This window comes from Arthrobacter sp. 10L424 (assembly GCF_056395325.1).
Window position 1 is genome coordinate 112879 of sequence record NZ_JBFTJH010000011.1, and the last position, 56302, is coordinate 169180.

Here is a 56302-nt window from a genome sequence, read left to right on the forward strand (position 1 = left end):
GAAGGGCCAGAACGCGGCGCGGCCCAGCAGCGCCATCAGCGCCGGCAGCAGGGTCAGGGCGGCGAAGAGCGAGCAGAGGATGCCCGCGGCCGCCACGGGGCCGAGGGCCTTGTTGGAGTTGAGGTCGGAGAACAGCAGGCAGAGCAGGGCGATGATGACGGTGGCCCCGGAGGCGGCGATGGGTTCCCACGAGTTTTTCCATGCGGTGAGCGCGGCGGCCGTGCGGTTGGTGGTGTGCGTCAGGGCCTCACGGAAGCGCGCCACGTAGAGCAGCGCGTAGTCCGTGGCGGCGCCGATCACCAGGATGGACAGGATGCCCTGGCTCTGGCCGTTGAGCTGGATCCACCCCAGTTTGGCCATGCCGAAGACCAGCAGGATGGCGGCGCAGAGAGCGAAGACCGAGGTGAACAAGACGGCGATCGGCAGCAGCAGCGAGCGGTAGACGATCAGCAGGATCAGGAACACCGCACCGAGGGCAACGAGCAGCAGGATGCCGTCGATGCCCGCGAAGGCGCTGACGAGGTCCGCGGTGAGCCCGGCCGGGCCGGTCACAAAGGTCTGCATTCCTTCCGGAGCAGATTCCTGCACTACCGCGCGGAGTTCCTTGACCACTTCCTTGACTTCACCGGCCGCATCGATCGGGACCACAAACTGCACGGCCTTGGCATCCTCTGACGGGATAGGACCGACGACGGTACTACCGGCACCGACGGCCTCCAGCTTGCCCTTAAGTGCTGCCGCCTCGCCGAGCTGCGCCGGCGTGAAGGCGGAGCCGCTTTCGATGACAATGACGGCGGGAATCTCGTTGGAGTCCCGGAACTTGGCCTGCCAGTCCTGGGCCGCGGTTGCCTCGGCCCCCGCGGGCAGGAAGGAAGCCTGGTCGTTCGAGGAGACCTCGTCCAGCCGGCCGAAGGTGGGCCCGCCGATCCCGGCGATGGCCAGCCAGGTGAAGACGAGCAGGACCGGAACCAGCCAGCGCAGCCAGAAGGGGACACGGGCACTGTGCAGTGGGGTCTTTTTCATGGGTCCTTCAGGTGCATTCCTAGGAGGAGTAGAATTGACTCAATCATAGACTATCTCCACCATAGAGATAACTGGGGGCTAACCAAGAATCCGGGAATCATCTCGGGACCGGTGCGGGTCCGATGCGTCGGCCTGCTGAAGTAAACTCCGGAGGGCGCCACCAACTGCGGAACAGGCGTCACCGGCGACAGGAAGAGGGAGGTGCACCGTGACAGTTGATTCCTCGGGGCGCCCCGAATCCTCCGGTCCGCCGCCGCTGGTCAGGCTGCTGCAGGAGTTCAGCCTCGAGGCCAACCGCTACGTGGATTCCGCCGGGGGCCGCAATGACATGCACCGGACCGACCTCAATGCCCTGGCCGTGATCATGCAGCACACCGCGAAGAACCAGATCGTCACTCCGGGAGTGCTCCGCAAGGAACTCCACCTCAGCTCACCCGCCACGACCGCGTTAGTGGACCGGCTCTACAACTCCGGCCACGTGGTCCGCGAACGGCAGGGCACGGACCGCCGCCAGGTCCAGCTCCGGATGACCCCCAAGGCCTACCGCGACGGAAGCGCCATGTTCATGCCGCTGGCCCGCCAGATGGACGCGGCGATGGCCCAGTTCACCGCCGAGGAGCTGGAAATCGCCACCCGGTTCATGACCTCGATGATTGACGCGACGGTCAGGGCCGGGCAGGAGGCGGCGCAGCGGACGGCACCGGCTCCAGCCGACCCGCACTAGTTGCCGCTTCCGCGCGTCCCGTCGGCAGCGTTCGCAAGCCGGGCAGCCGCCGGCGCGGCGCTCCCGCCACACCCGCCCGGCGGGCAGGGCGTGCCGCCCACAACGCCCCCGCCGCCAGTCCCACGGGGACCAGGAGCGCCCAGCCGCTGAACAGCAGCACGGCCAGCATGACAACAGCGGCCACAATGACGCCGTACCAGGCCGGCGTCCGGGCGGGCAGCAACCGGATCCCGGCAATCAGGCCGAACGCCGTCACTGCGGTGAAGCACGCCGACGCCGCCCCGATCTGGAACTGCATGTTGCTCAGCCCGCCCGCGGCCGCACCGAAGGACAGGAGCGTCATCACGGCGAGCAGTCCCAGGCTGGCCGTGGGAACCTGGCCCGGACCGGCGCCCCGCACGAGGGCCCGCGGCAGCACGCCGTCGGACGCCAGGCTCGCACCCAGCCGGCTGGCTCCCGCAACGAAGGTGTTGATGGGGCCGAAGGTCAGCACCGCGGCGGCGACGGCGGTCAGCGGGGCGGCGAGTCCGCCCAGCCCCTTTTCAAGCAGCTGCGCGATCGGCACGTCGCTGCCGGGGAGGGCCGGGCCCAGCACGGCGACCGAGGCGGCCACGACGCCGATGTACACCACGCCGACCACCACCAGGGTGAGCCATGTGGCCCGCTTGAGGTCCCGTTCCGGGTTGCGGAATTCACCGGCGAGATGCGTAACGGCCTCCCAGCCGGCGAAGCAGAAGAAGAGCAGGCTGGCCACCCCGCCCACAGCCCAGTAGCCGTGCGGCGCGAACGGCTCGAAGTTCCCGGCCCGGGCGAACGGGGCGGCAAGGGCGACCGCCAGCGCCAGCAGGCCGACCAGGAGCACCATCAGCACCAGCTGGATGCCGCTGGACATCCGGATCCCGACGGCGTTGCTCGCGAACGCGGCGGCCAGCAGCAGCGCCGCCGCCACCAGCGCCGTCCCGCGGCCGCCGCCCAGGGCGTGGGCGATGTAGTTGCCGCCGATGACGGCCGTCGCGGGAGCGCCGAACGGGATGGCGAAGTAGAAGAGGTAGCCGGCCACAGCTGAGGCCCGGCGCCCGTAGGCGCGCGTTACAAAGTGGGCGATTCCGCCGGCGTCGGGCTGCTGCCGGCTCATCTCCGCAAAACTGAAGGCCACGGGCGTGCAGAACACGAGCAGCAGGGTCCAGGCCAGGAGCGACGCCGGCCCGGCTTCCTTGGCCGCGATCGCCGGGAGGACCAGGATGCCCGAGCCCAGGATCGCCCCGACATAGATCCCGGTGGCCCGGAACAGGCCGAATCCTGCCTGCTTGCTGCTGTTGATGTTCACTCCTCTAATCATCCGCGGAACGGCCCCGGGCAGAAGCGGCAAAACGGACGGGCACGCGCGAATTCCTGCCGTCTTCCCGGCCGCTTCCCCCCGGCTTTCACGGATTTGTCGGCGCGGGGCGGTAGCGTTTCATTATGAGTGCGCAGCAGCCTGAAGATGTGTACAGCCACGGCCACCACGAGTCGGTGGTCCGCGCCCACGCCTCACGGACGGCGGAGAACTCCGCGGCGTTTGTGATCCCGTACCTGGCTCCGGGGGTGTCGGTGCTCGACGTCGGCTGCGGGCCCGGCAGCATCACCTGCGATTTCGCCGGGCTCGTCTCCCCCGGGAAAGTCACCGGGCTGGACCGCTCGCCGGAGGTGATCAGCCAGGCTGCTGCCCTAGCGGCCGGGCGCGGCGTGCAGAACGTCGAGTTCGTCGCCGGCAATATCTACGACCTCGACTTCGAGTATGAAACGTTCGACGTCGTGCATGCGCACCAGGTGCTGCAGCACCTCACGGACCCGGTCGCTGCCCTGCGCGAAATGCGCCGCGTCGCCAAACCCGGCGGGATCGTGGCGGTGCGCGACGCCGATTTCCACGGCATGAGCTGGTTCCCGGCCGTCCCCGAGCTGGATGAGTGGATGGAGCTGTACCAGCGGATCGCCCGCCGCAACGGCGCCGAGCCCGACGCCGGCCGCCGCCTCGTTTCTTGGGCGCAGTCCGCCGGGTTCACCGACGTCGCGCCGTCCAGCAGCAACTGGCTCTACGCCACCGGCCAGCAGCGCCGCTGGCAGGCACGGGTGTGGGGCGAGCGGGTGCTGCATTCGGCCTTCGCGGACCAGGCGCTCGAGTACGGCTTTGCCAACGCCGCCGACCTGGCAAGGATTTCGGCCGGCTGGCACCGCTGGGGCTCCACGGACGACGGCTGGTTCCTGATCCCCAACGGCGAGGTGATCGCCCGGGCGTGAGTTGCGGCCGTCCACGCCAGCCATTCCCCGCCGGCGGATCTGCCGCTAGGGTGCACTCAGACACCCTGTGACAAGGAGGAAGCATGCGCAACGTAACGGCCGGGCTGTTCAGTTCCGTGGACGGCGTGGTGGAAGACCCGTTCCTTTGGCAATTCGACAGCTTCGATGAGGAACTGGGCGCGGGGATGAACGAGATGATGGGCCGGATCGATACCGGGCTCCTTGGCCGCGTCGGGTACCAGCAATGGGCGGAGTACTGGCCGAACGGAGATGCCGACGCCGACTTCGGCGGGTTCATCAACCCGCTGCCGAAGTATGTAGCGTCCCGTACGCTGACCGGCGATCTGGCGTGGCAGAACTCGCAACTGATCGCGGGGCCGCTGGAGGATTTCGTCGCGGGGCTGAAGGACGGCGACGGCGGCGACATCGGCGTCTTCAGCAGCATCTCATTGGTCCGCCAGCTGTTCTTCGCCGGGCTCTTGGACAGCCTGATGCTGATCGTCCATCCTGTTGTGGCCGGCAGTGGCCGGCGGCTCTTCAACGACGGCGATCCCCTGACCCGGCTTGAGCTGCAGTCATCCCAGCAGACCAGCAAGGGCAACATGATTCTGAGCTACGGCCTGCGCGGCAGCTGAGGGATAGCCAGGCTTCCGGCGACCTCCCGGCTGCCGGCAGCACACGGCGTGTGACGGCGTTGTGAAGCTGCGACCGGGCGGGTCCGTCCGCGGCCGTAAACTGGCTCCGTGCAACCCTCCCTTTGGCTGGCCCTGGCGGGCGCCGGCGTCCTGATCAGCTTCACGCCCGGCGCGGGCGCCATCAACACCATGAGCAACTCGCTGAACTCCGGCTTCCGGCGTTCCATCTGGGGAATCCTCGGGCAGCAGGCCGCACTGATCGTGCACGTCGTGATCGTGGCCCTGGGCGTCGGAGTCCTGGTGGCCAGCTCGCCGGTCGCGTTCAACGTGATCCGCTACGCCGGCGCCGCCTACTTGGTGTATCTGGGCATCCAGCAGTTCCGGCATAAGCCCGATCTGGACCAGGAGAAGGCCGCAGCACTGCGCAACGAGCCGGCCGCCTCCATGTTCCGCCGCGGCCTGTGGGTCAACCTGCTGAACCCCAAGGCGATCGTGTTCTTCTTGGCGTTCATGCCGCAGTTCATCCGCCCCGGCGATCCGCTCCTGCCGCAGTACCTGGTCCTGGCCGCCACCGTGATCGTGATCGACATCCTCGTCATGTGGTTCTTCTTCGCCGCAGCGGCCAAGACCTTCCAGCGCTTCACCCACGATGCCCGCGGCCAGCGGATCCTCAACCGGACGTTCGGTGTCCTGTTCATGGCGGTCGGCGTCATGCTGGCCCTGATCCACTGACGGACCCGCCGCCCCAACGGCATACGGCAGGCAGGGTCCCGGCGGGCCCCGGACGGCACATGACAGCCTGGAATACAAGTGTGACAAACTTTGTAATACGCGCGGCCCGGAAACTAGCCAAGCGGACCCGCATGATTCATGCTTGCTCTATGACCTCAATGTCGAGCCAGTACCGGATCATCGCGGTCTGCACCGGAAACATCTGCCGGTCCCCGATGGCCGAACTGATGCTCGCGGAGGCCCTCGCCGCCGAGGGACTGGCCGGCGCCGTCGTGGATTCGGCAGGAATCACGGCGTATGAGGTGGGCCGGCCGATCGACCCCCGCGCCGCCCGCAAGCTCACCGCCCACAGCATCCCCTCGGACCGTCATGTAGCGCGTGAATGGCAGGCGGAATGGTTCCGGAGCCGCGATCTCATCCTGGCCCTGGACGTGGACCACTTCGGCTGGCTGCAGCAGGCGGCGCCGGACCGCGAGTCTCTGGCAAAAGTCAGGATGCTGCGCAGCTTCGATCCGGCCGTCGCGGGCAAGGACCCCCTCGACCAGGGCATCGAAGACCCCTGGTACGGCGGCCACGCGGACTTCGACCTCACCTGGAACCTGATCCACGCCGCGCTCCCCGGGATCGTGGCGCACGTCCGGACAGAGCTCGCACTGCGGCACCACCCGCACCAGCAGGGTACCGGCAGTGATCAACCCAATGCACAGCAGCCGGTACGCTCTATTTCATGAGTCCCGCACCCGTCATTATCGCCATCGACGGACGCTCCGGCGCAGGCAAGACCACCCTGGCGATCGAACTGGCGGCCCGGCTCCGCGAGCACCATAAAGTGTCCCTCTTCCACCTCGAGGACATCTACCCCGGCTGGAACGGGCTCGCGGCCGGCATTGAGCGCTACGCCTCGACCGTCCTGGCCCCGCTGCACCGCGGCGAGCCGGCCGAGTGGGTCAGCTGGGACTGGACCGCGCACTACGACGGCGCCACCCGCACCACCCTGCCCGCCGAGATCGTCCTGGTGGAGGGCGTGGGGGCCGCCGCGGAGGCAGCCCGCCCCTACCTGGCCGCGGTGATCTGGGCCGATTCACCCGAACAGGACCGGCGCAGCAGGGCCCTCGCCCGGGACGGCGAAAGCTACGAACCTTTCTGGGACGAGTGGGCCGCGCAGGAACAGGAGTGGCTGGCCCGGGACGACGTTCCCGCCCATGCCGACGTTCTGGTGCACAATCTTGCCGACGGCGAAGCCCCGGCGGAAGTGCTGCAGGCGCTCCAGTACCTGCCGGCGCTTTCTCCGGCGCTGGTCCCTGAGCTTGCCGCCCGCCGGGGCCTCGAGCTCCGCGCCGAACGGATCGACGCCGCCCCGGACCCCGCCGGGCTGTTCGAGTCCCTCTTCGGCCACTCGGCCAACGCCGTCTGGCTCGATTCCTCCCTGGCACCGGAGGGCAACGCCGCGGCGGAACGGTGCCGCTTCAGCATCCTCGCGGACGACGGCGGCCCCTTCGGCCAGTCGGTCCGGCACAGTTCGGGCAGCACCCAGGTGAGCATCGGCAACGCCAGCGTCCGGACCGAGGGCCCCTTCTTCCGCTGGCTCGACGGCGTCTGGGGCCGCCGCGCCCTCCGCGGCCCAGCGGGCTACCCCTGCGAGTTCACCCTGGGCTGGCTCGGCTACCTCGGCTACGAACTCAAACGTGAGACCGGCGGCAGTGATGTGACGGCCGAATCCCCCGACGCCTGCCTGCTGTTCGCCGGCCGCGCCGTCGTGCTGGACCATCTGGAGCGCACCGTCTGGCTGCTCACCCTGGACACCGCGGACGCCGGGGACTGGCTCGAAACGGCACGCTCCGCCACCGCGGCGGCGCACGGGTACGCGGCAGCACCCGGCGACGGCGACGGCGCCAGCGGCGTCGGCGTCGGCGCTGCTGTCCCCGGCCACGCCCCGCTGGACTTCACGGCACGGGACTCGGAAGTGGCCTACAAGTCGAAAATCACCGAGGCCCAATACGAGATCGCCGAGGGCAACACGTACGAGGTCTGCCTGACCACCGCGCTGACGGCAAGACTTCCCGGCGAAGCGCTGGACCCGTGGCAGGCCTATCTGGCGTTGCGCCGCCGGAACCCGGCCCCGTTCGCCAGTTTCCTGCGCTTCGGGGACCTCACCGTGGCGAGCACCTCGCCCGAGCGTTTCCTGCGGATCGCGGCCGACGGCGGGATGCGCGCCGAGCCGATCAAGGGCACCCGGCACCGGGACGCCGACCCCGCGCGGGACGCACTGCTGCGGCAGGAGCTCGAGTCCTCCCCCAAGGACCGTGCCGAGAACATCATGATCGTGGACCTCCTGCGCAACGATCTCAGCCATTTCGCCGTGCCCGGCTCGGTGTCCGTCAGCCGGCTCTGCGCGATCGAAAGCTACGCCACGGTCCACCAGATGGTGAGCACCATCGACGCCCGGCTCAGGCCGGGGATGCCCCGGGCCGAGGCCGTCGCGGCGTGCTTCCCCGCAGGGTCCATGACCGGCGCCCCGAAGGTCAGCACCATGGCCATTCTCGACCGGCTCGAGGGCGCGCCCCGGGGCGTGTACTCCGGTGCGATCGGCTACTTTTCACTGAACGGCGCCACCGACCTGGCCGTCGCGATCCGGACCCTTGTGCTCAGCGGACGGGCCGGAGGCGGCTCCGGGCTCAGCCTCGGCGTCGGCGGTGCGATTACGGCGGATTCCTCGCCCCAGGAGGAGTACGAGGAGATCCGGACCAAGGCCTTCGGCGTCCTCTCGGCGCTCGGCGCGGAGTTCCCGCCGGGCTGACGACGGCGCCGCAGCACGGCTGACGCCTACTGCAGGGTGGCTGTCAGCCGGGCCACGTTGTCCACGTATTTGACCCGCATCGGCCGCTTCATCCAGTCATCAAGGGTGAGTTCGCGCGAAATGCCCCGGTAGGTGTCCTCCACGGCGCTGATCCGCCGCACGATGTCCTCGCCCAAGAGCATCACCGAGACCTCGAGGTTCAGCGAGAAGGAGCGCATGTCCATGTTGCTCGAGCCCAGCACGGCCACCTCGTTGTCGATGGTGAAGTGTTTGGCGTGCAGCACAAACGGTGCTTTGTACAGGTAGATCCGCACCCCGGCTTCCAGGAGCGCCTCGTAGTAGGACTGCTGGGCGTGGTGGACCAGGAACTGGTCGCCTTTTTCCGAAACGAAGAGTTCGACGTCGACGCCGCGCTGCGCCGCCGTCGTCACCGCGTACAGCAGCGAGTCGTCCGGGACGAAGTAGGGGCTGCAGATCGAGATCTTGTGCTGCGCCGAATAGATGAGCGTGTTGAAGAGCCGCAGGTTGTTTTCCGTGATGAAGCCGGGGCCGCTGGGCACCACCTGGGCCGTAATGTCGCCGGCGTGCAGTTCGGGCCGGTGCGCGAGCTGGTCCTCGAGCGACTCGTCGGTCTCGCTGAGCCAGTCGGTGGCGAAGACGACGTTGAGGGTGGTGACGATCGGCCCGCGCAGGCAGGCCATCAGCTCGACCCATTCGCGGCCGACCTTGCGGTGCCGCGGGTTGTTGTAGGAGGGCTCGATCAGGTTCTGCGAACCCGTGAAGGCCACCTCGCCGTCGATCACCATGATCTTGCGGTGGTTGCGCAGGTCCGGGCGGCGCCACTGCCCGTGCACGGGGCGCAGCGGCAGCATGGGCCGCCAGCGGATCTTGCTGGCCTTGAGCCTGGCGATCAGCTTGCTGTAGCCCTTGATGCGCAGGGTTCCCAGGTGGTCGAACAGGAGGCGGACCTCGACGCCGCGTTCGGCTGCCTCTTCCATCGCGGTCAACAGATCGTCAGTGACGTGGTCCGAGCTCAGAATGTAGAACTCGGCGTTGACGAAGGACTCCGCCTTCCGCACGGCGGCCGCCATCGTCTTGATCGAGTCCGGGTAGCCGGGCAGGAGCTCCACGTGGTTGCCGTCCACCATCGGCAGCGAGCCCAGGGTCTTGTTCAGCTCCGCCGCGGAGGACACCCATTCCGGGCCCTCGTAGCGGCTTTCCAGCATCGCCAGCTCGGACGTGCCGGCGCGGACCCGGGTGTTCACGGCGTCCTGCTGCGCCCTGCGTTTGCGGGAGAGCCGGAAGTTGCCGAAGAGCAGGAACAGGACCAGGCCGACGGCCGGGACGAAGAAGATGATCAGCAGCCAGGCCATGGCAGTGGTCGGACGGCGGTTTCCCGGGATGATACCGAGGGCCAGCACCCGGATGGCGAGGTCCACCACGGTCAGGATCAGGATCACCCAGGACGGGAGTGAACCCGCCAGCGAAAACGGCCACAGCACAGGCGTACCCCTCAGGTTCCAGACCCGCGGAACAGTTCCGGAACGGGCAACGGTCAAATCCTATCCCGTTGCCCGCCGCACTAAGCTGAAGCCATGACTTCTCCTGCCGCCGCCCCCTCCCACGCCACGGTGCTGGTCTTCCTCGACGCCGCTTTCGAAGAGGGCCGGCTGGCCGATGCGTCCAAGCCGCAGCTGATGGCGACGGACCAGGGCGCCACCCGCGGCGACGGGGTTTTCGAGTCGCTGCTGGCCGTCGGCGGGCGGCCCCGCAAGCTCCAGGCGCATCTGGACCGGCTGGCCGGATCCGCGCGGCTGCTGGACCTGGACATCCCCGCGGAGGAAGCCTGGCGCCGCGCCATCGCGACGGCGATCAGCGAATACCGCAGCCAGCACCTGCCGGGGGCCGAGGCCGGCACCGACGACGAACTCGTGGTCAAGCTGCTCGTCACCCGCGGAGTCGAAGCCGCGGCCGCATCCACCTGCTGGGTCCAGGCGTCCGCCCCCGGCCCTGCCGGGCGGCGGCAGCGCGAGACCGGCGTCGATGTGATCCTGCTGGACCGCGGCTACGACAGCGAAGTCGGGGAACGTGCACCGTGGCTGCTCATGGGCGCGAAGACCCTCTCCTACGCCGTCAACATGGCCGCGCTTCGCTACGCCCACGCCCAGGGGGCGGACGACGTCATCTTCACCTCCTCGGACGGCCGGGTCCTGGAGGGCCCGACGTCGACCGTGCTGCTCGCGCACCTGGAGACCTCCGACGACGGCGCCGGCGGCGTCCGCACCGTCCGGCGCCTCATCACCCCCCAACTCGACAGCGGAATCCTGCCCGGCACCTCGCAGGGCGCCTTGTTCACCGCGGCCAAGGCCGCCGGCTGGGAGCTGGGCTACGGCCCGCTGGAGCCCCACGACCTGTACGACGCCGACGCCGTCTGGCTGATCTCGAGCATCCGGCTGCTGGCGCCCGTCAACCACATTGACGGCAAGGAAATCGGCACCCCGGAGCTGCGCCGGCAGCTCACGGCAGAGCTCAACGCCCTCTACGCCACGATCGAGTAGCCCCGTTGCCGGTCCAGGACCCGGCTAGGACCACGCCTGGGGAACGAACCCGACCCGGCGGCCGGCTTTGCGTACCCGCCAGGACAAGGCATTGACCTCGTTCCGGACGCCCTCCGGGAACGGGCCCACGACGTCGAGGATCCGGCGGGGCATGGCCACGATTCGGCTGGCGGGGGCCAGCCCGGCCGCGCTAAGGGCCTGCCGGACCAGGCTGCGGACCGTATGGCTCGTCTCGGGCAGCAGCCTCCCCGGCCACGGCGCGCCGTCCGCCGGCCGGTTATCTCCGACGACGGCGCCTGTGCTTTCGTCCTGGAAGCCCTGAAGGAGCCGGTCCACGGTCCGCCGGGAAACACTCGCCTCCGGATCCACGAAAATGAGGACGTCTCCAGCGGAATGCTGGCTGCCGAGGTTCAGCGCCGCGGACCTACCCGACCGGGCCTGCCGAACGAGTTTGATCCGCGGGTCCGCGGCGGCCAGTGCCGCCATGAGTTCCGCTGTTGAGTCCGTGGAGCCGTCGTCGACGAGGACAAGTTCCCAGCGCTCGTAGCGGGTGAGCTGGATGGACCGGACGCACGCGGCGATGCTGGCCTCGGCGTTGCAGGCTGGGACAATGATGGACACGCTGGGCCATTGGTCCCACAGCGTGGCCCCCGCGCGGCGCGGATCAGACCAGGGCACTGACGCCCGCTCCGGCGGCTCCCGTAAAGGACGCCGGGTTGAAGGCCGGCAGCACGCAGCACGCCAGGACGGCGTCGAGCAGTTCCGGGGCACGCCAGCTGTTCGCGCCGAAACGGGCCTTCAGGTCAAGGACCACCGGGGTCCCGTCCGCGCGGCGGCGGACATCGACATCCGCCGGCCCTGTCAGTCCCAGCGAGCGCACTGCGGCCATGGCCACGTTGCCCACGTCCATGGCTTCGTCCGCGTCCACGCGCCGCATCGCGACCGCTTTGCCCACAGCGCCGCGGTCCAGTTCGGTCTTTTCCACGACGACGACGAACGGCTCGCATCCGTTGTGCGCCGGACTGCCGAAGACCATGGGTGCGTACCCCGCGCCGGGGATGAGCTCCTGGACAATCTGGCCCTCCGGCAGCCGGTGCCAGGGGAAGTCTGAGCTGCGGTCGATGACCAAGGCGGGGCGCTCCCCGCCGGACTGCCTGGGCCGGACGACGACGGGGCCGCCCAGCGCAGCCATCGCGGCGTCCGCATCGGCGAAGTCACTGGGGACGCCGAAGCGGGGAACGGGTATGCCCGCGGACTGCAGCTGCCAGGCGGTGAAGAGCCTGTCGTGGGCGACGGACACTGGCCCGGGTTCGCCGATGATGACGCGCACGCCAGTGCCGAAGGCGGCGCGGTACGCCGCGAGAAGGGGGAGTTCCGCGCTCACGGTCGGGATGACCAGGTTGATGCGCTCCCGGGTGACGAGGCGGCGGAGCGCCGAGACCATCTCCGGGTCGGTGGCCGCGGGCACCGGCACCACGGTGATGCCGGCACCGGTGGGAAGCTCGCGGATATCAGCGCCCAGGACGGGGATACCGCGGGATTTGAGTTGCCCGGCCAGGGCCCGGCCGGCCGAGCCGCCGGCACCGGTGAGCAGGACCCTGGGCTTCATGGCCGCCCCGTTCCCCGGTGCCGCCAGCCGGCCGGGCCGTATGCGGCGGCGTGGCTGCTTTCCTGCTGGCCACCACCAATGACGGTGGTGCGCGGAACGTGGATTGACATCATGTGAATGGCCCCCCGGCGAGTTTCGTGGCGCATGAGACTTTCTGGGCGCTGTGGGACGTGCCCCTTCAGTAAAAGCGGGGGTCGCCTGGAATACCCGAGTAGCGGCTACTCGGAGTTGGCGGGGGGCGGGCGCTGTCGCCCGGGCGCCGGGTACTTAGGTCCGGCGGCCGGTACTCGGTTCCGCCAGCTCCTCCGCGACGTCTGGCGCCACCCGGATATGGTTTTCGGCCAGCCACACCGGGTTGAAGGCCTTGCTCAGGTAGTTGCTGCCGGCGTCGGGGGCGATGGCCACCACCACCGAGCCGTGCGGCGCGGCGAGCGCCACCCGAAGGGCGGCCGCCACGGCGAGTCCGGAGGACGGTCCCAGTGACAGGCCCTCATCGTTCAGCAGCCGGTGCGCCGTCGTGTAGACCTCGTCGTTCGGGATGCGCAGGAAGCGGTCCACCGTGGAACGGTTGAAGGCTTTCGGCCAGTCGGCCTCCGGCCAGGTGTTCCCCACCCCGTCCACCAGGATCTGCCCCGCATGGCCGCCGCTGTAGACCGAGCCGAACGGATCGGCGCCGATCACCTCGACATGGCCTGCCGATTTTTCCTTGAGGTAGCGGCCGGTGCCGCTGATGGTGCCGCCGGTGCCAACCCCGGCGACAAAATGCGTGACCGCGCCGCCCGTCTGCTCCCAGATCTCCGGCGCCGTGGTGTCGTAGTGCGCTTGCGGGTTGGCGGGGTTGTCGAACTGCAGCGGACGCCAGGCCCCCGGTGTTTCCGCCGTGATCCGTGCCGCCACCGCGCGCGCGTTCTCCGGCGATCCGGACGGCGCGTCCCAGTCCGTAATCACCACCCGGGCACCGTAACGGTGCAGGGCGGCCAGCTTCTCGGCGGAAATCGAGTCACCCGTGACCACAACCACCGGATGGCCGGTCAGGGCCCCGATCAGGGCAAGCCCGATTCCGGTGTTCCCCGACGTGCTCTCCACGATCGTGGCGCCGGGCTGCAGCGCCCCGCTCCGCTCGGCTGCCCGGACCATACTCAGGGCCGTCCTGTCCTTGATCGATCCGCCCGGGTTTTCCGATTCGAGTTTGACGTAGACCGCGCTGGCCAGGCCCTTGGTGATCGTTCTCAGCCGCACCAGCGGGGTGCCGCCCACCTGGGCCAGGACGGCATCCGCGTCATTGGACAGCTTCTCCGCGACCGTGTGCTTCCCAGTCATGGCTTTCCCCCTCCCCTGTGGCACGTTCCGCGAGCGCGGAGTGCAGATCATCGCGCGCCGCGTCCAGCAGCGCGGACGCCGTCAGCCCGCCGGAGGCGCCGTGGGCCAGCACCCGCTCAAGGCGTGCCTGGATGGCGCCCGTCCCCGCCCCGAGCGGCCGCTCTCCGGTCCCGGCCGCCCCGGGACCCCCACCGGCGCGGGCACCGGCACCGGTAGCGGTAGCGTCGCCGGCCCGGGACAGCAGGTAGGCCGCCGTCAGCGCCTCGATGGTGAAGAGCTTCTCGGCGGCCTCGGCGGAGCGTTCGAGCTGCTGCAGGGCCAGCGGCGCCAGCGTGGAGTGGTCCTCGACGTCGGCGGACAGGGTGGGCGCCCCGAGCGTGGCCGGCGCCGCCAGGGTCTTCAGCTCGGCCAGCAGCCCGGCCGCCGAGTACCAGAGCAGGCCCGGGAGCTCCTCCCGCGCCAGGGCGGCGCCGTCCCCGGCAGCGGCGAGGTGTTGCTGCCGGATCCTGCGCTGCGGCGGATAGAGCTTGGCGATCCGGCGTTCGCTGCTGATCCCCAGGTGCGCCAGGCCCAGCCGGAGGGCTTCGAAGGCCAGGGCCAGCTGCATAGGCTGGAAGTTCCCGCCGGACACCATCCGGCCCGAGGCCAGGTCGGTCAGCGGGTTGTCGCCCTGTCCGTTGAGCTCCACTTCGAGGGCTTCCTCGAGGGCGCGGAGCTGCCAGCGGAAGGCGCCGTGGGTCTGCGGTGCGGCCCGGAACGACAGGGCATCCTGCACTGAGGCGTCCCGGCCGTCCTGCTCCAGCCAGCCGCCGCGGACCAGCCGGCGGACGTTCCCGGCGGAGACAGCCTGGCCGTCGACGGCCTTGGCCGCCTGCACGGCCGCGGAGAAGGGGCTGAGGTTCCCGCCGCCGTCGTACCGTGCGGTCGCTTCCAGCGAGAGCGCCAGCGCGGTGTCGGCCAGGTCCGCCAGGCGCAGGAGCCGTCCCAGCAGGAGCGCGCCCACGCCGATCGAGTAGGAGTTGGCGCTGACCAGGGCCAGAGCTTCCCCCGGCGCCAGGGCCAGGGGCTCCAGCCCGGCGGCGGCGAGTGCCTCCCCGCCGGGGACGGGTGGCCCGTCCGGAGAGAGGACTTGTCCCTCCCCGATGGCGACGGCGGCGACGGCGGCGAGCTGGGTCAGGTCCGAGGATCCCACGGAGCCGTCGCGCGGGATCGCGGGAAGCACACCGCGGTTGAACAGCCGGGCGTAGAAACGCGCCGTCTCCGGGCGCACCCCCGAGCCTCCGCGGCTGAAGCCGATCAGCCTGGCAAGGACCGTGGCGCGGGCTTCGGCGGCGTCCAGCAGCCCGCCGACGCCGCTGTCGTGGTAGCGGACCACCTGGATCTGGTAGGCGAGGATTGATTCCTCGGCCACTGCCGTGTCGCGGCCGGACCCCAGCAGCGTGTTGAGGCCGTAGACCTTGTGCCCGGACTCAATGGCCCGCTGGACCACCTCCCGGGAGCGGCCCAGCACTTCGAGGGCCTGTTCGCTCAGGACCACCCGCACGGAGGGGTCGGCGGCCGCCGCGGCGACCTCCCGGGCGTGCAGCCGGGCCGTGCCGATGAGGAAGGACGCTGCGGCGGCCGGCTGGTCGGTCATGGCGCTAGAAGTCCCGCAGGTTCCGGCGGAGGCCGCCGTCGCCGTAGCTGGTCCGTATCAGCCCCCGGCGGCGGAGCACGGGGGTCAGCCGGTCCAGGACGCCGTGGACCGTCGCGGGGTCCACGAACCCGGAGAAGAGGAACCCGTCGCCGCCCACCTGCGCCCCGGTCTCTTCGAGGTAGTCCGCGATCTCCTCGGCCGTGCCGATGATGCTGTCCCCCGCGCCGCCGCTGCGGGCCTGGAGGAGCTGGCGCAGCGTGGAACCCGGCGGCGCGGCCTTGGTGAAGTGGTCGAGGGTGCCCTGGTTGCTGTTGGTGTGCAGCTCCGGCAGCGGGGCGTCGAGGTCGAACTGCTTGAAGTCGATGACGGAGAGGTAGGAGATGGAGTTGAGCTGGCTGTCGATGTCCCGCTGCGTCAGGTCCCGGCGCCGGGCCCGCAGGTCCTCCGCCTCCGCCCGCGAGCCGACCACCGTGGGCTTGAGGACAAACAGCACCTTGACGTCATCCGGGTTCCGGCCGGCGGCGGCGGCCTCCGCCCGGATGGAGTCCCGGTAGGCCTTCATCCCGTCCGCTCCCCGGGCGAGCGCAATCGCGACGTCGGCGTTGCCCCCGGCGAAGGCCTTGCCCCGCGGGGAGGCCCCTGCCTGCACCAGCACGGGTTCCTCCGGCAATGGTGCCGTGTTCAGCGGCCCGCGGACCTTGAAGAACTCGCCGTCGTGGTGGATCGGGTGGACTTTGGTGTGGTCCGCGAAAATGCCCCCGCCTGCGTCCTCCCGGATCGCGTCCGGTTCCCAGCTGCGCCACAGCCGGCGGACCACATCCACGAATTCCTCGGCCTTCTCATAGCGCCGGTCGTGTTCGATCTGCTGATCCAGGCCGTAGTTCTGGGCAGCGAGGTCGCTGCCGGAGGTCACCACGTTCCAGCCCAGCTGTTCGTGCGAGAAGTGCTGCAGGGTGGCCAGCAGCCTCGCCGCCGTGAACGGCGGGTAGAAGGAGGCGCTGATCGTGGGCACGATGCCCAGGTGCCTCGTGGCGGAGAACAGGTACGGCACGAGGGCCAGCGGATCGTGTTTCGGCGCGAAGGACGCCTGCGCCAGGGAAACTTCCGCGCTGCCGCCGTAGGTGTCCGGGACGGTGAGGGAATCCTCGATGATGAAAAGGTCCAGGCAGGAACGTTCAAAGGCCCGGACCGCGTCCTGGTACAGCGCCGGCTTCTTCCAGTCATAGCCGATCCCGTAGCCGGGGGTTCCCCAGCCCTGGACGCCGAAGCCGTGGCCCACAAACCACCCAAAATGCAGCATGGGACCGACTGTAGGGGCATCCGAGGCGTTCACGGCCACCTGATTTCATCCGGCGTAAAGGGACTTCACCTCCCGTCATTATCCCCCCGGAACCGCCGGATGGGTCCCCGCACTCCGGCGGATTCCGTTACCTAACATGACGACGGCGGCGGTGCCGGCCGGCGTCGCGGGTGTTACGTTTTTGGTGAGTAATGAGAACCGGCGCCAAGCCCTGACTGGCCGGTCGGCAACCCTCCCTTTCGCGGCGGGGTGCCTCAGGTGAATACTCGGCATATCGACCAATTCGAGCTGCAAGCGTGAAAGAAGGAGATCCGTCGTGCCTGACGCGTCCGCCCCCGCTGTCCCCGATACAGCACCCCGTACAGTGCCAGCCCCGGCCCCCGCCGTCCCCGCTGCCGGGGAGAGACTGGCGTACCGCCTGTTCACCGGCCCCGACGACCGCGCCTTCTGCGAGCGCGTCTCGGCCGCCCTGGCCGAGGGCTATGTGCTGCACGGCGGCCCGGCCGTCACGTCCAACGGCGGCAGCGTCATCGTGGCCCAGGCCGTGGTGCTGCCGGCCGCGATCGCCAGCGCCGATGCCGCCGTCGCCAATGCCGTGGATGACCTGGAGTTCGACGGCGAGGGCCACGCGTGAGCTACGCCGGAGACCTCAGCCCGCAGGAGGCCTGGGCCAAGCTGGAGGACGGCGCCATCCTGGTGGACGTGCGCACCGAGGGCGAATGGGCCCACATCGGCATCCCGGACACCAACGAGACCGACAACGATCCGCTGTTCATCCAGTGGAACCTCGCCGGCGGCATCCCCAACGCGCGCTTCGTGGAACAGCTGAAACAGCAGGCCCCCGAAGAGCCGGGCACCGAACTGGTCTTCCTGTGCCGTTCCGGCGCCCGCTCCATCGCCGCAGCCATCGCCGCGACGGAGGCCGGCTTCACCTCCTACAACGTCCTCGAGGGCTTTGAAGGCGAACCGGACCGCTACGGGGAGCGCACCGTCAACGGCTGGAAGAACCGCGGCCTGCCCACCAACCTCGGAAAGCACTAAGTGGCCTTCAACCCCGATGCCGCCGGCTGGAGCGCCGACACCCAGGCCGTCCGCGGCGGGCTCGACCGCACCGGCTTCCAGGAAACGTCCGAGCCGATCTTCCTGAACTCCGGCTTCGTCTACGAATCCGCGGCCGCCGCCGAGCGTGCGTTCACCGGCGAGGACGAACGCTTCGTCTACTCCCGCTACGGCAACCCCTCGGTGGCCACGTTCCAGGAACGGCTCCGGCTGCTCGAAGGCACCGAGGCCTGCTTCGCCACCGCCTCGGGAATGTCCGCCGTCTTCACGGCCCTCGGCGCCCTGCTGGCCGCCGGCGACCGCGTCGTCGCGGCCCGCTCGCTGTTCGGCTCGTGCTTCGTGATCCTCAACGAGATCCTTCCCCGCTGGGGTGTGGAGACGGTCTTCGTGGACGGCCCGGACCTGGAGCAGTGGCGCGCCGCACTGTCGGAACCCACGACGGCGGTCTTCTTCGAATCGCCGTCGAACCCGATGCAGGAAATCGTGGACATCGCCGCCGTGAGCAACCTGGCGCACGCCGCCGGGGCGACCGTCGTCGTCGACAATGTCTTTGCCACTCCCCTGCTGCAGCGCTGCGGGGAGCTGGGCGCGGACGTGATCGTCTACTCCGGCACCAAGCACATCGATGGCCAGGGCCGGGTGCTCGGCGGCGCGATCCTGGGTACCAAGGAGTTCATCGACGGCCCGGTCAAGCAGCTCATGCGCCACACCGGGCCGGCGCTTTCGGCGTTCAACGCGTGGGTGCTGACCAAGGGGCTGGAGACCATGGCCCTGCGGGTGAACCATTCCTCCGCTTCCGCGCTGCGGCTGGCGGAATGGCTTGAGGAGCAGCCCGCGGTCAGCTGGGTCAAGTACCCGCTGCTGCCGTCGCACCCGCAGCACGATCTGGCCGCCCGGCAGATGAAGGCCGGCGGCACCGTGCTGACCTTTGAGCTCTCCCCGTCCGCCGGGCGCTCGGCGAAGGAGGCCGCCTTCGCGCTGCTGGATGCGCTGCGGATCATCGACATCTCCAACAACCTCGGCGATTCGAAGTCCCTCATCACCCACCCCGCCACCACGACGCACCGCGCCATGGGGCCGGAGGGCCGCGCGGCAATCGGCCTCAGTGACGGCGTGGTGCGCCTCTCCGTGGGGCTCGAGGACATCGAGGACCTGGTCCGCGACCTGGGCCAGGCGCTCAAGCAGGTCTAGGTTTCCTCCGCGAGTTGGCATTTCGCGGCAGTGTTTCCTGAACACATTGCCGCGAAATGCGCACTCGGCGGCGGGCCCGCTCAGCCCTGGCGGATCCGCCTCAGGGACGTCCCCTGGTCAGCCTGGTCGCCCGCGGTTCCCTCCGTGGTCACCTCGACCGCCCGTTCGACGACGGCGGCGAGCCCGCCCGCGTGGAACGGCTCCCGCTGCAGCTGCGAACCCGAGCCCTCCGCCAGGATCCGGCCGACGCCCTCGCGGACCAGATCCAACTCGCCCTGCTCCTCGAGCACGGGGGCCACGAAGTCCACGAGCGACCAGACCACATCCGCGGCCGGGGCCGGAGTGAACGTTCCAAAGTCCAGCAACTCCCCGCGCAGTCCGCAGTTGCTGGCCTGCCAGGCCGCCATCCGCAGCAGCAGGGTCGGCACCGGGGCGGGTTCGACGCCGTCGTTCCATTCCCGGGACGCTGACTCGACCAGGGCACGCACGATCACTGCGATCAGCCCCGCGTCCTCGGCCCGCAGGCAGACATCCGCGACGCGGATCTCCACGGTGGGATGATGCCGTGCCAGCCGGGCGTCGAAATAGACCATCCCCTCGTCCATCAGGACGCCGCTTTCCACGAGCCGGGTCACCACCCTCCGGTAGACGGGAAGGCTGCCGAAGATCATGGTGGGGCCGGACCCGGGCCAGCGGTTCCACGCCTGGGTCCGGTAGCTTTCGAATCCGGTTTCGGCGCCATTCCAGTAGGGGGAGTTCGCGCTGAGCGCTATCAGCACGGCGAGCTTGTCCCGGATCCGGTCCATCACCGCCACGCCTTCCTCCGGGGACTCCACGAGGGTGTGGACGTGAAGGCCGCAGGTCAGCTGGTTCCGGACCGTGAGCCCGAAGCGCTGCTGCATGGTCATGTAGCGCTGCTTCGGCGTCAGGTGGGTGGCGGCGCCCTGCGGAGACGTGGCGAGGGCTGCGATGCGGCCGCCGTGCGCCCGGGCGGCGCGGTCCGCACGGCCGCGGCCCTGCCTGAGCTGCCGGAGCAGCTCCGGGTAGTCCAGGCAGGGGCGCGTCTGGGTTTCAATCTGTTCGAGCTTAAGTTCGTAGCTGAAGTCGGCGCCGTCCTCGTGGACCGGTTGCTGCCCGGGGAGAATCAGGGCGGCGTCCTGCTTAGGCGGGACCAGGACGGGCAGCATGACATCGGCGAGGGCAAGCAGCATCCCCGTTTCGGGATCCACTATGAGCAGTTCTTCCTCCACGCCGAAGGTGCGCATAAATCTATTGTGCGTCAGGAACCCCCAAAACGCTCAAGGTCCAACGCGGGGTCAGATCCGGCCCATGCGGGGCGTCCGGAGGGGCGGGATGTGGCCCCGCGTTGCTTGGAGCTGTTCAGCGGGTTCAGCGCATTCAGTCTTGGAAGTACTCGATCTTCGCGCCGATGGTGTTGAGGCGCTCGGCCAGGTCCTCGTAGCCGCGCTCGATCACGTAGATGTTGCGCAGTTCCGAGACGCCCCGGGCGGCGAGCATCGCCAGCAGCAGGCAGGCCGCGGGCCGCAGGGCCGGCGGGCAGCCAACCTCGGCTGCCCGCCATTTGGTGGGTCCGTTGACGTAGATCCGGTGCGGGTCCAGCAGCTGCACCTGGGCGCCGAGCTTGTTCAGTTCGGTCAGGTAGATCGCGCGGTTGTCGTAGACCCAGTCGTGGATCATCGTCTGGCCCGTGGCGTTAGCGGCGATGACCGCGAAGAACGGCAGGTTGTCGATGTTCAGCCCGGGGAACGGCATGGGGTGGATCTTGTCCTCGGGGGCGCGCAGTTCCGAGGGCCTGGTGGTGACGTCCACCAGCCGGGTCCGTCCGTTGCGGGCCAGGTACTCGCCGGACACTTCGAGCCGCTGGCCCATCTGTTCCAGGGTTGCGAGTTCGATTTCCATGAATTCGATCGGAACGCGGCGGATGGTGACTTCCGAGTCCGTGACGATGCCGGCGGTGATGAGGCTCATCGCCTCAATCGGGTCCTCGGAGGGGAAGTATTCGATGTCGACGTCGACGGCGGGGCGGCCGGTGATCTTCAGCGTGGTGGTGCCCACGCCGTCGATCTGCACGCCGAGCATCTGCAGGTAGAAGCACAGGTCCTGCACCATGTAGTTGGGGCTGGCGTTGCGGATGATGGTGGTGCCGCTGCGGTGGGCGGCGGCCATGATGGCGTTTTCGGTGACGGTGTCGCCGCGTTCGCTGAGCACGAAGGAGCGGTCGTGCCCGTCCGACGGCGGCGCCTGGACGGCGTAGAAACCTGACTTGGCGTCGACGCTGAGGCCAAACTGGCGCAGCGCCTGCATGTGCGGCTGCACGGTGCGGGTGCCGAGGTCGCAGCCGCCGGCGTAGGGCAGCCGGTACTCGCTGGATTCGTCAAGGAGCGGGCCCAGCAGCATGATGACGCTGCGGGTCCGGCGGGCGGCCTCCACGTCCATCGAGTCGAGGTCCAGCACGGCGGGGCGCCGGATCTGCAGGTCGTTGGCGTTGAGCCAGGTGCATTCGACGCCGATGCTGGTCAGCACCTCGACGATCCGGTTCACCTCTTCGATCCGCGCGAGCCGCCGCAGCGTGGTGGTGCCGCGGTTGATCAGGCTGGCGCACAGCAGCGCGACGCCGGCGTTCTTGCTGCTGTTGACGTCCACGGAGCCGGACAGGGTGCGGCCGCCCTCGACCCGGAGGTGCGTCATGGCGGGCCGTCCCACCTTCACGATGCTCCGGCCAAAGATGGTCTCGAGCCGCTGGATCATTTTCAGGCTCAGGTTTTGCTTGCCCTGTTCCATCCGGGCGATGGCGCTCTGGCTGGTTCCCAGCTCGGCAGCGAGCTGCCCCTGGGTCCAGCCCTTCTGGCCGCGGGCGTCGCGGAGCAGGGCTCCGACGTGTTCAGCAGTCTCTTGAGTCATTCCCCGAAAATATCACGCATGATTTATTAACCACTGCAAACCGCGGCAAACCCGCCGGAATGCCGTTAATCTCACAGTGATACCCGTACTGTGCGATAACCAGTGCTACTGCTGCGCCAGGAAGACCATGTTCCAGGTCCCCGCCGCCACGGCAGACGCGACGGCGGCTCCGGCGATCAGCAGGCCGCCCAGGAACACCCAAACGTCCAGGCCGCTGAAAACTGAGGTCCGGGCCCAGGTCCGTTGTGCGCTGCCGAAGCCGCGGGCTTCCATGGTGACGGCCAGGCGCGAGGCGCGCCGGACGGCCTGCACCAGCAGCCCGAAGCTCTGCCCCAGGATGGCCCGCAGCCGCTGCAGCGGGTTCCCGTGCGAGCCCACCCCGCGGGCGCGGCGGGCCATGCCGATGGTCTGCCACTCCTCGGCCATCAGTCCCACAAGGCGCAGCGCGGCGAGTGTGCCGAGAACAAAGCGGTGCGGCAGTTTTGCTTTCTGCGCGAGGGCGTCGGCCAGGTCCGTGGGATCCGTGCAGCTCATCAGCAGGACGGCCGGCAGCGCGATGGCCAGGCCGCGGATCATAAAGCCGAGCCCGAGTTCGAGGGACCCTTCGCTGATCGACCAGATCCTGGCGTCGAGCAGGATGTTCCCGCTGTCCGGCGCCAGGATCGTGGTGCTCCAGCCGCCCAGCGCCGCGGCGAGGATCAGGGGCCAGCCGCGCTGCCAGAGCAGTCCAAGGGTCAGGCCGGCCAGCGGAAGCAGCGCCAGTTCGAAGGCGAGCGCCACCGACGCGGACACCCAGTCGATGGACAGCGCCAGCACCAGGGTGATGAGCATGACGGCGGCGAACTTCGCCAGCGGGTTGGCGCGCGCTAGCAGCGCAGGGTTGCCGCGCAGATTCAGTTCCTGCCTCATGGTGCCTGGACCTTCCCTGGGTTCCGGCGTTCTGGTTCCGGAACTCCCGGCGTCCGGCCAGGTTCCCGGTGTTCCGGGGCGCGAAGGCTCAGTGTGGTGCCGCCCAGGACCTCGCTGAATTCGGCGTCGTGCGTCACCGACACGACTGCGGTGCCGCCGTCGAGCAGTTCGGAGAGGAAGGAGGCCAGTTCGGCCCAGGTGTTGGCGTCCTGGCCGAAGGTGGGTTCGTCCAGGACCAGCACCTGCGGGTGCGCGGCGAGGACGGTGGCCACGGACAGGCGCCGCTTTTCGCCGCCCGAGAGTGTGTACGGATTGGCGTCGACCAGATCAGTCAGCCGCAGCCGCTCCAGCAGTTCGTCGACGCGTTCCCCGCCGCGGCCCAGGTGCCGGGGTCCGAACATCAGCTCGTCCAGCACACGTCCGGTGACGAACTGGTGCTCGGGCTCCTGGAACACGGTGCCGATCCGGGCGATCAGCTGCTGCGCCTTCCACCGGTAGGGATCGATCCCGGCGCCGGCGCTGAGGTCCAGGGCGGCGGACACCGTGCCGGAGACCGGCGCCAGCAGGCCGGCGAGGGTCAGGGCGAAGGTGGACTTCCCCGACCCGTTGGGTCCCGTGATGGTCAGCGCCTCACCGGCGCGGACCTGGGCCGTGATCCCGGACTGTACGGGCTCCGGCGGAATGGGACGGAATCCTCCGCGGAACCCCGCCCGCCGCGGCCGTTCCCGCGAGACGGCCAGGTCCTCCGCGGCCAGCAGCAGCTGCCCCGCGATATTGCCTTGTGCGGCTTCCGGGCCGGTGGCACGTGTGCCTGCGGCCCATGTACCGCGTGCCCGGGTCTGCGGCACGTAGCCGGGTACCCAGACCCCGGCTGCGGTGAGCATGTCCCGTGCCTGCGCCAGGACCAGGTCCGGCGGTCCGTCGATCAGCACAGCGGAATCCGTGGCCGATCCTGGTTGCAGCACCACGATCCGGTCCACGAGGTCCTTCCACACCGAGACCCGGTGCTCCACCACCACCAGGGTGGCTCCGGTCTTGTCCAGGCAGCGGCCGACGGCGTCCCGGACTTCCAGCACTCCGGCGGGGTCCAGGTTGGCGGTCGGTTCGTCGAGCAGGATCAGCCCGGGCCGCATCGCGAGGATGCCGGCGAGCGCCAGCCGCTGCTTCTGGCCGCCGGAAAGGGCCGACGTCGGGTGGTCCAGCGGCAGCCGGCCCAGCCCGACGTCGTCGAGCGCTTCCGCGACGCGTGACCAGATCTCTGCCGGAGGCACGGACAGGTTTTCCGCGCCGAAGGCGACGTCGTCACCGAGGCGGGAGAGCACCACCTGGGTCTCCGGGTCCTGCTGCATCAGCCCGGCACGGCCGCGCCGGGCGCGGGGCGGGGCGCCGTCGATCAGCAGGCTGCCGGACTCGTCCGCGTCCCCGGCCGCGCCGCTGGCAGTAAGGTCAGCGCCGCCGGTCGCACGGCCGGCGTCACCGGCGGAGCTGTCGCCGAGCACCCCGGCCAGGGCGTGGAGCAGCGTGGACTTGCCGGCGCCCGAAGGCCCCAGCAGCAGCACGCGCTCCCCGGGCCGGATGTCCAGGTCCAGGCCGCTGACGGCGGGCCGGAGCCGGCCGGCGTGCCGCCAGCCCCAGCCCCGCGCGGTGATAGCCGCCGGCCGGACGCCGCTGCCGGTGGATGTGTTGGAGGCGGGCATCAGGAAAAGACAGGCTCCGTGGCCGCCTTGCGGGAGGCAAAGGAACTGAGCACACCGGTTCGGGCCAGGCCCCGGGTGGCGATCCACGACAGTCCGCCGGCGATCACGGCGCCGGAGACGGTGGTGAAGGCGATGTAGGCCAGCTTGTCCGCGGCTTCGTAGGCAATGTTCCAGCCCCAAGGCAGGAAGGAATCGTTCAGTCCGCAGAACAGCCCTGCCCCGGCCCCGGCCAGCAGGGACACGGGCAGGTTGAACTTCTTGTAGATGAACGCGGCGAAGACCAGCTCGGCGCCAAGGCCCTGCAGGAAGCCCGAGAACAGCACGGAGGCGCCGTACTGCGAGCCCATGATCAGCTCGCCGGTAGCGGCCACGGTTTCGCAGAACACTGCCGCGCCCGGCTTGCGGATGATGAGCATGCCCAGCACCGCCGGAATCATCCAGCCGCCGGCGTAGAGCCCGGTCAGCGGGGGGTAAACCGCATTGAGCGGGACGGAAACGAGGTTGGCGCCCTGGGACCAGGCCCAGAAGATCACGCCGCCGGCCACCGCGATCAACGCGGCCACCACAATGTCCACCACGCGCCAGTTGTAGCTGCGCCGGGTGCGCGTCTGTTTCGCAGATGCAGCAGATGTATCAGTCATATCGTCCTCCTGAGGAACAGGAGGGGAGAGTGCCCCGGGGCCGCGGCTTCCGCCGCCGCCCCGGGCACTCCGAGAACTCGACTCCCTTGCGCCGGTACTAACCGGATCAGGTTCGAGGGTCTGCGGCTGTCCGCACTCTCAGCGCCCACCTGTGGTTTCCCCGGATTTCTCCGGTGATACCCGACGGCGGCGCTCCCCTGTCGTATTGAAAATAGCCCTTGTGGGCGTGGCCCAGTTTACACCCGGGGTTCCTTGCTTTCCGGGCCCGGCCGTCACAATCCGCCGGCGTCGGCGCCGGTGACCTGCGGACCCCTGCTTGGTAGAGTCGGCAGGGCATGGGAACACCGGACACCGCTGCGGCCTGATGGCCACCCGACGGCGGCTCACTAACGGAAGCTGAATCACGTGACCAACCCACCAGTTCCTTCCCCCGGCTACGATCCGGACTCGACCGAAGCGCAGCCGCACGGATCCCTGGCGGCACTGATCGGCAGGATCCTGGCGGAAATGGACGAACTGCAGTTCCCGTCTTTCAGCAAAGACGACGCCCTGGATCTGGGGCTCCGCCTGGTTGAACTCGGCAGGCAGCGCTCCCACCCGATCGCCATCGACATCACCAAGGGCGAGCAGGTGCTATTCCACGCGGCACTGGAAGGCGCCACCCCGGACAACGAACGCTGGATCAGGGCCAAGCAGCGGACGGCCGTGCGGTACGAGGTCCCGTCGCTGCTGGTCGGACTCCGGGCCCGGTCCGCGGGACGGATGATCGAGGACAACGCCTGGTTCGATGAGAAGGAGTTTGCCGCCCATGGCGGCGCCTTCCCCATCTACGTGCGCGGCACTGGAATGGTTGCCACCGTCACGGTGTCGGGGTTGCCGCAGAAGGCCGACCATGAGCTGGTGGTTGAGGCCCTGTCTGACATCCTCGGCCCCGCCGGGAAATAGCCGGGACGCCTGGCCCGGACGGTTCGCCGCTTCCTGCCGGGTTCCGCGCGGTGTGCCGTTGATCGCCAGCGGCTGAGTGTCCGGTTAGAGTGGTGGGCATGACGTCGGGGGACGCGGCCGCGGAGCCGCTTGTACACATCAAAGACTTCAGGATGGACTTCGGGGACACGACGGTCATTAAAGACCTCTCCTTCGATGTCCGGGCCGGGGAGACCTTCGGATTCCTCGGCAGCAACGGGTCAGGGAAAACGACCACCCTCCGGGCGCTGCTGGGCATCTACCAGCCGACCGCCGGGACCCTCCACATCGGCGGCAAGCCCTTCGCCCCGCAGGACGGTGCCCGGCTGGGATACCTGCCCGAGGAACGCGGACTCTACAAAAAAGAGTCCGTCCTGGACGTCATGGTCTACTTTGGCCGGCTCAAGGGCCTGGACAAAACCCATGCCAGGACCTGGTCGCGGGAGTATCTGGAACGCGTCGGTCTCGCCGACAAGGCGAACACGCGCCTGGACAAGCTCTCCGGCGGACAACAGCAAAAAATCCAGCTCGGCGTGACCATCATGAACGACCCCGAGCTGCTGATCCTGGACGAACCCACCAAGGGGTTCGACCCGGTCAACCGGCGCCTGCTGATGGACATCATCGAGGAACAAAAACTCGCCGGCGCGACCGTCATCATGGTCACGCACCAGATGGAGGAAGTCGAACGCCTCTGCGACCGGGTGATCCTGCTCAAGGACGGCACCTCACGCGCCTACGGCACCGTCGCGGACGTCCAGGAACAATTTGGCGGGACCGTCTACCGGCTCACCTACGTCGGAACACTGCCGCCCTCTGCCCTGTACGACATCGTCACCGACGCTGGGGGCGCCGCTGAACTCTCCCCCGGCCCCGGCGCGGACGAAACGGCGGTCCTGCGCGAACTCATCGACCACGGCGTGGCCGTACAGTCCTTCACCACCGCCAGAACATCCCTGGACGAGGTCTTCATCAAGGTCTACGGCGAGAACCACGAAATGGCGGAGGTCTAGATTTCAATGGCACAACAAACATCCACCCAACTCCCGCCCGAATCCCCCGCCCCGGCGCCGTCCACGCCGGTACCGCCGAAACGGCCCTTCGCGCGGCACAACCTCCGCACCGTCGTGGACTTCGAAGTCACACGCACCATGAAAAAGCGAGGCTTCTGGATCGCGACCCTGTCCATCCCGGTCATCATGGCGATCGTTTTCGCGCTCATCTACATGAGCAACTCCTCCACCGCAGCCAGCGAAGACGCCCAGAAAACCGCCGCCATGACCTTCACCTACACCGACGACTCCGGCCTCATCACCCCGGACATCGCCACGGCCATGGGCGGAACGAAAACCACCGACCCCGACACCGCGCTCCAGGACGTCAAGAAGGGACTGACCGAGGCGCACTTCGCCTACCCCGCCGACCCAGCCACGCAGCCGGTGAAGGTCTACGGCACAGACAAGGGGATCTTCGAGAACGGCAAGTACGACGCCGTCGCCAAACAGCTCCTTACCGCCTCAGCCCAAGGCGCGATCGGCTCCCCGCAACTCACCGCAGCGGCCAGCGGCGACGTGACGACCGAGACCGAAACGTTCAAGGACGGCCAAACCACGGGCGGGTTCGGCTCCGCCATCCCGCCGCTGATGTTCCTGGTGATTTTCTACGTCTCGATAATTCTGCTCTCCAACCAGATGCTCAACAGCACCCTGGAAGAGAAAGAAAACCGGGTCACCGAGATGATCCTCACCACCCTGAACCCCACCACGCTGATCACCGGCAAAGTCATTGCCTTGTTCATGGTGGGTCTCATCCAGATACTGGTCTTCCTGACCCCGATCGTTATGGCGTTCCTCTTTTTCCGCGACAAACTCGCCATCCCGGACCTCGACCTGTCGATGATCAGTTTTGAGCCCGGAACCATCATCGTCGGGGCGCTGCTGCTCCTGGGCGGATTCACCGTCTTCACCGGCGTCCTGGTCGCGATCGGCGCCATCATGCCCACCGCCAAAGACGCCGGCACAATCTTCGGGCCCCTGATGGCCTTGATCTTCGTCCCGTTCTACGCGATCAGCCTGATCATCTCCGACCCGCGCGCCCCCATCGTGCAGATCTTCACGTACTTCCCGCTCTCGGCCCCCGTGACCGCCCTTCTCCGCAACAGCTTTGGCACGCTCAGCCCGCTTGAGTCCACGATCATCATCGCCGAACTGTTCATCGCCGGATTCCTCATCCTCCGGCTCGCAGTCCACCTCTTCCGGTACGGGTCCATCCAATACTCGAGCAAACTCTCCATCGCCGAGACCTTCCGGAAACGCACCGCACCAGCCCGGAAATGACAGCACACCGACGACGGCAAGGGGCGTAGTTCTCAGCACGCTGCGCCTTGGCTGGACCGCCGGTCCGGGAACGCTAGGCTAGGGGCAGCCCTGTTTCCTCCCGCAAGGAGTTGCGAAGAATGAACATTTTCATCAAACTGCTCGGCACCGGCATCAGCCTGTTGGCCGGCTTCCTTGGCACCAAGCTCGTTGACAGCGTCTGGGAAAAATCCACGGGGAACAAGCCGCCCAAGGGCAACGACGACGACGTGCCCACCACGCTGCGCTCGGCCCTGACCTTCGCGCTGATCTCAGCGTCCGTCAGCGCCATCATCCAGGTCCTCGCCAACCGCGGCACCCAGCGCGCGATCACGCGCTTCGCCAAGACTCAAGACGTGGTTTAAGGCGCCTGCTTAAGGCGCCTCGTTCAGGCGCCTGGCTTGGGGCGGGGTCCGGCCGCTACCGCCGGCCGGTGACCTCGTCGCCGTCGTCGGTGAAACCGTCCGTACCCGCCGCCTGCTGCACCACAGCCTCCAGTTCGTCGGTGCTGAGAAGCTCCGGGTGCAGGTGTTTGGTGCGGTAACCGGCCCGGCCCACCATGTGCGCCGACACCGGCACCGTCAGCAGCTGGAAGATCCAGGCCACCACCAGCACCGGCCACACCCACCAGGTGCGCATTTGGAGGCCCAGCGCGAACAGCAGCAGGAACAGCCCCAGCACCTGCGGCTTGGTGGCCGCGTGCATCCGGGTCATGAGGTCCGGGAAGCGCAGCAGCCCCACCGCCGCCGCGAGGGACATCAGCGCGCCGACCACCATAAAGACCGCCGAGACGGCGTCGATCACCGTATCGCCGGAGAACGTCTCAGGATTCACGGGGCTGCTCCCTTCGGTCGGCGACGAACCGGGCCACAGTGACGGAGCCGACAAACCCGATGAGTGACACTGCCACCAGCAGCATGAGGTTGTTCAGGTGCCGGTTCACGGCCATGTCGATGCACAGCGCCGCTCCCAGGATGGCCAGCAGCACGTCCGCGGCCAGCACCCGGTCCAGGAGCGACGGGCCCCTCGCGATCCGGATGATCGCCCCGCCGGCGGCCAGTGACAGCACGACGGCGGTGACGGTCAGGACAAGCTGCATCATGGCGCCAGCTCCTGGTTGAGGGCGGACAGTTCGGCTTTGGTGCCCATGATCCTGATCAAACCGGCCTCAGTGTTGCGGACGTCTTTGCGGAACTGCGCGGCGTCTTCGGCGTTGCGGACGTTGATGCCGTGGATGTAGAGCGTTGACGTGGAGCGGTCCACTTCCACCACCAGCGAGCCGGGGATCAGCGCGGTCACATGCCCCGTGGCGGTGACCAGCAGGTCGGAGTGGCTCCGCAGCGGTACGGCGACGACGGCGCTGATGACCTTGGGGCCTTTGGCCACTGCCAGGAACAGGACCTGGAAGCTCGCCACAACCACTTTGCCCAGGAACATCAGGGCGAACGGCACCGCACGCAGCACGTTGAAACGCCCGCCGAGTTCCACCGGGGGCAGGTAGAACAGCCGGGCCACCAGCACCGCGATGAGGGCACCGAAGAGCAGGTTTCCCGGGCTGAAGTTCTGCCACAGGGCGCCCCAGACGATCACGAGCCAGACCAGGAGCGGCAGTTCCTGGCGCAGGGATATCCGTTTCCGGCTCATTTGCGCTCCTCCCCGCTCGCCGGCGGCACGCCGGCGGGGTCCGGGCCGGGCTGGGAGAGCGCCGGGACCGGCGCGCCATCGCCGAGGACCGCGTGGATGTAAGAGGTCCGGTCCAGCATCTCGACGGCGGACTGGTCCGCCACCCGGAACAGCGGCCCGGCAAAGACCGTCAGCGCGACGCCGAAAATCACCAGTCCCAGCGTGGAACCCACCATGGTCCGCGGCAGGAGGGTGACGTTGCTCTGTCCGGCCCGGTCGCCCCTGGCCGAACCGGCGGGATCCGCCAGCAGGACCGGGTCGGGGTGTTCGGCGTCCTCGGGTTTGCGCCAGAAGGCGCGGTTCCAGACCCTCGCGATGGCCAGCAGGGTCAGCAGGCTGGTCAGCACACCGCCGATCACCAGCGCGTAGGCCAGCGGCGTTCCGAGCTGGACGCCGGCCTGCAGCAGGCCCACTTTGCCCAGGAAACCGGAGAACGGCGGGATGCCGGCCAGGTTCATGGCGGGCACGAAGAACAGCACCGCCAGCAGCGGGGACAGCTTGGCAAGACCGGCGACGCGGTCCATCGAGGAGCTGCCGCCGCGGCGTTCGATCAGGCCCGTGACCAGGAACAGGCTGGTCTGGATGGTGATGTGGTGGGCGACGTAGAAGACGGCGGCGCCCAGCCCGGCCACCGATGACATCGCCAGGCCGAACACCATGTAGCCGATGTGGCTGACCAGGGTGAAGGATAGGAGTCGTTTGATGTCGCTCTGGGCCAGGGCGCCGAGGATCCCCACCACCATGGTCAGCAGGGCGGCGACCATCAGCGGCGTATTGAACGTGTCGCCCGGGAACAGCAGCGTTTCGGTCCGGACCATCGCGTACACACCCACCTTGGTCAGCAGGCCGGCGAACACGGCCGTGACCGGGGCCGGCGCCGTCGGGTAGGAGTCCGGCAGCCAGAAGGACAGCGGAAACACGGCGGCCTTGATCCCGAACGCCACGAGCAGCATGACGTGCAGCAGGTTCCGGGTGCCGGGATCCAGCTCGGCGAGCTTGAGGGCGAGGTCGGCCATGTTGATGGTTCCGGTGGCCCCGTAGATCATGGCGATCGCGATCAGGAAGAGCACGGAGGACACCACCGAGACCACCACGTAGGTCACCCCGGCCCGGATCCGCGGGCCCGTTCCGCCGAGCGTCATCAGCACATAGCTCGCGGTCAGCAGGATCTCGAAGCCCACATAGAGGTTGAACAGATCCCCGGAGAGGAAGGCGTTGGACACGCCGGCCACCAGGATCAGGTAGGTGGGGTGGAAGATCGAGACCGGAGCGTCCTCGTCGCCGTCCGCCATGCCCTGCCCGGTGGCGTAAATCAGCACGGCGAGGCTCACGGAGGAGGACACCACCAGCATCAGTGAGGAGAACTGGTCCACCACCATCACGATGCCCCAGGGCGGGAGCCACCCGCCGATGTTGACCGCCGCGGTGCCGCCGTCCCAGACGGAGGCCAGCAGCCAGCACTCAAGCAGCAGCGTCACGGACAGGACCCCGATGCTCACGGTCCGCTGGGCCCGCGCATGCCGGATCAGCAGGAAGGTCAGCGCGGCGCCGAGGATGGGGAGGAGGACGGCGAGCGGGGCGAAACTGGCAATGTTCATTGTCCGCCTCCTTCCTGCTTGGGTTGATTCACGTTGAGGGAGCCGGGTTGCTCCTCCGACGCCGTCTCGTCGGCCTCGAGCTTGTGGTCGCCCACCTTCACGGTGGCGCCGGAGGCGCCGTCGGCACCGTCCGGGCTGTTGGATATCGCGTCGCCGTCCCCGCCGATCATGGTCAGCGGGAATTCGGAGGTTTCCACCGGAATCACGGAGTCGTCCTCAGCGTCGAAGCTGGGGGTCTTGGCGACGCGGCGGTCTTCGGCATCGTCCTGGATCTCGTCCTGGCGGGCCAGTACCCAGGTGCGGTAGATCAGGCCGAGCATAAACGCCGTGACGGCGAAGGAGATCACGATCGACGTGAGGATCAGTGCCTGGGGCAGCGGGTCGCTGTATTCGCCGGGGCCGGTGTCCTTGCTGAACAGCGGCGCCAGGCCCGCGTACCCGCCCGTCGTGAGGATCAGCAGGTTGGTGGCGTTGGTCAGCATCATCAGGCCCAGCAGGACCCTGGTGAGGCTGCGTTCCAGGAGGAGGTAAATGCCGCAGGCATACAGTGCCCCCATGACCGTCAGCAGGGTCAGGTTGACGCTCATGCTTTCCCCTTGGCTGTGGTTTCGGCCGGGATGTCGCCGGCTTCCTGGTCTTCGGACGGCTCCGCCGGGTGTTCCTCGAAGTGCTCATCGATCTCGGCGCCCAGGCTGCGGAGGACATCCAGGGCCAGGCCGACGACCACGATGTACACGCCGATGTCGAAGATGGTGGAGGTGACGAACTTGACGTCGCCAAAGACCGGCAGCCAGAACTCGAGAATGGCGGTCTGGAACACCTGTCCGCCCAGCAGCAGCGGCGCGACACCGGAGGCCGCGGCCGTGGCGAGGCCGATGCCCAGCAGCGCGCCGGCACTGACCGGGGTGGCTTCGCGCAACTCGAAACGGCCGCCGGCGAGGTAGCGGATGGTGAGCGCCAGCCCGGCAGTGAGGCCGCCGGCGAAGCCTCCGCCGGGGAGGTTGTGGCCGGCCAGCAGGAGGTAAATCGAGAAGACGATCATCGAGTGGAAGATCAGCCGCGTGACCACTTCGAAGATGATCGAGCGGCGTTCCGGCGCCAGGGTCCGGCCCGCAACGAGCCACGCATCGCGGCTGGAGGCGGCAAAGCGGCGGCTCATGGCCAGCGCGGCGTCGTCGCGGGTGTTGCCCCGGCCTACTGCGCCGGGCTTCCGGCGCCCGACGGTGCCCTCAGCGACGCTCGACGATGCACGGCTCCGGTCGCCGCGGCCCCGGACGAAGATGAGGCTGGCGACGCCGGTGGCCGCCAGGGCCAGGACGGAGATCTCGCCGAAGGTGTCCCAGGCCCGGATGTCCACGAGGGTCACGTTGACGATGTTCAGCCCGCCGCCTCCCTCGTACGCCAGCTGCGGGAATTCGAGCGAGACGGGCGCCGCCACGCGGGCGCCGAGGGCGTAGATGGCGGCGAACACCATCGTGATGCCGAAGGCGGCGCCGATGATCACGCGGACCACCCGGTACCGCCCGCCGGTGCGGTCCCGGAGCTCCGCGGGGAGGCTGCGCATGGCGAGGACGAAGGCCACCAGGATGATGGTCTCCACCAGCATCTGGGTCAGCGCGAGGTCCGGGGCGCCCTGCAGCGCGAACATCAAGGCGATGCCGTAGCCGGTGACGGAGACCATCAGGACGGCCAGGAAGCGCTTGTTGGCGCGCACGGCGGCGAGCGCGCCGATCACGATCCCGGCGCCCACCACGATCTGCAGCGGCGCGTTCGGGTCGATGAAGTAGAGGTCTCCCGGCAGCGGCTTGTTGGCCATCACCAGCGCGGTGAGCGGCAGGACGAACGCCACGGTCAGGATGACGGACAGGTAGAAGTACAGCGAACCGCGCTGTGTCCGGCCGGTAATCCAGACGGCGACGTCGTCGAGGGCGCCGATGGTCAGCTGGTAGGTGCGGTCGCCGTCGATCCAGCCCGGAACCAGGCCCTGGAGCCGGGCGACGGCATTGCGGCCGTAGAACATGGCCAGGCCGAGTGCGAAGGTGATCGCGGTGAGCCCCAGGGCGGGGGTCAATCCGTGCCACAGCGCCAGGTGGCCGGCGGCGGCCGCCACGTCCTCGCCGGCGGGCACGAACAGAGCCGCGTACGGCTGGATCCAGCCGTCCACCGGGGCGGGCCACAGGCCATAAATGATCGTCAGCAGGCTCAGGATGGCGGGGGCGGCCAGGAAGGCCGGGTTGATCGGCTTGAACGGGGTGGCCTCGACGCCGGGCTTGACGGCGAAGGCGCCCCACATGAACCGTGCACTGTACGCGAAAGTCAGGATGGACCCCAGCACCAGGCCGACAAGGATGACCGGCCCCCACAGGCCCGCGGCGGGGTCGGACGCGTAGTGGACGAAGGCCTCGAAGACGGATTCCTTGGCGACGAAACCGGCCAGCGGCGGGATGCCCGCCATCGAGGCGGCTCCGATAGCGGCCACGATCGCGAGGGCACGGGAAGACCGGTAGACGCCGGAGAGCTTGCGGATGTCGCGGGTTCCGGCCTGGTGGTCAATGATGCCCACCACCAGGAAGAGGGTGGCTTTGAAGAGCCCGTGCGCGAGGAGCAGCGCGAGCCCGGCGAGGGCCGCGTCGGGTGTGCCAAGGCCAACCACCATGGTCAGGAACCCGAGCTGGCTGACCGTGCCGTACGCCAGGATGAGCTTGATGTCCGTCTGCCGCAGCGCCCGGTAGCCGCCCACCAGCATGGTGGCCAGGCCCAGGCCGAGCACCACCGGGTGCCAGAACGTGGTTTCCGCGAAGCCGGGGGCCAGCCGCGCCACGAGGTAGATGCCGGCTTTCACCATGGCCGCGGCGTGCAGGTAGGCGCTCACCGGGGTGGGGGCCGCCATGGCGCCGGGGAGCCAGAAATGGAACGGGACCAGCGCGGATTTGGTGATCGCGCCCACCAGGATGAGGACGACGGCGGCTGCCACGGCTCCGGAAGCCGGCCCGGTGGTGAGGGCCGGCGCCTGCTCGAGGATGGTCGAGATCCGGTAGGTGCCGGCGGTGAAGCCCAGGATGATCAGGCCCACCAGCATGGCCAGGCCGCCGGCGGTGGTCACCACGAGGGCCTGCAGCGCGGAGCGCCGCGCTGACAACCGGGTCCGGGCGTAGCCGATCAGCAGGTAGGACAGGACGGTGGTCAGTTCCCAGAAGATGAACATCAGGAGCAGGTCATCGGCCGTCACCAGACCGAACATGGCACCGGCGAAGGCCAGCAGCTGGGCTCCGAACCCGCCGAGGTAGTCGTCCTTGTCCTTGAAATACCGGGCGCAGTAGACCAGGACCAGCGCCCCCACGCCGAGGACCAGCAGGGACATGACCCAGGCCAGGGCGTCCAGCCGGAAGGCGAGTTCGATGTGCAACTCGGGGATCCACGGCAGGACCTCGGATACGGCGTTGCCGACTGCCGTGCCGGTAACGTTGGCGTCCGAGTAGACGGCGCCGTGCTGGAGGAGCAACCAGACGAACGAGACGGCCGGCACCGCTGCGAGGACGAAAAACGAATTTCGGCCGAACTTCCGGAACAGAAATGGCGCCACAGCAGCCACCGCAAAGTGCACGGCAAGGACTGTGATCACTGTTATCTCCGCAACGTCAGGGTTTCGATGGTCAATAAGTTGGAGCAGGCGGCGCATTCGTTAGGTTCAGTCCAGACAGTTTACCAAGCGTTGACAAATTCTTTTCGCAGGGTTTCTTTCGCACGGTGCGCCGGGCCGCGCACCCGCTGCGGATAATATTCGAGCTATGAACTCCGCCGCCGCCCCAGAGGCCATGCGTCCCGCCTCGGAACTGGAATCCGGAAGCCAGGTCTCCCACAAGGGCCGCATCCTCGCCTGGGCTGCCTGGGACTGGGGCTCGGCCGCTTTCAACGCGGTCATGACCACCTTCGTCTTCACCGTCTACCTGACCTCGAATGCCTTCGGCGGCGAGGACCAGGCGTCCGCCGTCCTGGGCGGCGCACTCGCCGTCGCCGGCGCCGCGATCGCGCTGCTGGCCCCCGTCACCGGGCAGCGTTCCGATACGGGCGGGCGCCGGAAGCTCTGGCTCGGGGTTAACACCGCCGCCGTCGCGCTCCTGACCGCGCTGTGCTTCTTTGTGTTCCCCCGGCCGGAGTTCCTGCTGCTCGGCGTGACCCTGATTGCGCTGGCGAACGTGTTCTTCGAGTTCGCCGGCGTGAACTACAACGCCATGCTCACCCAGATCTCCACCCCGCAGAACATCGGCAAGGTCAGCGGCTTCGGCTGGGGCATGGGGTACCTCGGCGGCATTGTGGCGCTGCTGGCGGTGCTCCAGCTGTTTGTCCAGCCCAGCTTCGAGTGGTTCGGCGCCTCGACGGCGGACGGCCTGAACATCCGACTGGTCGCAGTGTTCTCCGCGCTGTGGTTCTTCATCTTCGCGCTGCCCGTCATGTTCGCCGTCCCGGAGCTTCCCCGGTCCCGGCAGGGCGCCAGCCTGGGGTTCCTGGCCTCCTACGGCCTGCTGGTGCGGCGGATCAAGGCGATCTACCGGACCAGCCCGCACACCATCTACTTCCTGCTGGCCAGCGCCGTGTTCAGGGACGGGCTGGCCGCGGTGTTCACCTTCGGCGGCATCATCGCCGCGGGCACCTTCGGCTTCGAGCTCAAGGAAGTCATCTTCTTCGCGATCTTCGGGAACGTCGTTGCCGCGGTGGGCGCCATCCTGGGCGGCTTACTCGACGACCGGATCGGACCGAAGGCGGTGATCACCGGATCCCTGACCGGGCTGCTGATCGCCGGCACCGCGATCCTGGTCCTCGGCAACGAAACCCATTCCATGTTCGGCATGGAGTGGTCCGGCAGCACCACCTTCTGGATTTTCGGTCTGTTCCTGTGCCTCTTCGTGGGGCCCGCACAGTCCTCCTCGAGGGCCTATCTGGCCCGGCTTGCCCCGCACGGAGAATCCGGCGAGCTGTTCGGCCTCTACGCCACCACCGGCCGGGCCGTCAGCTTCCTCGCTCCCGCCCTCTTCACGCTGTGCATCACGGTCGCGGCGCCGCTGGTCGAGCCCGGCCAAGCGCAGCGCTGGGGCATCCTGGGGATCATGGTGGTGCTCCTCGCCGGGCTGCTGCTCCTGCTCCCGGTCAAGGCCCCGGACAAGACGGAAATCGCCGTCGTCCCCGCCGCCTGACGCTGCGCGAAAAGCCATACGGCGCATTAGGCTGGAGGCATGAACGTGGATGAAACAGACCTCCCGGGACTGGGCCGGCGCAAGGACTTCATGACCGCCTCCGGGCGGCGGATCGGCGTCGTGGAATACCGCGAGGGCCAAACCGAACTGATCGTCTCCACCTGGGATGATCCGGACACCTGCCAGGCGTCCATCCCGCTGACCGCCGACGAGGCCGCCGCGCTGGGCAACTTGCTGGGCGGCCAGCGCCTGGCCATGCAGCTTTCGGAAGCCCACCGCGAGGTCCCGGGGATCGTCACCCGGCAGTTCTCCATCGCCGCCGGCTCCCCGTTCCACAACCAGCCGATGGGCAAGGCCGCCATCCGGACCCGCAGCGGCGTCTCGATCGTCGCGATCATGCGCGAGGGCGAGGTGGTCCCGTCACCGGGACCCGACGTCGTCCTGCACCCGGGCGACCTCCTGGTCGCTGTCGGAACGCAAGAAGGCCTCGACACGGCGGCCGGCATCCTCCGCAACGGCTGACGGCATGGATCCGCTCGCATTGACCCTGATTGAACTCGGGGCCGTCGTCTTTTGCCTCGGCATTCTGGCGAGGCTGGCCGGGCGGATCGGTATGTCCCCTATCCCGCTGTACCTCCTCGGCGGCCTGTTCTTCGGGGCCGGCGGTGTTGTGAAACTCGACGGTATGCACGAGTTCGCACATCTCTCGAGCGAGATCGGCGTCATCCTCCTCCTGCTTATGCTCGGATTGGAATACACGGCCGCCGAACTGGTCACAGGGCTGCGCCGCTCCTGGCAGGCCGGCGTCCTGGACCTGGTCCTGAACTTCGTGCCCGGCGCCCTCCTCGCGATTCTGCTGGGCTGGGGCGTCGTCGGAGCGATGGTGATGGGCGGCGTCACCTACATTTCATCGTCGGGGATCGCAGCCAAGGTGATCACGGACCTGGGCCGGATCGGCAACCGCGAAACTCCGGTGGTGCTCTCGATCCTGGTGTTCGAGGATCTCGCCATGGCCATCTACCTGCCGGTCCTGACGGCCACCCTGGCCGGGGTCAGCTTCGCCGTGGGACTGCAGACAGTCGGGATCTCACTTGCCGTCGTCACTGTGGTCCTGCTGGTGGCTTTGCGGCACGGCCACCACGTGTCCAAGGCCGTGCACAGCGAAAATTCCGAGGTTTTCCTACTCAACCTGCTGGGGGCCGCACTGCTCGTGGCCGGCCTCGCCGCAGCCATGCAGGTGTCCGCGGCGGTGGGCGCCTTTATGCTCGGAATTGCGATTTCAGGTGCCACCGCGCACAACGCCACCAGGATCTTGGAGCCCTTGCGGGATCTCTTCGCGGCCATCTTTTTTGTGGTCTTCGGCCTTAATACGGACCCCTCCACCATCCCGCCAGTGCTCGGCTGGGCGCTTCTTTTGGCCGCCGTCACAGCGGCCACCAAGATGCTCACCGGGATCTGGGCGGCGAAGCGCGCCGGGATCGGCCTGCCGGGCCGCTTCCGCGCCGGCGCCGCACTGATCGCCCGCGGGGAGTTCTCGATCGTGATCGCCGGACTCGCCGTGGCCTCCGGCGTGGTGCCCGCAGAGCTCGCGGCCCTGGCCACCGCCTACGTGCTGATTATGGCAGTGACAGGCCCGCTCGCCGCCCGCTACGTGGAGCCGATGGTGGCGATGCTGCGCCGCCCGGCGACGCCCCCCGCGGTACAGACGGCCGACGGGATCTGACCGCACAGCCGGTCTGCGCCCACCCGCGGGAGGTGGGTCTAGACGTCCGTGCGGTGGAAGTTCAGGTGGCTGCGGCTGGCTGTCGGGCCCCGCTGGCCCTGGTAGCGGTTGCCGTACTCGCCGGAGCCGTACGGGTGCTCAGCGGCCGAGGTGAGCCGGAAGAAGCAGAACTGGCCGATCTTCATGCCCGGCCACAGCTTGATCGGCAGCGTCGCCATGTTGGACAGCTCCAGCGTCACGTGGCCGGAGAATCCCGGATCGATGAATCCGGCGGTCGAGTGGGTGAGCAGGCCAAGCCGGCCCAGCGAGGACTTGCCCTCGAGCCGGGCGGCGATGTCGTCGGGGAGGGTCACCGTCTCGTAGGTGGAGCCCAGCACGAATTCTCCGGGGTGAAGGATGAAGGGTTCGCCGGCCTCGACCTCCACCAGGCGGGTCAGCTCGGGCTGTTCCTCGGCCGGATCGATGTGGGCGTATTTGTGGTTGTCGAAGAGCCGGAAGAATTTGTCGATCCGGACGTCCACCGACGATGGCTGAACCATGGCGGGGTCGAACGGCTCCAGAACGATCCGTTGGGAGTCAATTTCGGCACGAATGTCGCGGTCTGAGATCAGCACAGACTCAAAATTACCGTACTCGCCGCCAACAGATGTGCGCGGGCTGGTATTACAGCACCGCTGTTACGGCGCCGACTGTTTTTCCAGCACTGATTTGAGCTGCTCCAGCTGGCAGACCTCAGCCTTCATCCGCCGGCGGAAGGGGGACTTCAGCCGGGCCAGGATCCCCCGGGGCTCGCACTCGAGGGCAAAGCGGACGCGGGTGCTGCCGCCTTCGGTGCTCAGGTAGTAGCCGCCGTGCATCCGTTCCGGCCCGGCAAGCGCCCTGTACTGGATCTCCGCGCCGGGGCGCGCCTCAGTGATCTCAAAATCCCCGCTGATAGTGCGCCCGCCGGGGCCGGCGATGGTCTGCCGGTAGACGGCCCCTTTCGTCCCGGCGGCGCCGGATTCCAGCTCAATGCTGCGGACGCCGGTCCGCCAGCTGGGCAGGTTGCGGGCGTCCAGCAGGAAGTCATACACGCTCATGGCATCCCGCTGGATGACGACGTCGTACTCTGCGATTGCCACGGAAATCCTTGCTCGGCGGACAGCTGATGGGCGTAGCCCGCTTCCCCGGAACTGCAGCTAACTCCTTCAGGATAGACAGCAAGGCCCGCCCCGCGCGGCTGCGGGGGCGGGCCTTTATCGAAGAGTTATGGGGCTCCGGACTGTGCACCGGCTGTGTGCTGCTCCGTGACTGCTTCGCAGTGGATAATTCAGCAGCTACTTTTCGGTCAGCTTCGGCACCGAGAACACCACGATGGCGCCGACCACGGCGAAGGCCGCGAACATGTAGAAGTTGAGCTGCCAGCCGAACGCCATCCCGGCGATCAGCCCGCCGATCAGCGGCCCGCAGATGGCGCCGATGCGTCCGATGCCCAGGGACCAGCTGAGGGCCGTGGCGCTCAGGGACTGCGGGTAGTGGGTGGCGCAGTAGCCGCCCACCAGGATCTGCGTTCCCACGGAGCCGAGGCCTGCGAAGGCGACGATCACGAGCAGCATCGCCAGCGGCAACTGGAGGCTCAGCATGAGGATGGCCACGAAGGCGAGGAGGAACGACGCCGTCACCACCTTGCGGATGCCGATCTTGTCCGCCAGCACGGAGGCGCTGATGGAGCCGACGATCGCGCCGGCGTTGAGGACCAGGAGGAAGGTGAGTGCATCCCCGAGCTGGAAGCCGGCCTGGCGCATGATCTGCGGCAGCCACGTGTTCAGCCCGTAGACCAGCAGGAGACCGCAGAAGTTGGCGAGGGCAAAGAGGACCGTGGAGCGGATCCACTTGCGGGTGAAGAGGGTCTTCATGGCTGATTTGGGCGCCTCGACGCCGGTCTTGACGTCCTCGGCGGTGACGATGTCCGAGTAGACCAGGCCATAGCGGTCCGCGGTGGCCTTGGCTTCTTCAATGCGCTGCTTGCGGGCAAGGTAGGCCACCGATTCGGGGAGGAGCTTCCAGGCGATGGGGAGCAGGGTGACCAGGGGCAGGGCGCCGATGGCGTACATCCAGCGGAAGTCGATGTGCTGCAGGAGGTTGATGGCGAGGAGAGAGGCGCCCACGCCGCCCACCGAGTACCCGCTGAACATGACGGCGTTGGCGATCTGGCGGCGCTCCTTGCGGGCGTATTCGACCGTCAGCGCAATGCAGGTCGGCACGATACCGCCCAGGCCCAGGCCGGTCAGGAACCGCAGGAAGCCGAAGACCTCGGCGGACGGCGCGAAGGCCGTGAGCAGCATGAACGTGGAGAACCACGCGATGCAGGCCAGCATGATGCGGCGGCGGCCCAGCTTGTCGGTCAGGATGCCGACGGAGAGCGTGCCGACCAGCATCCCGACCAGGGCCAGGCTGCCGATCAGGCCTGCCTGTGCGGGGGTGACTCCCCATTCCTGGAACTTCAGGATCGTGGGGACGGTGGAACCGTAGACCACCAGGTCATAGCCATCAAAGACGATGGCCACGAAGCACAGGATGAGGACCGCGTGGCCCTTCCAGCGAGGTGTGGCCTCGTTGCGCAACTCAGTCGACATTGACTGCGTCATGGATGTACCTCTCGTTGAGATTTCTTTGGGGATTTGTGCGGTAGCTCACATGCTGTGCCCACTGTGTCACGCTTTGATTCCGACAGTAAACAAATCAGCATATATCGTTTGCGTAACGATCGTCAGTCATTGCGAAGGGCGTCAGTGTCCCTTGAAAGCCTCGGCCAGCCACCAGGCACCGCCGTCGGACGCGATCTTGGCGTCGATGACCAGCGGTCGGGAGGGACGCTCCCGCACCCAGGCACGGACCTCTCCGAGGTCCGCCACGCTCCGGACCGTCACGGCGTCCGCGCCGAAGCCCCGGGCGATCGCGGCGATGTCCGTGTCCGGAAAGGTGACCGTGCTGAGATCGACGGCGGGACCGCCGTCGGGACTCCCGTCGTCGGTGTCGCCCGCGCCGAAGTGGTGGACCTCGGCACCGTAGCCGGCGTCGTTGTAGATGATGCAGACCAGGGGCAGCTCCAGCCGGACGGCGGTCTCCAGTTCGCTGATGCCCATCAGGAACCCGCCGTCCCCGGCGCCGAGTACCGGCAGCCTGTCCGGCCGGGCCAGCGCGGCCCCGATCGCCGTGGAGAGGCCCAGGCCGATCGACTGGAAGGCCTGCGTGAAGCAGAAACCGAACTCGTCGGGGACCCTTAGGTAGGTGCTGGGGTAGCCCATGAAGTTGCCTGAGTCGATCGATACGATCCGGTCCGCGGGCAGGATGGCGTCCAGTTCGCGGCTCAGTACGCGGGGATCGATCCGCCCGCTGCCGGAGAGGTCCGGTGTTTCGACGCCGTTCCAGCGAGAGCGTTCCGCGATGGCCTCCGCGTTCTCCGCGGTGCGGTACTTCCCGGCCGGTTCCGGCTGGAGCGTCCGCAGTTCCGCCAGGACATCCGCCGCGGTCAGCGCTGCATCACCCACCACGCCCAGGTCGACGGGCCGGTTGGCGCCGAGCGCGGAGTCCTCGACGTCGACCTGCACCACTGCGGTCCCGTCCGAGATCAGGTGGCCGTGCCGCATGGTCCACATGTTCAGGGCGCAGCCCCAGCCGATAATCAGGTCGGCGCCCTGGATCAGCCCGGCGCTGAGCGGTGAGGAGAATCCGCCGGAGATCCCGAGGTTGAAGTCCTCGCCCTGGAAGAGCCCGTTCGCCACCGCGGACGTGGCCACGAGCGCGCCCCCGTGGGCGGCCAGGCCGAGCAGTTCCTCCCGCGCATTCCGTGCCCCGCGCCCCGCCACAAACACCGGGCGCTCGGCGGCGTTGATCAGGTGCGCCAGGCGCCGGACGCTGGCGGCGGCGGGTCGGACCGGCTGGGCGTCGGCAACCGCAGCCGGGTGCGCATCCCGGTGCACAGCGGGGGCCGGGGCGGACTGGACGTCGAGGGGCAGGTTGAGCACCACGGTGCGGCGTTCGTTCCGTGCCGTGCGGAAGGCCCGGAGGGTGTCCGCGACGGCGGTTGCCGGGGAATGGATCCGCTCGCTCACGGCCCCGACGCTGCGGGCGAGCGCGTCCTGGTCGATCTTGAAGTTGGACCGTACCGCGGAGGACTGGGTGTCGGCCGTCAGCACGATCAGCGGCGTCCGGCTCTTGGCGGCTTCCCCGATCCCGGTGATCGCGTTGCTCAGCCCGCAGCCCTGATGGGTGCTGACCACGCCCACCCGCCCGGACATCCGGGAGTACGCGTCGGCCATGGTGGCCGCGCCGCCCTCGTGCCGGGCGGCGGTGAAGGGCACTCCGGCCAGTCGCAGGGCGTTGGTCACCTCGAAGTTGCCGCTGCCGACGACGCCGAAGACGTGCCCGACGCCGAGCCCGGCCAGGGTCCGGCCCACGAGCTGCGCGACGGTCGCCGGCACAGTCTCCTGCGGGGCATCGACGGCCTGCGCCAGCGCGTCCGGGGAACTTTGTGAAACTACTAGCATGGACTTACCTCCCACTTAGTAATGCACTCGTATTGCTCTTCTAACTCCCCGGCGGCGTCCATGAACCCCACCCAGTCCCTCCCCTGCACTGCCACGACGGCAACCCTGGTTCGGACCATTGAATGGGTGGATACGGATGGCGCGGGGCACCAGCACAATTCGGCGGTGCTCCGCTTTGTCGAGGCCTGCGAGGCCAAGTTGTTCCGGGACCTGGATCTGCCGGAGTACTTTCCGTCGGCGCCGCGGGTTCGCCACGAGCTCAACTACCGGGCGAAGTTGTACTTCGGCCAGCAGGTCACCACCACCGTAGTGGTGGAGAAAATCGGCCGCACGTCCATGACGTTCAGCTTTGAAGTGTGGGGCGAGGAGTTCCGCGGCGAACCCCGAGTCCTCGCCGCCCACGGAACCTTTGTCACCGCCCATGTGGCCCGGGGCGGCACGGCGGCCACCCCGTGGCCGGCGGACCTGGCGGCCAAAGTCACCGCCCGCGCGGCGCACAGCCAGGACTAGCCCGCCCGGCCGATGCCCGGCACCGCGCCCTTGCGGTGCCGGGCAGCAGCCGCGCCGGGCAGCGATTCCGTACGGGCCCTAGACCGACGCCGGCACCTTCGCGGGCGTCCAGCGCAGATGCGTGGGCAGGTCGGCGATCTCCGGCTCCCGCACGAGCGCCAGCCGGGGCCGGACCGCGTCGGTGCGGGCCGACGGCGGCTTCCGGCTGCCGGCGCGGAACTGCTCCGGCCAGTCGGCGCCGGGCCCGCGGTAGTCCTGCTCGATCGCCGCGTGCAGGGTCCACTGCGGATCAAACAGGTGCGTGCGGCCGAGGGCGCAGAGGTCCGCCCGGCCTGCCAGCAGGATCGAGTTGACGTCGTCGTACGAAGACACTGCCCCGACGGCGATCACCGCCACGCCTGCCTTGTGGGCCACTTCCTGCCGGATGCGGTCGGCGAACGGGGTCTGGTAGCTGCGGCCGTAGGCGGGCTTCTCGTCCTTGACCACCTGGCCGGAGGAGACATCCACGCCGTCGGCGCCGTGCTCCACAAAGGCCCGGGCGATTGCGACGGCGTCACGCTCGTCGTTGCCGCCGGGGGCCCAGTCTGTTGCCGAAAGCCGCACGGTCAGCGGCTTGTCCGCCGGCCAGGCGGCGCGGACGGCGTCGAAAACCTCCAGCGGGTAGCGGAGCCGGTTCGCCAGCGATCCGCCGTATTCGTCGGTGCGCCGGTTGGCCAGCGGCGAGAGGAACGAGGAGAGCAGGTAGCCGTGCGCGCAGTGCAGCTCCAGCAGGTCGAAGCCCGAGGCGGCCGCCCGGACGGTGGCGGCGACGAATTCGTCCCGGACCTTGTCCATTTCGGCCCGGCTGATTTCGCGCGGGGCCGTGCTGCCGGGGCCGTACGGAATGGCCGAGGGGCCCACCGGCTCCCAGCCGCCGTCGGGCAGCGGCTCGTCGATGCCTTCCCACATGAGTTTGGTGGAGCCCTTGCGGCCGGAGTGGCCCAGCTGGACGCCGATGGCCGCCGTCGAACGGCTGTGCACGAAGTCGACGATCTCGCGCCAGCTCTCCTGCTGGGCCTCGTTGTAGAGGCCGCTGCAACCCGGCGTGATGCGGCCGGTCTCGGAGACGCAGACCATCTCGGTCATGACCAGGCCGGCGCCGCCGAGAGCCTTGCTGCCGAGGTGGACGAGGTGGAAGTTGCCCGGGACGCCGTCGGTGGCGGAGTACATGTCCATCGGGGAGACGACGATCCGGTTCTTCAGTTCCAGCCCGCCGATCCGGTACGGCTGGAACATGGCGGGGGCGCTGCCCGAGATGCCCTGGGTGCGGGCGAATTCCTCGTCCACCCGGGCCGCGAACTCGGGATCGCGGAGCTTGAGGTTGTCGTAGGTGATCCGGCGGCTGCGGGTGAGCAGGTTGAAGCAGAACTGCACCGGGTTCTGGTCCTTGTACATGCCGATGTTCTCGAACCATTCCAGCGAGGCCTGGGCGGCGCGCTGGGTGGACTCGACCACCGGCCGGCGCTCCGTCTGGTAGGCTGCCAGGGCCGTTTCGAGCTCGGAGTGCTCGTGCAGGCAGGCCGCCAGGGCGAGGGAGTCCTCCATGGCCAGCTTGGTGCCGGAGCCGATGGAGAAGTGCGCGGTGTGGGCGGCGTCGCCGAGGAGCACGACGTTGCCGTGCCGCCAGGACTCGTTGCGGACGGTGGTGAAGTTGATCCACTTGGAGTTGTTGACCAGGACCTCGTGGCCCTCCAGCTCCTCGGCGAATATGGCTCGGATGGTGTCCACGGCCGCCTCGTCGCTTTCGCCGGGCCGGAAGGCCTGGTGCTCGGTGGCGTCGAAGCCGGCGCTGCGCCAGACGTCCTCGTGCATTTCGACGATGAAGGTGCTGCCCTCGTCTGAGTAGGGGTAGCCGTGGATCTGCATGACGCCGTGCTCGGTGTCCTTGACGAAGAACTTGAACGCCTCGAAGACGAGGTCGGTGCCGAGCCACATGTACTTGGACTTGCGGACGTCCAGGCTGGGCCGGAAGACGTCGGCGTAGCGGGAGCGGACGGCGGAGTTCAGGCCGTCCGCGGCGAGGACCAGGTCGTAGTCCCGGCTGAGTTCCTCGACGTCGGGCGCCAGGGTGCTGAAGCGCAGGTCGACGTCGAGTTCGGCGCAGCGCCGCTGCAGCAGCTCGAGCAGCTCCTTGCGGCTCATGGCGGCGAAGCCCTGGCCGCCGACCGTGTGCTGCGCGTCCTTGAAGTGGATGTCGATGTCGGTCCAGCGGGCGAAGCGCTCGGACATGTACTCGGCGATCACGGTGTCCGCGTTGCCGATGCCGCCGAGGGTTTCGTCGCTGAAGACCACGCCGAAGCCGAAGGTGTCGGACGCGGCGTTGCGTTCCCAGACGGTGACCTCGTGGTTCGGGTCCAGCTGCTTCATGAGGGCGGCGAAGTACAGTCCGCCCGGACCGCCGCCGATGATTGCGATTTTCATGTGGTGCCTCTCAAGCGTTCTGGTGTTCGGGGGTGGCGGTGTCAGCGGCCAGCTGCTCGCGCAGCCGGAAGTGCTGGAGTTTGCCGCTGGGGTTGCGGGGCAGGCCGTGAACGAAGTTCACCTGGCGCGGGTACTTGTACGGGGCGATGGTCTGCTTGACGAAGTCCTGGATTTCCTTGCGTTTGGCGTCATCGGCCTCGACGCCCTCGCGCAGCACGATGAAGGCGCAGACCACGCTGCCGCGGTCCGGGTCGGGCCGGCCGACGACGGCGTTTTCCATCACGTCCGGGTGCTGGTCAATCGCGGCTTCGACCTCCGGTGCGCCGATGTTGTACCCGGAGGACACGATCATGTTGTCGGAGCGGGCCTGGTAGAAGAAGTAGCCGTCGCCGTCGCGGCTGAAGGTGTCGCCCGTGACGTTCCAGCCGTTGACGACGTAGTCCTCCTGGCGGGAATCGTTGAGGTAGCGGCAGCCGGTGGGGCCGATCACGGCGAGGCGTCCGACGGCGTCCGGGCCGAGTTCCCGGCCGTCCTCGTCAAGGATGGTGGCCCGGTAGCCGGGGACGGCCGTGCCGGTGGCGCCGGTACGGATGTCGTCCCCTGCCGCGGAGATGAAGACGTGCAGCATTTCGGTGGCGCCGATGCCGTTGACCAGCTTCAGGCCGGTGCGTTCGTGGACGGCGCGCCAGGTTTCGGCCGGCAGGTGCTCGCCGGCCGAGACGGCGGTTCGGAGGCTGGCGAGCAGCCCCTCGGCGCCTTCCTTGAGGATCGCCTTGTAGGCCGTCGGGGCGGTGAACAGGATGGTGGCTTTCGCCGCGTGCACCGCCTGCGCCAGTTCGAGCGGGGTGGCGCGTTCGGTCAGCAGCGCGGCGGCGCCGAAGCGCAGCGGGAAGACCACCAGGCCGCCGAGCCCGAAGGTGAAGGCCAGCGGCGGGGACCCCGCGAAGACGTCGTCCGATGTCGGCTTCAGGATGTGCCGGGCGAAGGTGTCCGCGTTGGCGAGGATGTCGCGGTGGAAGTGCATGGTGATCTTCGGCGTTCCGGTGGTGCCCGACGTCGGGCCGAGCAGCGCGACGTCGTCTGCCGCCGTCGCGACGTTGGTGAAGTCCCCGCTCTTGGCGGCGCAGCGTGCGGCAAGGTCCGTGCCGGTGCTGCCCCCCATGGCCAGCACCGGCACGTCGTTTCCGGCGGCCTCGGCCAGGTCGTCCAAGAACCGGCTGTCGCAGAGGGCGGCGGCCGGCCGGGTCAGGTCCAGCAGGGTCCGGATCTCGTTTGCGCGCAGCGCCGGCATGATCGTGACGACGACGGCGCCGGCCTTGAGCACGCCGAGCCAGGCGGCGACGAGCCACGGGTTGTTCGGCGAGCGCAGCAGAACGCGGTTTCCGGGGACGATCCCGAAGTCCTCGACCAGGACCTGGGCCACCTGGTTGGCGTGGCGCTGCAGCTCACCGTAGCTCCAGGACCCGCCGTCGGGGGTGAGCAGGGCGGGGCGGTCGGCACCGAAGCTGCGGACGGCGTCGTCGATCAGCGCGGTGGCGGCGTTGAGCTGCTGCTGGTACTGCAGTTCCGGGAGGGTGAACTCCAGGGCGGGCCACTGCTCTGCCGGGGGCAGGTTGTCACGCGCAAAGGTGTCCTGGTGCGCCGAGGGCGTTAGATCCATGGCAAGCCTTTCGTATCGTCATTGATAGGAGTGGGAGCAATCTTCGAGTGCTCCGAAACGGCCGTTTTGACGGGCCAAAAGGGCAGTTACGGAGCAGTCGACTTCCGGATCATGCCTTCCTGGACCACCGTGGCGAGGAGCCTGCCCTGCCGGTCGTAGAAGTGGCCCTGCGCCAGGCCGCGGCTGGCCTGGGCGGAGACGGCTTCCTGGACGTAGAGCAGCCAGTCGTCCACCCGGCCTTCGCGGTGGAACCACATGGCGTGGTCCAGGCTGGCGGTGACCAGGCCCGGGTCGCCCCAGGCGTAGCCGTGCACCCGGAGTACCGGTTCCAGAATGGTGTAGTCGCAGACGTAGGCCAGGGCGGCCCGCTGCAGGTCGGGATCGTCCGGGAGCCGGTCGAAGGCTTTCACCCAGACCGCCTGGTGCGGCACCTGCTCGCCCTCGACGCTGAGGTAGACGGCGCCGGGCACGTGCCGCATGTCGAAGCTGCGGCCGCCGGACCAGTACGCCGCGGCGTCGCCGTCGACGCCGTGGAGCACGTCGGCGGAGGACGGCAGCGACTCCGGATCCGGGATCCCTGCCGGCATGGCACGGGCGAATTCCTCGCCGGATTCCTCCGCGTGGAAGGAGGCCATGGCCACGTAGACAGTCTTGCCGCCCTGGTAGGCGCGGACCTGCCGGGTGGAGTAGCCCCGCCCGTCGCGGAGCCGCTCCACCTCGTAGCGGACCTCGGCGCCGATGTCCGCCGGCCGCATGAAGTAGCTGTGCATCGAGTGCAGCGAGCGGTCATCCCCGACCGAGCGCATCGCCGCGGCCGCGGCCTGGGCCACCATGTCCCCGCCGTAGGCCTTGGGCCACGGCACGTACTGCGTCGTGGCGGTGTAGGCCTCGTCGAGGAAGTCCGGCTCGGCCGGTGTCAGCTCGAGGGCGGACAGGAGGATCTCCGACGTCGGGCTCATACCCGGCGGTACCCGTCGAGCGTGGAGTCGTCGACGTCGTCGAGGTTCACCACGATGTTTTCCGGGGTGCGGGCCGTGAGCCAGACGAGTTCCTCGGTGATGCTCATGTTGGCTTCCACGTGCGGCATGTACGGCGGGACGAAGACCCAGTCGCCCTCGGTCATGTCGATGAATTCCTTGTAGTCCTCGCCGAAGTAGATCCGGCCGTGGCCGCGCAGCACGTAGCCGCCGGTCTCGGCTTCGCCGTGGTGGTGCGGGAAGGAACGGTAGCCGGGTTCGTTGCTGACCTGGCCGTACCAAATCTTTGTAGCAGGGGTGTGCTTCGGGCTGACGCCGGAGATCCGGACGGCTCCGCCGGACTGGCCGGTGTCGCGGTGCTCGGCGCCCTTGCGGGTGACGACGGGAACAACCTGGTCTGTGATCTGTTCTGTCATGGTGATACCTCTCTAGATGCGGGTCGGTATTGGTGGCTTAGAGGCGGACTGTATTGGTGAGCGTGCCGATGCCCTCGACCTCGGTGGTGACGACGTCGCCGTCGTGCAGGAAGCGCGGCGGGGTGGCGCCCATGCCGACGCCGCCGGGGGTGCCGGTGAGGACGACGTCGCCGGGGCTCAGCCGCGTGAAGGTGGAGATGTAGGACAGCAGGGCGGCCGCCGTGAAGACGAGGGTTTTGGTATTGCCGTTCTGGACTTCCTCGCCGTTGACCAGGCAGCGGACCCGGACGCCGGCTTCAGGGTCGCATTCGTCCGGGGTCACGAGTACGGGGCCCAGCGGGGTGGTGCGGTCGAAGGCCTTGCCCTGGAACCACTGCAGGGTGCGGTTCTGCCAGTCGCGCAGGGAGATGTCGTTCGCGACGGTGTAGCCGGCGATCGCGGCGGCGGCTTCCGCCTGCGAGGCATTCCTGAGCGGGGCGCCGACGACGACCGCCAGTTCCGCTTCCCAGTCCACCTTGGCACCGTGGCCGGCGGCGTCGATGGCCTCGCCGTCGCCGATCAGGGTGTCCGCATACTTGGCGAACAGGGTGGGGTATTCCGGCAGTTCCCGGCCCATTTCCGCGATGTGGTCCGCGTAGTTCAGTCCGCAGCAGATGACCTTGGACGGGCGCGGCAGCACGGCGGCGAACCGGGCGCCGTCGGCAGGGATGGACTCGTGCGGGCCGCCGCCGGCTGCTCCCGCGGCGGCAGCGGCAGCGGCAGCGGCAGCCGCCTGCTCCTGCCAGCCGGCAGTCTCCAGCAGCTCATTGAGGTCCCGCGCGGGCAGGAGCACAAAACGGTCTCCCGACTGCACGGCGGCGCGGGTGGCGGGATCACCACTGGCGTCGCTGGCTGCCGTAATGACGGTCGCAAGGCGCATGATTCTTCACTTCCGGTTCGACGGCGGAACCGGCCCCATTGCCGGTTCCGGTGACGTGCAAACAATGCCATCCCCAGGGAGGGTATGTCGACATTTTTACGGTCGTCACATATGCTCAAGTTAACACGAATTCACCGGTTTGGGTAGACCGACAGAAGTGCCGGATCCGCCCATTCGTAGTCAGCTCGAATTCCACAGCACGGATTTTCCAACGCACCGCCGACTCAATGAGGAGCCACCATGAACCACAAGGTCATCAACCCCGCAACCCTGGCCAAGCCCTCCGGCTTCGCCCACGGCATCCTGGCCGGCAACACCGTGTACCTGGGCGGCCAGACGGCCATGGACAGCAACGGCGACATCGTTCCCGGCGGCATCGTGGAACAGTTCCGCCAGTGCTTCTCCAACGTCCTCACCACCCTGGCCGATGCCGGGGGCATGCCCTCGGACCTGGTCAACGTCACCATCTACCTGACCGACGTCGAGGACTACCAGAAGAACGGCCGTGAAATCGGACGGATCTGGCGCGAGATGGCCGGCACGGACTATCCCGCGATGGCCGGCGTCGGCGTCACGCGGCTCTGGCAGGCCGAGGCGCTGATCGAGATTCAGGCCGTCGCCGTCGTGTCGGGCCAGGGCTAAGGACCGAGGGCCAAGGCTGGGGGCTACGCGGAACCGCCCGTGGCCCCCAGCAGCCGCTCGGCATGCTGGCGGGCCGGGCCGTTCAGGAGGCGGTGCAGTTCCGCGAAGATCCGTTCCGCTGTCAGCCCGCGCCAGCCCGGCGGCAGGAACTCCTCCGGCAGGCCCGGATCCAGGTACGGCAGCCGGCGCCACTGGGTGAGCAGCTGGACGTAGTCCGCGAAGGCCGCCCGGTCGGCGTCGGGCCCGGGCTCCGGCGCTCCCGCAGGTTCCCAGCGTTCCAGCACGGGCGCGAAGCGTTCGATGAACTCCGCGTAGAGCGATTCGAGGGCCGGCAGGTCCCACCAGCGCGAGACCTTGTCCTTGACGTCCCCGGCGGTCAGGTGCTCGGCCTTGAAGAACTCCACATATTCCGTCAGCCCGGCCCGCTCGAGCTGGTGGCTGATGTCCTCATAGGTGTTGCCCGGGGCAATCCAAAGCCCCGGGGTCACGGAACCGAAGCCCATCCGGGTCAGCATGCTGCGCAGCTGGTGGCGGAGGTGGCGCTGGGATTCCGGGACGGAGAAGGCGATGAGGAGCCAGCGGTCAGCCGCCGTCGCCCGTCGGGGCGAAAAGATGCGGCGGTCGCCTTCCTGGAAGACATCCTCCAAATTGGGGGCCAGCCGGTAGGCGGCCACCCCGCCCTGCCTGACGCTTTCCAGCACGCCGCGGCGCTTGAGCCGGGAGACGGACGAGCGCACCCCGGAAGACTCGACGCCGAGATCATCCAGCATGGAAATCAGCACCGAGACGGGCAGCGCACCGCCGTTGGCGCGACCATACAGGCCATAGATCGTGACGATCAGCTGCTGGTGCCGCGGGGTCTGCCGGGGAACGGCGGGCGCGGCGTCCGGCGCGGCGTCCGGCTGGGCGTCCAGCGCCGGCGCGGGGTCCACTACCACCGCTGGCCCTTCATCGGGAGAACAGTCATGGATCTAGGCTATAGAGGTCTGCGCCCCTCGGCCGCCGTGACGCTCCGTGAACCATTCCACGCAGCGCTGGTTCACGCGGCAACTCCGCAGCGCCGGGTATTGTCGCCGCCATTCGCTTCGCCACGACCCCCACACCACCGAAGCCGAGTAACGTTGAAGTGTGCCGGGCGGCTGACCCCCAATGCAGCCGCCCGGCCGCTCGCTCCCGGCAGGACACAAGGCAGATCAGTCCCCCGGTACCTGCGTGCCCGGCGCTAGTGTTGCTGCATGAGCGACGTCGTGCCGAAGGGGCCAGCCGACCTGAACGACGCACCCGGCGACGGTCAGGCCATGCTCAGCGCCGCCGCGTCCACGCCGGACTTGCCGGGCACGACGGCACCGCCGCCTGGCCCGGATGCCCCGCCGGCCGGCCGTTCCCGCATCGGATGGGCCGACCTCCCGGAATCCGTCCGGTCCGCCGTCGAGTGCCTGATGGACAGTCCCGTCATGGCCGCCCACTCCCAACCCGGCGGATACTCCCCCGGCAGCGCGGATCGGGTGGTCACGGCCAAGGGCAGCCGGTTTTTCGTGAAGGCAGTATCCAGCTCGTTGAACCCCGAGTCGCCGCAGCTGCACCGCCGGGAAGCGCGGATCATGACCCTGCTCCCCGCCGGACTGCCCATCCCGCGACTTGTGGGCACCCATGACGACGGCGAATGGGTCGCCTTAGTGTTCACGGACGTTGACGGACGGCACCCGCAACTGTCGGGCGCCGATCTTCACGCAGTCCTCGATGCCGTCGACGCAATCTCCGCACGTTCTTTGCCGCCCCAGGCCCTCGAGGTCTTGCCGTCGCTGACAGAGGAGGTGCGGGAAATCTTTGCGGGCTGGGTGACGCTGCGCAACGACCCGCACCCCGGACTCGACCCGTGGGCGGCAGCGAACCATGCCCTGCTGGAGTCCCTGTCCGCTGCCGCTGCAGAGAACGTGGGCGGTGATCGGCTCGCGCACGTTGACCTGCGGGCAGACAACATTCTCATCGACCGCGCCGGGCAGGCCGTCATTGTCGACTGGCCCTGGGCGGCACACGGAGCGCCGTGGTTCGACGCCCTCACCCTCCTCGTCGATGCGCGGGTCAACGATCCGGCGTGCGATACGGAGACGGCCCTCCGGGAGCACGCCGTCTTCGCGGGCGCCCAGCCGCAGCAGGTGGATTCCGTGCTCGCGGCGCTGGCCGGATACTTCCTTGACAATGCCCGCAGGCCCTCGCCGCCGGGGCTTCCCACTTTGCGCGCGTTCCAGCAGGCGGAAGGGGCAGCATGCCTTGGATGGCTGCAGGAACGGTTGGAGCGACCAGTACCGGCAGGGGTGTTCTGAGATGGCTTCCGGCTGGGGTAAGGTAAATCTCGTTGTTCCCCGGGACCAGGTCCAGCATTTTGGACAGTCCCACTGCGGCTGTAGCTCAATGGTAGAGCGCTAGCTTCCCAAGCTTGATACGCGGGTTCGATTCCCGTCAGCCGCTCCAATCCCCTGCAGAACCCCGCACATCGGACGGGCCCGAAGCCTTTAGGTCGCTACCTGTATCGTTCGAAGTCAGGAACCTCTTCGGTTCCGCTACAGGAGCGATCATGGCTGACAAATCACCCCGTCAAGCAGCATCCAAGAAATCCGGCAAATCCATCAAGGAAAAGCGCGCCGAGAAGAGGGACGCCGCAGCCCCGCCCAGCTCCCTGGACAAGGCCACCGGCTCCAAGCCGGCGGGTGCCAAAAAGAAGTGAGCGGCGCCATGAGCCACCTCACCCTCGGAGTCCTGGCCACCACGCGGAAGCCTGACGAACGGCGCCTCCCGATCCACCCCCACCACTTGGACCGCATCGCCCCGGAACTCCGGCAGCAGCTCATCCTGGAGGAAGGCTACGGCGAGCGTTTCGGCGTCTCGGACGCCCACCTCGCACCGCTCGTGGGGCGCATCGCCCCTCGGACGCAACTGCTGGCCGAGGCCGACGTCGTCCTCCTGCCCAAGCCGCAGCCCGAAGACCTCGCCGAGCTGCGCGACGGGCAGGTCCTCTGGGGCTGGCCGCACTGCGTCCAGGACCGTGCCATCACGCAACTGGCAATCGACAAGAAGCTTACGCTTATCGCCTTTGAGGCGATGAACCACTGGGCCAGCGACGGCGGCTTCGGCCTCCACGTGTTCCACAAGAACAACGAGCTGGCGGGCTACTGCTCCGTGCTGCATGCCTTGGCGCTGACCGGTTCCACGGGCGACTACGGCCGCCGCCTGAGCGCCGTCGTCATCGGCTTCGGGGCCACGGCCCGCGGTGCCGTGACGGCCCTCAACGCCCACGGCATCCATGACGTCCAAGTGCTGACCAACCGAGGCGTCGCCGCGGTGGGTTCGCCCATCCATTCGGTGCGGATCGCGCAGTTCGACCATGACGACAAGGCGCCCTTCCTCAGCGAGGTCATCACCGAGCGGGGGCGCGTGCCGCTGGCGCCGTTCCTGGCCGAGAGTGACATCGTGGTCAATTGCACCCTGCAGGACCCGAACGCGCCGCTGACGTACCTGCGCACCGAGGACCTGGACGCGTTCCGGCCCGGCAGCCTGATTGTGGATGTGTCCTGCGACGAGGGCATGGGCTTCAGCTGGGCGAAAACCACCACGTTCACCGAGCCGATGTTCACGGTCGGGGACCACATCGACTATTACGCGGTGGACCACAGCCCGTCCTACCTGTGGAACTCGGCCAGCTGGGAAATCAGCGAGGCGCTGCTTCCGTTCCTGGAAACCGTGATCACCGGGCCCGAGGCCTGGGCCGCGAACGAGACCATCCGCCGCGCGATCGAAATCCGCGACGGCGTGGTCCTCAATCCGGATGTACTGCAGTTCCAGCACCGCGGGCCGGAGTACCCGCACCCGCCCCTGACGGACTAACACCCGTTTCCGCTGCGAAAACGGACAGCCGCTGCGTGGATCCACGCAGCGGCTGTCCGAAAACGGCGCGGAAGGCTAGGGCGTCGCGGCTGCCGGCGGCAGGTTCTGGTTCCGGACAATCCTCAAGAGCCTGCGCCGGTCCTTCAAGTCCACCTTGAGCATCAGCTGGTCCCGGCGTGCCAGCACGACGGCGACCGTCGCTGCGGCGAGCGCCGGCACCCCGCCGGCGACCAGGATGGCCGTGTGCGGATCCACATGCTCGGCCAGCCAGCCCGTCATCGGCCCGCCAATGGCCTGCCCGCCGATCAGCACCATGATGTACAGGCTCATGACGCGGCCGCGGATGGCCATATTGGAGCTGATCTGGACCAGCTGGTTGGCCGCGGTCAGGAACATCAGGCACCAGAACCCGGCCAGCACCATCGCCGCCCCGAACCACACCATGGACGGCGCCAGGGAGGCCAGGCAGAGCATCAGCCCGTACATCCCGGCGCCCAGCATCACCGAGCGCAGCCGCAGTTCCCGCCGGCGTGCGGAGGTGATCGCCCCGGCCAGCGCCCCGAGGGCCACGAGCGCGTTCAGCAGGCCGTAGCCGCCGGCACCGACGTCGTACACGTGGTCCGCGAAGGCTGCCAGCAGCACCGGCAGGCTCATCGCGAACACCGCGACAAAGCCGGCCATCAGCCAGGGCCAGTAGATGGTGGGCTTGCTCAGCGCGTAGTTCAACCCTTCGCGCAGCATCCCCTTGCGCTTGGGCACCGGGGCGCTGAGGTGCAGCTGGTCCTTCCGCAGGGTGAGCAGCATCGCGACCGTGAAGCAGCAGGCGACGGCGTTTGCGGCGAACGCCCATCCGGCGCCCACCGCCGTGATCAGCAGCCCGGCGAGCGCCGGCCCGATCAGGCCGCCAAGCTGGAACGTCGTGGAATTCACGCTGATGGCGTTCCGGAGGTAGGCCGGCCCCACGAGCTCATTGACGAAGACCTGCCGCGCGGGCTGGTCCAGCACGGTGACCAGGCCCAGGCACAGAGCGATCACGTAGACGTGCCAGACCTCGATCCGCTGGCTCAGCGCCAGCACCGCGAGGATGGCCGCCAGCACCGCCGCAACCGACTGGCAGAGCATCAGGATCCTGCGCTTGGCGAAGCGGTCCGCCATCATTCCGGCCCACGGGCCGAGGAACAGCGAGGGCAGGAACTGCAGCGCCACCGTGATGCCGACGGCGGTGACGGAACCGGAGAGCTGGAGCACCAGCCAGTCCTGGGCGATCCGCTGCATCCACAGGGCGATCACGGCGATGAAGTGCCCGATCGCGAAGATGCGGAAATTGCGGACCTTCAGCGAGATGAAGGTGTGGCGCCAGGGCAGTGGCGCGTTGACGACGGCGATTGGCGCGGTGACGGTGTCGGGCAGGGCAGTTACGTTGGCCTCTAAAGGCGGAGGGGGTGCCACGGAAAGTCCTCAAGGGAGCGGGTGAGCGGGGATGCCTTAACGCTAAGCTGGCCGCAGCGGATTGTGGAAGATTATTCACCGCATAACTAGCATTACGGAACGCAATGTGGCACGAGTTCGCCGCAGGTCAGGAGCCCGCATGTTCGAACCGGCCCAGCTGCGGTCCTTCCTTGCCGTGGCCGAAACCCTGAGCTTCACCAAAGCCGCCGAACGGCTGGGGCTCGCGCAGCCCACGGTCAGCCAGCACGTGCGCAAGCTCGAGGCCGCCGCGAAGCGCGTCCTGGTGGCACGGGATACCAGGGACGTGCGCCTGAC

Annotated in this window: 53 protein-coding genes, 1 tRNA gene and 2 riboswitches (2 of these 56 running past the window's edge); of the genes, 24 read left to right on the forward strand and 30 right to left on the reverse strand. The window is 68.4% G+C overall.

Going from position 1 to position 56302, the window contains the following annotated elements; all coding sequences use genetic code 11:
• On the reverse strand, positions 1-1023 hold the 5' portion of the coding sequence (locus tag AC1DC5_RS16925; RefSeq protein ID WP_476865910.1) for an MMPL family transporter. The gene continues 1200 nt to the left of window position 1, outside the view; only the first 1023 of its 2223 coding nucleotides appear in the window; the start codon lies at positions 1021-1023; its stop codon lies off the left edge, out of view.
• A 208-nt stretch (positions 1024-1231) separates the two neighbouring features.
• Here AC1DC5_RS16925 and AC1DC5_RS16930 point away from each other — a divergent pair, with 208 nt between their 5' ends.
• On the forward strand, positions 1232-1747 hold the full coding sequence (locus tag AC1DC5_RS16930) for a MarR family winged helix-turn-helix transcriptional regulator (RefSeq protein ID WP_476865911.1): 516 nt from the start codon (positions 1232-1234) through the stop codon (positions 1745-1747).
• Here the strand turns inward: AC1DC5_RS16930 and AC1DC5_RS16935 are convergent.
• Positions 1689-3074 carry an APC family permease gene (locus AC1DC5_RS16935; protein ID WP_476865912.1) on the reverse strand — a complete coding sequence of 462 codons (1386 nt, stop codon included), beginning with the start codon at positions 3072-3074 and terminating at the stop codon, positions 1689-1691. The genes AC1DC5_RS16930 and AC1DC5_RS16935 overlap by 59 nt on opposite strands.
• A gap of 134 nt (positions 3075-3208) precedes the next feature.
• On the opposite strand from AC1DC5_RS16935, the gene AC1DC5_RS16940 reads away from it, so the two are divergent.
• From AC1DC5_RS16940 to pabB, 5 genes are all read left to right on the forward strand, one after another.
• A complete protein-coding gene (locus AC1DC5_RS16940) occupies positions 3209-4024 on the forward strand; it encodes a methyltransferase domain-containing protein (RefSeq protein ID WP_476865913.1) in 816 nt (271 codons plus the stop codon).
• An 83-nt stretch (positions 4025-4107) separates the two neighbouring features.
• A complete protein-coding gene (locus tag AC1DC5_RS16945; protein WP_476865914.1) occupies positions 4108-4659 on the forward strand; it encodes a dihydrofolate reductase family protein in 552 nt (183 codons plus the stop codon).
• Positions 4660-4767: 108 nt separating this feature from the next.
• A complete protein-coding gene (locus AC1DC5_RS16950; protein WP_476865915.1) occupies positions 4768-5391 on the forward strand; it encodes a LysE family transporter in 624 nt (207 codons plus the stop codon).
• Positions 5392-5540: 149 nt separating this feature from the next.
• Positions 5541-6122 carry a low molecular weight protein-tyrosine-phosphatase gene (locus AC1DC5_RS16955; RefSeq protein WP_441406202.1) on the forward strand — a complete coding sequence of 194 codons (582 nt, stop codon included), beginning with the start codon at positions 5541-5543 and terminating at the stop codon, positions 6120-6122.
• Positions 6119-8188 (forward strand): aminodeoxychorismate synthase component I, encoded by a 2070-nt coding sequence (pabB, locus tag AC1DC5_RS16960; protein ID WP_476865916.1) that lies wholly within the window; start codon positions 6119-6121, stop codon positions 8186-8188. Before AC1DC5_RS16955 ends, pabB begins: the two co-directional genes overlap by 4 nt.
• A gap of 26 nt (positions 8189-8214) precedes the next feature.
• On the opposite strand, the gene cls is transcribed toward pabB, so the two are convergent.
• Positions 8215-9690: a cardiolipin synthase gene (gene cls, locus AC1DC5_RS16965; RefSeq protein ID WP_441406204.1), complete on the reverse strand. Its 1476-nt coding sequence runs from the start codon at positions 9688-9690 to the stop codon at positions 8215-8217.
• Positions 9691-9783: 93 nt separating this feature from the next.
• On the opposite strand from cls, the gene AC1DC5_RS16970 reads away from it, so the two are divergent.
• On the forward strand, positions 9784-10746 hold the full coding sequence (locus AC1DC5_RS16970) for an aminodeoxychorismate lyase (RefSeq protein WP_476865917.1): 963 nt from the start codon (positions 9784-9786) through the stop codon (positions 10744-10746).
• Between the two features lie 24 nt (positions 10747-10770).
• Here AC1DC5_RS16970 and AC1DC5_RS16975 read toward each other — a convergent pair whose 3' ends face one another.
• The 5 genes from AC1DC5_RS16975 to AC1DC5_RS16995 form a co-directional block, all read right to left on the reverse strand.
• The gene (locus AC1DC5_RS16975; protein WP_476865918.1) at positions 10771-11367 is read right to left on the reverse strand and encodes a glycosyltransferase family 2 protein; all 597 of its coding nucleotides are present in this window, start codon (positions 11365-11367) and stop codon (positions 10771-10773) included.
• Between the two features lie 43 nt (positions 11368-11410).
• Positions 11411-12355, reverse strand: a complete 945-nt coding sequence (locus tag AC1DC5_RS16980) for an ATP-grasp domain-containing protein (RefSeq protein ID WP_441406207.1) — start codon at positions 12353-12355, stop codon at positions 11411-11413.
• A 267-nt stretch (positions 12356-12622) separates the two neighbouring features.
• Positions 12623-13675, reverse strand: a complete 1053-nt coding sequence (locus AC1DC5_RS16985; protein ID WP_476865919.1) for a PLP-dependent cysteine synthase family protein — start codon at positions 13673-13675, stop codon at positions 12623-12625.
• On the reverse strand, positions 13635-15311 hold the full coding sequence (locus AC1DC5_RS16990) for an aromatic amino acid ammonia-lyase (protein ID WP_476865920.1): 1677 nt from the start codon (positions 15309-15311) through the stop codon (positions 13635-13637). Before AC1DC5_RS16990 ends, AC1DC5_RS16985 begins: the two co-directional genes overlap by 41 nt.
• 4 nt (positions 15312-15315) lie before the next feature.
• On the reverse strand, positions 15316-16611 hold the full coding sequence (locus AC1DC5_RS16995; protein ID WP_476865921.1) for an NtaA/DmoA family FMN-dependent monooxygenase: 1296 nt from the start codon (positions 16609-16611) through the stop codon (positions 15316-15318).
• 187 nt (positions 16612-16798) lie between these two features.
• Positions 16799-16914: riboswitch (SAM riboswitch) on the forward strand.
• Positions 16915-16975: 61 nt separating this feature from the next.
• Here AC1DC5_RS16995 and AC1DC5_RS17000 point away from each other — a divergent pair.
• Genes AC1DC5_RS17000 through AC1DC5_RS17010 form a run of 3 tightly spaced genes read left to right on the forward strand, consistent with a single transcriptional unit; the run spans position 16976 to position 18861 of the window.
• Positions 16976-17245 carry a DUF1737 domain-containing protein gene (locus AC1DC5_RS17000; protein ID WP_441406266.1) on the forward strand — a complete coding sequence of 90 codons (270 nt, stop codon included), beginning with the start codon at positions 16976-16978 and terminating at the stop codon, positions 17243-17245.
• Complete coding sequence (locus AC1DC5_RS17005) at positions 17242-17652, forward strand: rhodanese-like domain-containing protein (RefSeq protein ID WP_476865922.1); 411 nt, start codon at positions 17242-17244, stop codon at positions 17650-17652. The genes AC1DC5_RS17000 and AC1DC5_RS17005 overlap by 4 nt, the downstream gene beginning before the upstream one ends.
• On the forward strand, positions 17653-18861 hold the full coding sequence (locus tag AC1DC5_RS17010; RefSeq protein ID WP_476865923.1) for an O-succinylhomoserine sulfhydrylase: 1209 nt from the start codon (positions 17653-17655) through the stop codon (positions 18859-18861). It abuts the gene before it with no gap.
• Positions 18862-18941: 80 nt separating this feature from the next.
• On the opposite strand, the gene AC1DC5_RS17015 is transcribed toward AC1DC5_RS17010, so the two are convergent.
• From AC1DC5_RS17015 to AC1DC5_RS17035, 5 genes are all read right to left on the reverse strand, one after another.
• A complete protein-coding gene (locus tag AC1DC5_RS17015; RefSeq protein WP_441406213.1) occupies positions 18942-20126 on the reverse strand; it encodes a glutamate--cysteine ligase in 1185 nt (394 codons plus the stop codon).
• Positions 20127-20259: 133 nt separating this feature from the next.
• Positions 20260-21783, reverse strand: a complete 1524-nt coding sequence (locus AC1DC5_RS17020) for a UDP-N-acetylglucosamine 1-carboxyvinyltransferase (protein ID WP_476865924.1) — start codon at positions 21781-21783, stop codon at positions 20260-20262.
• Between the two features lie 105 nt (positions 21784-21888).
• Positions 21889-22692: an energy-coupling factor transporter transmembrane component T family protein gene (locus AC1DC5_RS17025; RefSeq protein WP_476865925.1), complete on the reverse strand. Its 804-nt coding sequence runs from the start codon at positions 22690-22692 to the stop codon at positions 21889-21891.
• Entirely contained in the window at positions 22689-24389 is a 1701-nt protein-coding gene (locus AC1DC5_RS17030) for an ABC transporter ATP-binding protein (RefSeq protein WP_476865926.1), read from the reverse strand. Before AC1DC5_RS17030 ends, AC1DC5_RS17025 begins: the two co-directional genes overlap by 4 nt.
• Positions 24389-25030 (reverse strand): ECF transporter S component, encoded by a 642-nt coding sequence (locus AC1DC5_RS17035; protein ID WP_441406217.1) that lies wholly within the window; start codon positions 25028-25030, stop codon positions 24389-24391. The genes AC1DC5_RS17030 and AC1DC5_RS17035 overlap by 1 nt, the downstream gene beginning before the upstream one ends.
• A 65-nt stretch (positions 25031-25095) precedes the next feature.
• A riboswitch (TPP riboswitch) is annotated at positions 25096-25239 on the reverse strand.
• Between the two features lie 196 nt (positions 25240-25435).
• Between AC1DC5_RS17035 and AC1DC5_RS17040 the strand changes: the two genes are divergently transcribed.
• The 4 genes from AC1DC5_RS17040 (at position 25436) to AC1DC5_RS17055 (ending at position 28712) form a co-directional block, all read left to right on the forward strand.
• Positions 25436-25975: a heme-degrading domain-containing protein gene (locus tag AC1DC5_RS17040; RefSeq protein WP_476865927.1), complete on the forward strand. Its 540-nt coding sequence runs from the start codon at positions 25436-25438 to the stop codon at positions 25973-25975.
• A 98-nt stretch (positions 25976-26073) separates the two neighbouring features.
• A complete protein-coding gene (locus AC1DC5_RS17045) occupies positions 26074-27006 on the forward strand; it encodes an ABC transporter ATP-binding protein (RefSeq protein ID WP_476865928.1) in 933 nt (310 codons plus the stop codon).
• A gap of 6 nt (positions 27007-27012) precedes the next feature.
• Positions 27013-28329, forward strand: coding sequence for an ABC transporter permease (locus AC1DC5_RS17050; protein WP_476865929.1), 1317 nt, complete (start codon positions 27013-27015; stop codon positions 28327-28329).
• A 119-nt stretch (positions 28330-28448) separates the two neighbouring features.
• A complete protein-coding gene (locus tag AC1DC5_RS17055; protein WP_441406221.1) occupies positions 28449-28712 on the forward strand; it encodes a DUF4235 domain-containing protein in 264 nt (87 codons plus the stop codon).
• Positions 28713-28767: 55 nt separating this feature from the next.
• Here AC1DC5_RS17055 and mnhG read toward each other — a convergent pair whose 3' ends face one another.
• From mnhG to AC1DC5_RS17085, 6 genes are read right to left on the reverse strand one after another with little or no spacing between them, the layout of a single operon-like run.
• The gene (gene mnhG / locus AC1DC5_RS17060; protein ID WP_476865930.1) at positions 28768-29181 is read right to left on the reverse strand and encodes a monovalent cation/H(+) antiporter subunit G; all 414 of its coding nucleotides are present in this window, start codon (positions 29179-29181) and stop codon (positions 28768-28770) included.
• On the reverse strand, positions 29171-29449 hold the full coding sequence (locus tag AC1DC5_RS17065; RefSeq protein ID WP_224047824.1) for an MrpF/PhaF family protein: 279 nt from the start codon (positions 29447-29449) through the stop codon (positions 29171-29173). The genes mnhG and AC1DC5_RS17065 overlap by 11 nt, the downstream gene beginning before the upstream one ends.
• A complete protein-coding gene (locus AC1DC5_RS17070; RefSeq protein ID WP_476865931.1) occupies positions 29446-29991 on the reverse strand; it encodes a Na+/H+ antiporter subunit E in 546 nt (181 codons plus the stop codon). Before AC1DC5_RS17070 ends, AC1DC5_RS17065 begins: the two co-directional genes overlap by 4 nt.
• Positions 29988-31628, reverse strand: a complete 1641-nt coding sequence (locus tag AC1DC5_RS17075; RefSeq protein ID WP_476865932.1) for a Na+/H+ antiporter subunit D — start codon at positions 31626-31628, stop codon at positions 29988-29990. Before AC1DC5_RS17075 ends, AC1DC5_RS17070 begins: the two co-directional genes overlap by 4 nt.
• A complete protein-coding gene (locus tag AC1DC5_RS17080; RefSeq protein ID WP_476865933.1) occupies positions 31625-32215 on the reverse strand; it encodes a Na(+)/H(+) antiporter subunit C in 591 nt (196 codons plus the stop codon). Before AC1DC5_RS17080 ends, AC1DC5_RS17075 begins: the two co-directional genes overlap by 4 nt.
• Entirely contained in the window at positions 32212-35250 is a 3039-nt protein-coding gene (locus AC1DC5_RS17085; RefSeq protein ID WP_476865934.1) for a Na+/H+ antiporter subunit A, read from the reverse strand. Before AC1DC5_RS17085 ends, AC1DC5_RS17080 begins: the two co-directional genes overlap by 4 nt.
• A 166-nt stretch (positions 35251-35416) precedes the next feature.
• Between AC1DC5_RS17085 and AC1DC5_RS17090 the strand changes: the two genes are divergently transcribed.
• The 3 genes from AC1DC5_RS17090 to AC1DC5_RS17100 are packed head-to-tail and all read left to right on the forward strand — an operon-like array spanning position 35417 to position 38543.
• Positions 35417-36820, forward strand: a complete 1404-nt coding sequence (locus tag AC1DC5_RS17090; protein ID WP_476865935.1) for an MFS transporter — start codon at positions 35417-35419, stop codon at positions 36818-36820.
• Positions 36821-36859: 39 nt separating this feature from the next.
• Entirely contained in the window at positions 36860-37342 is a 483-nt protein-coding gene (locus AC1DC5_RS17095; RefSeq protein WP_441406228.1) for a cation:proton antiporter regulatory subunit, read from the forward strand.
• Between the two features lie 4 nt (positions 37343-37346).
• The gene (locus AC1DC5_RS17100; RefSeq protein WP_476865936.1) at positions 37347-38543 is read left to right on the forward strand and encodes a cation:proton antiporter; all 1197 of its coding nucleotides are present in this window, start codon (positions 37347-37349) and stop codon (positions 38541-38543) included.
• A gap of 38 nt (positions 38544-38581) precedes the next feature.
• On the opposite strand, the gene dcd is transcribed toward AC1DC5_RS17100, so the two are convergent.
• The 4 genes from dcd to AC1DC5_RS17120 all read right to left on the reverse strand — a co-directional run bounded on the left by dcd (position 38582) and on the right by AC1DC5_RS17120 (position 43072).
• Complete coding sequence (dcd, locus tag AC1DC5_RS17105; RefSeq protein WP_224047832.1) at positions 38582-39157, reverse strand: dCTP deaminase; 576 nt, start codon at positions 39155-39157, stop codon at positions 38582-38584.
• A gap of 63 nt (positions 39158-39220) precedes the next feature.
• Positions 39221-39664, reverse strand: a complete 444-nt coding sequence (locus AC1DC5_RS17110; RefSeq protein WP_476865937.1) for an SRPBCC family protein — start codon at positions 39662-39664, stop codon at positions 39221-39223.
• 195 nt (positions 39665-39859) lie between these two features.
• A complete protein-coding gene (locus AC1DC5_RS17115; RefSeq protein WP_476865938.1) occupies positions 39860-41170 on the reverse strand; it encodes an MFS transporter in 1311 nt (436 codons plus the stop codon).
• A gap of 141 nt (positions 41171-41311) precedes the next feature.
• Positions 41312-43072 (reverse strand): thiamine pyrophosphate-binding protein, encoded by a 1761-nt coding sequence (locus tag AC1DC5_RS17120; RefSeq protein WP_476865939.1) that lies wholly within the window; start codon positions 43070-43072, stop codon positions 41312-41314.
• A 60-nt stretch (positions 43073-43132) separates the two neighbouring features.
• Here AC1DC5_RS17120 and AC1DC5_RS17125 point away from each other — a divergent pair, with 60 nt between their 5' ends.
• A complete protein-coding gene (locus AC1DC5_RS17125; RefSeq protein WP_476865940.1) occupies positions 43133-43582 on the forward strand; it encodes an acyl-CoA thioesterase in 450 nt (149 codons plus the stop codon).
• A gap of 78 nt (positions 43583-43660) precedes the next feature.
• On the opposite strand, the gene AC1DC5_RS17130 is transcribed toward AC1DC5_RS17125, so the two are convergent.
• The 5 genes from AC1DC5_RS17130 to AC1DC5_RS17150 form a co-directional block, all read right to left on the reverse strand.
• Positions 43661-46042, reverse strand: coding sequence for a bifunctional salicylyl-CoA 5-hydroxylase/oxidoreductase (locus AC1DC5_RS17130; protein ID WP_476865941.1), 2382 nt, complete (start codon positions 46040-46042; stop codon positions 43661-43663).
• Between the two features lie 10 nt (positions 46043-46052).
• The gene (locus AC1DC5_RS17135) at positions 46053-47702 is read right to left on the reverse strand and encodes an AMP-binding protein (protein WP_476865942.1); all 1650 of its coding nucleotides are present in this window, start codon (positions 47700-47702) and stop codon (positions 46053-46055) included.
• 86 nt (positions 47703-47788) lie between these two features.
• Complete coding sequence (locus AC1DC5_RS17140; protein WP_476865943.1) at positions 47789-48661, reverse strand: acyl-CoA thioesterase; 873 nt, start codon at positions 48659-48661, stop codon at positions 47789-47791.
• Positions 48658-49095 (reverse strand): cupin domain-containing protein, encoded by a 438-nt coding sequence (locus AC1DC5_RS17145; protein ID WP_476865944.1) that lies wholly within the window; start codon positions 49093-49095, stop codon positions 48658-48660. Before AC1DC5_RS17145 ends, AC1DC5_RS17140 begins: the two co-directional genes overlap by 4 nt.
• Positions 49096-49132: 37 nt before the next feature.
• Positions 49133-50014 (reverse strand): fumarylacetoacetate hydrolase family protein, encoded by an 882-nt coding sequence (locus AC1DC5_RS17150; protein WP_476865945.1) that lies wholly within the window; start codon positions 50012-50014, stop codon positions 49133-49135.
• Between the two features lie 240 nt (positions 50015-50254).
• Between AC1DC5_RS17150 and AC1DC5_RS17155 the strand changes: the two genes are divergently transcribed.
• Positions 50255-50656 carry a RidA family protein gene (locus tag AC1DC5_RS17155; RefSeq protein WP_476865946.1) on the forward strand — a complete coding sequence of 134 codons (402 nt, stop codon included), beginning with the start codon at positions 50255-50257 and terminating at the stop codon, positions 50654-50656.
• 23 nt (positions 50657-50679) lie between these two features.
• Here AC1DC5_RS17155 and AC1DC5_RS17160 read toward each other — a convergent pair whose 3' ends face one another.
• A complete protein-coding gene (locus AC1DC5_RS17160) occupies positions 50680-51588 on the reverse strand; it encodes a PaaX family transcriptional regulator (protein ID WP_441406240.1) in 909 nt (302 codons plus the stop codon).
• A gap of 303 nt (positions 51589-51891) precedes the next feature.
• Here AC1DC5_RS17160 and AC1DC5_RS17165 point away from each other — a divergent pair, with 303 nt between their 5' ends.
• The 4 genes from AC1DC5_RS17165 to AC1DC5_RS17180 all read left to right on the forward strand — a co-directional run bounded on the left by AC1DC5_RS17165 (position 51892) and on the right by AC1DC5_RS17180 (position 54538).
• A complete protein-coding gene (locus AC1DC5_RS17165) occupies positions 51892-52980 on the forward strand; it encodes a phosphotransferase family protein (RefSeq protein ID WP_476865947.1) in 1089 nt (362 codons plus the stop codon).
• Between the two features lie 74 nt (positions 52981-53054).
• A tRNA-Gly gene (locus AC1DC5_RS17170) sits at positions 53055-53128 on the forward strand.
• Between the two features lie 103 nt (positions 53129-53231).
• The gene (locus tag AC1DC5_RS17175; RefSeq protein ID WP_441406243.1) at positions 53232-53381 is read left to right on the forward strand and encodes a hypothetical protein; all 150 of its coding nucleotides are present in this window, start codon (positions 53232-53234) and stop codon (positions 53379-53381) included.
• A gap of 8 nt (positions 53382-53389) precedes the next feature.
• Positions 53390-54538 (forward strand): N(5)-(carboxyethyl)ornithine synthase, encoded by a 1149-nt coding sequence (locus AC1DC5_RS17180; RefSeq protein WP_476865948.1) that lies wholly within the window; start codon positions 53390-53392, stop codon positions 54536-54538.
• A gap of 75 nt (positions 54539-54613) precedes the next feature.
• Here AC1DC5_RS17180 and AC1DC5_RS17185 read toward each other — a convergent pair whose 3' ends face one another.
• Positions 54614-55987, reverse strand: a complete 1374-nt coding sequence (locus tag AC1DC5_RS17185; RefSeq protein WP_476865949.1) for an MFS transporter — start codon at positions 55985-55987, stop codon at positions 54614-54616.
• 139 nt (positions 55988-56126) lie between these two features.
• On the opposite strand from AC1DC5_RS17185, the gene AC1DC5_RS17190 reads away from it, so the two are divergent.
• On the forward strand, positions 56127-56302 hold the 5' end (the start) of the coding sequence (locus tag AC1DC5_RS17190; protein WP_476865950.1) for a LysR substrate-binding domain-containing protein. The gene runs 679 nt beyond the window's last position; the window shows 176 of its 855 coding nt (coding positions 1-176); its start codon is at positions 56127-56129; the stop codon falls past the right edge of the window.

Bases quoted from the DNA above. Each gene is read 5' to 3' on its own strand.
- AC1DC5_RS16955 (WP_441406202.1), top strand. From the start codon at position 5,541: ATGACCTCAATGTCGAGCCAGTACCGGATCATCGCGGTCTGCACCGGA.
- AC1DC5_RS17015 (WP_441406213.1), bottom strand. From the start codon at position 20,126: ATGCGCACCTTCGGCGTGGAGGAAGAACTGCTCATAGTGGATCCCGAA.
- AC1DC5_RS16945 (WP_476865914.1), top strand. From the start codon at position 4,108: ATGCGCAACGTAACGGCCGGGCTGTTCAGTTCCGTGGACGGCGTGGTG.
- AC1DC5_RS17155 (WP_476865946.1), top strand. From the start codon at position 50,255: ATGAACCACAAGGTCATCAACCCCGCAACCCTGGCCAAGCCCTCCGGC.
- AC1DC5_RS17020 (WP_476865924.1), bottom strand. From the start codon at position 21,783: ATGACTCAAGAGACTGCTGAACACGTCGGAGCCCTGCTCCGCGACGCC.
- AC1DC5_RS17175 (WP_441406243.1), top strand. From the start codon at position 53,232: ATGGCTGACAAATCACCCCGTCAAGCAGCATCCAAGAAATCCGGCAAA.
- AC1DC5_RS17055 (WP_441406221.1), top strand. From the start codon at position 28,449: ATGAACATTTTCATCAAACTGCTCGGCACCGGCATCAGCCTGTTGGCC.
- AC1DC5_RS17145 (WP_476865944.1), bottom strand. From the start codon at position 49,095: ATGACAGAACAGATCACAGACCAGGTTGTTCCCGTCGTCACCCGCAAG.
- AC1DC5_RS17165 (WP_476865947.1), top strand. From the start codon at position 51,892: ATGAGCGACGTCGTGCCGAAGGGGCCAGCCGACCTGAACGACGCACCC.
- pabB (WP_476865916.1), top strand. From the start codon at position 6,119: ATGAGTCCCGCACCCGTCATTATCGCCATCGACGGACGCTCCGGCGCA.
- AC1DC5_RS17120 (WP_476865939.1), bottom strand. From the start codon at position 43,072: ATGCTAGTAGTTTCACAAAGTTCCCCGGACGCGCTGGCGCAGGCCGTC.
- AC1DC5_RS17030 (WP_476865926.1), bottom strand. From the start codon at position 24,389: ATGCCCGCCTCCAACACATCCACCGGCAGCGGCGTCCGGCCGGCGGCT.
- AC1DC5_RS17075 (WP_476865932.1), bottom strand. From the start codon at position 31,628: ATGAACATTGCCAGTTTCGCCCCGCTCGCCGTCCTCCTCCCCATCCTC.
- AC1DC5_RS17080 (WP_476865933.1), bottom strand. From the start codon at position 32,215: ATGAGCGTCAACCTGACCCTGCTGACGGTCATGGGGGCACTGTATGCC.
- AC1DC5_RS17100 (WP_476865936.1), top strand. From the start codon at position 37,347: ATGGATCCGCTCGCATTGACCCTGATTGAACTCGGGGCCGTCGTCTTT.
- AC1DC5_RS17180 (WP_476865948.1), top strand. From the start codon at position 53,390: ATGAGCCACCTCACCCTCGGAGTCCTGGCCACCACGCGGAAGCCTGAC.
- AC1DC5_RS17115 (WP_476865938.1), bottom strand. From the start codon at position 41,170: ATGACGCAGTCAATGTCGACTGAGTTGCGCAACGAGGCCACACCTCGC.
- AC1DC5_RS17095 (WP_441406228.1), top strand. From the start codon at position 36,860: ATGAACGTGGATGAAACAGACCTCCCGGGACTGGGCCGGCGCAAGGAC.
- AC1DC5_RS16980 (WP_441406207.1), bottom strand. From the start codon at position 12,355: ATGAAGCCCAGGGTCCTGCTCACCGGTGCCGGCGGCTCGGCCGGCCGG.
- AC1DC5_RS16940 (WP_476865913.1), top strand. From the start codon at position 3,209: ATGAGTGCGCAGCAGCCTGAAGATGTGTACAGCCACGGCCACCACGAG.
- AC1DC5_RS17025 (WP_476865925.1), bottom strand. From the start codon at position 22,692: ATGAGGCAGGAACTGAATCTGCGCGGCAACCCTGCGCTGCTAGCGCGC.
- AC1DC5_RS17130 (WP_476865941.1), bottom strand. From the start codon at position 46,042: ATGAAAATCGCAATCATCGGCGGCGGTCCGGGCGGACTGTACTTCGCC.
- AC1DC5_RS17070 (WP_476865931.1), bottom strand. From the start codon at position 29,991: ATGAGCCGGAAACGGATATCCCTGCGCCAGGAACTGCCGCTCCTGGTC.
- AC1DC5_RS17150 (WP_476865945.1), bottom strand. From the start codon at position 50,014: ATGCGCCTTGCGACCGTCATTACGGCAGCCAGCGACGCCAGTGGTGAT.
- AC1DC5_RS17035 (WP_441406217.1), bottom strand. From the start codon at position 25,030: ATGACTGATACATCTGCTGCATCTGCGAAACAGACGCGCACCCGGCGC.
- AC1DC5_RS16990 (WP_476865920.1), bottom strand. From the start codon at position 15,311: ATGACCGACCAGCCGGCCGCCGCAGCGTCCTTCCTCATCGGCACGGCC.
- AC1DC5_RS16970 (WP_476865917.1), top strand. From the start codon at position 9,784: ATGACTTCTCCTGCCGCCGCCCCCTCCCACGCCACGGTGCTGGTCTTC.
- AC1DC5_RS17065 (WP_224047824.1), bottom strand. From the start codon at position 29,449: ATGATGCAGCTTGTCCTGACCGTCACCGCCGTCGTGCTGTCACTGGCC.
- AC1DC5_RS17135 (WP_476865942.1), bottom strand. From the start codon at position 47,702: ATGGATCTAACGCCCTCGGCGCACCAGGACACCTTTGCGCGTGACAAC.
- AC1DC5_RS17140 (WP_476865943.1), bottom strand. From the start codon at position 48,661: ATGAGCCCGACGTCGGAGATCCTCCTGTCCGCCCTCGAGCTGACACCG.
- AC1DC5_RS17090 (WP_476865935.1), top strand. From the start codon at position 35,417: ATGAACTCCGCCGCCGCCCCAGAGGCCATGCGTCCCGCCTCGGAACTG.
- AC1DC5_RS17045 (WP_476865928.1), top strand. From the start codon at position 26,074: ATGACGTCGGGGGACGCGGCCGCGGAGCCGCTTGTACACATCAAAGAC.
- AC1DC5_RS16995 (WP_476865921.1), bottom strand. From the start codon at position 16,611: ATGCTGCATTTTGGGTGGTTTGTGGGCCACGGCTTCGGCGTCCAGGGC.
- AC1DC5_RS16985 (WP_476865919.1), bottom strand. From the start codon at position 13,675: ATGACTGGGAAGCACACGGTCGCGGAGAAGCTGTCCAATGACGCGGAT.
- AC1DC5_RS17125 (WP_476865940.1), top strand. From the start codon at position 43,133: ATGAACCCCACCCAGTCCCTCCCCTGCACTGCCACGACGGCAACCCTG.
- AC1DC5_RS17050 (WP_476865929.1), top strand. From the start codon at position 27,013: ATGGCACAACAAACATCCACCCAACTCCCGCCCGAATCCCCCGCCCCG.